Below are 57671 nucleotides of genomic sequence, written 5' to 3' on the forward strand. Positions count from 1 at the left end.
CTCTCTGAATGCAATCTGGCTCAGATCTGGTGAGGGGGCCGCCGTCACGCCGTTCGGGAACTTGACCAGCACAGCCTCCCCGGCGCCATCGATTCCAATCCGCTTGAGCACCAGGGTGTCACGCTCGAACTCGGTGAAGATCAGCTGCAGCCCGTCGGCAGTGAACGTCACGCTGGGCGGAATCTTGGCCGCGATGTCGGCATAGACGAGAGGTTGCGCAGAGATGCCCGTCACACGCTGCTCGCTGCCAGCGGGACTGCGAAGCACCAGCTCGAACTCTCCCTCGTTGGAGAGCAGGGTGCCGCGCTCGATGCCGTCGACGCCACGGACATATGCGATGGCGCCGCCGCTGGGCGCGATCGCGATACTGCCGTACTGCGCAGGTACTGCCGTGAGTCGCTCCGCTGGTCCGCCGGGCTTGGCCATCCGATAGACGCCGCCGAGGCTGTCGTCCGACCAGGAGGCGTAGTAGAGGGCACCGCTGCGCGGGTCGAAAGTCGGACTCGTCTCGTGCGCAGGCGAGCGGGTCAGGTTGCGGGCGACGCCCTTTGCATCCTGGAGCCAGAGGTCGCCCAGGGCTTCGAAGAGGATACCCTGGGGCGTGCGGGTACCCCAGCGATGGGTGCGGGTCCTGGCAGTGCGGTCGGGTTCCTTGCTCGCGAATCGAAGCGTGGTCGATGCCTGGCGGTCGACTGCAGCACGAAACGGCACGATCGTTCGTTCGCCTGTCGTGACGTCAACGGCCACGATCTGGCCGCCGGTATTGAGAAAGAGGCGCTGTCCATCGGGGTGCCAGGCGATGGCGGGATACGGTCCATACCCGGTTCGGCTCGACTGTCGGTCGGGGTCGATTGCGCCAGGGAGAACCCGCTCGCGATGCGAGGACAGGTCGCGCACCACGATACGAGTGGTATCGATGTGGCGATTGAGATAGGCAAGCAGCTTGCCGTCGGGCGAGAGCGTCGGCGCAAAGGCGCCGCCCGGGCGCTGAATCAGCGTCGAGGTCCCCCCGGAACCGAGGTCGATCCGTTCGATCGTGCTGCCGCCGGCCGGTGTGAGGTACGGATTGAACCCGAACGGGTACACCGGGCGGGCGAGTCGCTCGAACAGGATGCCCGCACCGCCCGGCTCGAAGGCGCCGGCGTTGACGGTGCCGGGGCCGCGTGCCAGTAGCGTCGCGTTGCCTTGCAGGTCGATTCTCGAGAGGCCGCTGCCGTTGGCTGCGAGCAGGCTCTGGCCGTCGAGCGCCCAGACTGCGCGGTAGGTGTTGTCGCCCGGAGCGTACAAGCTGCGCAGTGAGCCACCCTGCCGGTCCATCAGCCAGATCCCGTGACTGCCGCTCCGGTCCGACGAGAACGCAATCGTCTGGCCATCGGGACTGTAGCGAGGCATCAGATTCCATGACCGCCCGCTGGTCAGCTGGCGGGCAGCGCCACCCTCGATCGGCAGCTCGTAGATGTGACCCAGCAGGTCGAAGGCGAGGTGGCGACCGTCGGGCGAGACCGCGAGGCTCATCCACGTGCCCTCGGTTGCCTCGAAGGAGATAGCGTGGTCCGGGCCGGTCGGGGTCTCGACGCTCCAGCGGGGCTGCTGGGCGAGTGCGACGTCGGTGCCGAATGCGAGGGTCGCGGCAAGGCCCAGGAATACAGCGGCCATCCGGCGGGAGCTGGATCGTGCGATCAGCGGAATCATGGGGCTCTATGTGATGGGAACCCTGATATGATCGCCTGTTTGCAGGGAAAAGTCGATCCGTGCCGCAACAGACGGCGTGACCGGTGGCGGCGCCCTAAGCGCTGATATCGGGATTCTCGATTATCTGCACCCCGGGCCGATCCTCCACCGCTGCATCGACCAGTGCCCGGGCCACGTCGCGTACATGGACTGCCCGATACTTGCGCGGCAACGCCCACGCGAGCCGTGCAGCGATGGCCTCGCCCAGACGGAACTCGTTGCGGTCGCCCAGTAACAGGGACGGACGCACCACAGTAATCGACGGGAAGCCCAGGGCCAGGATTGCCTCCTCCAGCTCCCCTTTCACCCGGAGATAGAATGCTCGCGACGCGGGGCTGGCGCCCACGCTGCTCACCAGCAGGAGGTGGCGCGCGCCTGCCGCCCGGGCCAGCTCGGCCACCCGCACGGGATAACCAAAATCCACCTGTCGGAATCGTTCCCGGCTGCCAGCTTGTTTGATGGTGGTGCCCATGGCGCAGAACACGTGACTGGCCTGAAACACCCCGGGCCGCTCGTCGAGGCGCTCGAAGTCGATCAGGGCGGTCTGCAGCTTGGGATTCTGCAGGTCGTCCGGCAAGGGCCGACGGATTGCCGCAGTGACCCTCTCGAACTCGGGCCGGGCGACGAGTTGCTTCAGGATCTCACGGCCCACCAGCCCGGTGGCGCCGATCACGACCGCGGAGTGAGACGCCAGTGCCATTGACACTCCCACTCCGCGATCAGTCGGGGTTACGCATCACGGCTGGCGGTCAACTCCCGGTTGGGTCCGCCCTGCCAGAGGTCACTGCGGAGCAAGTTTCCAAAGCTCACCGTTGGTCTGATCGGTCACCATATAGAGGGCACCGTCCGGACCTTGCTTGACGTCGCGAATTCGCTGGCGGCGGTCGACCAGCAGGTGTTCCTCTCCGATGACACGGCCGTTGCTAAGCACGAGGCGCACCAGCCGCGCATCCCGCAAGCCACCTACGAACAGGCTGCCCTGCCAGGCGGGGAAGGCGCTGCCGGTGTAGTACTCCATGCCGGAGGGGGCAATGACCGGATCCCAGTAATAGACAGGCTGCTCGGTGCCCTCATACGTGGTTCCCGCATCTGGCACCGGGCGACCGGAATACTCCCGACCATAGGTCGCGAGTGGCCAGCCGTAATTCTTCCCCTTCTCGACCAGGTTGAGTTCGTCGCCGCCCTGCGGACCGTGCTCGACTTCCCAGAGCCGACCTTCGCTGTCGAAGGTGGCGGACTGAATGTTGCGATGTCCGTAGCTCCAGATCTCCGGCAGCGCGCCCACCTGGCCGACGAACGGATTGTCGTCCGGTGCGCCGCCATCAGGCTTGATGCGCAGTACCTTGCCGAAGTGGCTGCCCAGGCTTTGTGCCTGCGGACGGGTCTGAATACTGGAGCGCTCGCCGGTGGTAACGTAGAGCATTCCATCCGGACCGAACGCCAGACGGGAGCCGTAGTGCATGTTGTTCTCGTAGGTGGGCATGGTCTGCAGAATGACCCGGACCCCCTCGACCTGACGACGGTCTTCCGACAGCACGCCCTTCGCAACGCTGGTGCCGTTTCCGCCCGTGCGCGGCTCGGTATAGCTCCAGTAGACCGTACGATCGGTCTCGAAGGTCGGGCTCAGCGCCACGTCGAGCAGCCCGCCCTGGCCTCGCGGATCGACCGCAGGAATGCCACCCAGCGGCTCGCCGATCACCCCGGCCGCGGAGACGATTCGCATCCGCCCGGGCTTTTCTGTGACCAGCAAGTCTCCCCCGGGTAGCGGCTCCACCGCCCAGGGGTGCTCGAGTCCGGTGGTAATCACCGTGACCGTGAAGGCGACGTTGGATGGCGCGGCGCAGGCTCGCGTCTGATCCGGGTACGCCGGTGGCCGGCCGGGCGCACTGCGCTCACGCGTTTCGAGCGGCGGACAGTCTCGACCGGCATCTGCGGCGGCCGCAGCTTCCTGGGGCTTCTGCGCGCAGGCGCTGCTCCCAAGGAGGAGAAAGACGGGTACAGTCGACAATGCTCGGAAGGTCTTCATAGTCAGGCTCGCGGTTCGGGCATGGGGGACGGCGCTCTCTCCGTGAGACGCTCATTCGCAATCTCGGCCACACCTCCGCCATTATCCAGCCCCCACGGCGACCTATTATTGTGCTGGTCTCCCAGTGATATCACCCGAACAGGACGTGCCCATGGCCCGATTGCTCCTTCGCGCGCTGCTGATGGCTGTTTGTCTTGGGAGCCTGGATGGCGCCGGTCGGGTTCTCGCTCAGCAGTATGAGGTCGTGCTCCGCGGTGGCACGGTGGTCGATGGATCAGGGGGCCCCCGATTCCGGGCCGACGTCGCGTTGCAGGGTGACCGGATCGTCCGCGTGGCTCGGGACGGGATTGCTCCGGGCAGCGGGCAGGTCGAGTTCGATGTGGCGGGACTCACGATCGCGCCGGGCTTCGTCGATCATCATGCGCACGTAGCAACCGATATCCACAACCGTCCGCTGGCCGAGAACTTTCTGTTCCAGGGAATCACCACGCTGCTGACGCCGGTGCACAGCGGTGATACGCCATGGCCGCTCGGTGCGTATCTCGACCGGCTCCGGACAGCCCCGAACGTCGGGTACTTCGCGGGGCACACCTCGATTCGCCGGGCAGTGATGGGTCTTGCCAACCGCGCCCCGACGCCAGGGGAGCTGGAGCAGATGAAGGCGATGGTCGAGGCCAATATGCGTGACGGCGCGCTCGGCCTGAGCACCGGGCTCCTGTACGTGCCCGCCAACTACGCCCGAATCGAAGAGGTGATCGAGCTGGCCAAGGTCGCGGCTCGGCATGGCGGGATCTACGTGACGCATATGCGCGATGAAGCCCGCGGCCTGCTGGTCTCGGTGCGGGAGACGATCCGCGTGGCCGAGGAGGCCCGAATCCCGGTGCAGATCAATCACCACAAGGCCGCGGGCGCCGGTCAGTTCGGTTGGACCCGCACCACGCTCGCCATGATCGACTCGGCGCGGGCCCGCGGCCTCGATGTCAAGCACGACGTCTATCCATATACTGCGGGCAGCACGCATTCGGGTGTGCTCTTTCCGGGCTGGGCGCTGGCCGGCGGCGTCGACTCACTCAGGGCTCGCGTCGACGATCCGCGGATTCGGCCCAAGCTCGAGGCCGAGATGCTGGAACGGATGCGGCTCGACTGGGCCGGCGACGAGCTCGAGCGGATTCAGTTTCGCGTGCTGCCGTCCAACTCGGCGTACAACGGCAAGACCATGGCGGACCTGGCGCGCGATCGTGGCCTTGCGGTCAATGCCGTGAACGGGGTCCAGCTGGCCATCGAGTTGCAGCTGGCGGGAGGGTTCAGCGCCATCTATCACATGATGGATGAGGCCGACGTCGTCCGGGTGCTGCAGCATCCCTTTGCGATGATCGAAACCGACGGTGATTCGGTCGGCTACGGGCGCGGCTTTCCCCATCCGCGCAGCTATGGTGCCTTTCCGCGAGTCCTGGCCCGGTATGTTCGCGAGCAGAAGGTGCTCTCGCTCGAAGAGGCGATTCGGCGGATGACGTCGCTGTCGATGGAGCAGATCGGGCAGCGGGAGCGCGGCCTCGTCCGGGAAGGGTTGTTTGCGGACTTGGTGGTGTTCGACGCCGACCGTATTGCGGACCTGGCAACCTATCAGGATCCCCACCGGTTCTCGGTGGGCATGGTCCACATCTTCATCAACGGCGTCCCCGTCCTCCGCGACGGCTCACTCACAGGCGCCCTGCCTGGGCGCGTGCTTCGCGGTCCGGCCCGACCTTGACCGCGAAGTTTAGGATGTATCCCTGTTAGACACCGCAGCTATCGCGATGGTTGCCTGCCGCCCCAGCGCCATTCAGGTACGGTCGAAACCTGGTGCCCGGGTCGCCTCGATGCCGTAGGCTTCCACGCAAGCCGGGCAGATGCAGGCCAACCCGGCCAGCTCGGGCGGAACCCGGCTGAGCAGACCTGCCGGAATGGTGGCCCCGGTACACCAGCAGGGGTTGCCGGCCGTTTCGGGCCGAGCCATGACGCACTCGTTGCCGGACTGGCAGAGCGGGCAGAGCGAGGTGTCAGGCGAGTCTGGCGCGGTCATGGTCACCTTCATCGGTACGATTGCATCGGTTCAGGGCGTAATCTGTCCTCGTAAGACGTTGCAGGTCAACGGGTTGCGGCGTCGTAAGCGGCCGGTAAGTGGGTCCGGGTAGACTGGTGGCAGAACGGAACCGGAAGCTGCGATGATGACCGACGACAATAACGTGAGCCGCACCGGAAACTTCCGCGCCGTCGTGCGCGTGGGCAAGACGGCGACAGAATACGTCCGCTCCGGCTCCGGCCGGCCGGTGGTTCTGCTGACTCGGACCGCGAGCCCGCTGTCGCTCTGGAACGCTGTGATCGAAGCGGTGGCGGCTCGTTACCGGCTGATCGCGCCCGATGTGACTCCGGGTGCCGAGGATTTCGCAGGCTGGCTGGGGCCGTTTCTCGATGGGCTCGGCCTCTGTCGAGTCTCGATTCTGGCCGATGGCCCGATGTCGGCGCCGGCGATCGGGTATGCCATGCTCGATCCGGACCGGGTCGAGCGGCTGATCGTCATCACGCCGGCCGCCTCGTCCGTCGCCGAGCCGCTGACGGACGCGCCGGGGTCGCCCATGATCATTGGGGAGGGCCGGCCGATCCCGACCATCGTGGATGACGTGCTTCAGTTCCTGGAGGGGCCGGTCATGGCGGCTGCCCGAGGTGTTCGGACTGCCGACGCGTGAGCGGCCCGACCTGAGATACGATATGTTACCTGCCTCGGCTGTCATGACCCCGACATCGTCGCCCGAACCAGCACCGCGGTTACCCCCGACGCCGCTCAGTCAGTTCATCGGTCGCGAGCATGAGCTCGACGCCATCGATGAGCTGCTCGGCGCCAACCGCCTGCTGACCCTGACCGGCGCCGGTGGCAGCGGCAAGACCCGGCTTGCCCGGGAAGCGGCAGTGCGCCTGGCCGCTCGGCGGGACGGCGTCGTCTGGGTCGATCTGGCCGCGGTGGTCGACGCCGATCAGGTGGTGCAGGGGCTGGTCCTGGCACTCGGCATGTCGGAGCAGGCGCCGGACGTCGCCTACGAACGAATAGCGGCGGCCATCGGGAACCGGGCCCTCCTCGTCGTCTTTGACAACTGTGAGCACCTGGTCGATGCCGCAGCCCAGGTGACCGAATGGCTGCTGACGCAATGCGCCAACGTCGTCGTCCTCGCCACCAGTCGGGAGGCGCTTGGCGTGATGGCGGAGACGGCCTGGCTGGTGCCTCCGCTCGCCATGGCTGAGGCGGTGGAACTGTTCGTGAGCCGGGCCCGCGGTGTGGTGCCGAACTTCACGCCGAGCGAACGGCATCGGGCCGTGATCGCGGACATCTGTCGGCGGCTCGACGGTATTCCACTGGCCATCGAGTTGGCTGCGGCCCGAGTTCGCGTCCTGTCGGTCGAGCAGATTGCGGAGCGGCTGGGCAGCGCGCTCAACTTGCTCAGTGCTGCCAGCCGAACCACGGTACCTCGGCATCGGACCCTGCGAGCCGCCTTCGACTGGAGTCATTCACTCCTGAGCGAGCCTGAGCAGATCCTGCTCCGGCGGCTGGCCGTATTCCCGGCGGATTTCTCGCTCGATGCCGCGGAAGTCATCGGCAGCCTCGCGCCGCTCGGTTCGTTTGACATCCTGGACCTTCTGGCCGGGCTGGTCGACAAGTCGCTGGTGGTGCTCGAGTCGGCCGACAACGAGGCGCGCTATCGGTTGCTGGAGACGGTGCGCCAGTATGCGCAGGAGCACCTCGAAGCGGCAGGCGAGGGCGAAGCACTCCGTCGGCGCCACGCGCAGTATTTCCTGTCCATTGCCGAGGAAGCGGCTCCGGTAATCTTTGGCGGTCCGCCGAATCGCGAGATCGTCGATCGCTTGCTGGCCGAAGTGCCCAACTTTCACGCCGTGGCCGAGTGGTCGCTGCGGTCGGAGGAGGGCCCGGCCTATGCCTTCCGGCTGGTCTGGGCCCTCCACTGGTTCTGGTGGTCGCGGGGGCCGTCGGAGGAGAACTGGCGCCTGGCCGTGCTGCTGCAGCGCCCGACGGCTGTATCGCTGGTGACACGGGTGCGGGCACAGGTGGCGTTTGGTCATCTGGCGCTCTGGCAGTCGAAGATGGACCAGGCATTCGGCTACCTGAACGAGGCCCTCATCAGCGTCCAGGATCTCGACGAGGATCGTGAGCTGCTGGCCTACATCCTGATCATGCGCGGGGCGGCCTTTGCCATTGCCAGCGAGTTCGACGCGGCGGCCCGCGATCTCGAACGCGGAGTGGCCCTGGCCCGGGAGCACAGTCGCACCGTCATGGCCTGCATCGGCTGCCATTTCCTTGCGCTCTGCGCCGACCACCGTGGTGATCTCGATCAGGCCATCGAATGGCACCGGCTGGAAAGCGTCTATGCCAAGGAGGCTGCGCATCAGGGTGGCATCGGCCATGGTCTGAGCGGCATGGCGCTGATGCTGGCGGTGGCCGGGCGACAGGGCGAGGCGCTGCCGCTCTATCGGCAGTCGCTTGCTCTGCACGCGGCGATCAGCGACGGATGGGGCATTACCAAGGGCGTCGAGGGCATCGCAGCCTGCCTCGTCGACGCCGACCCCGACTTGGCCGCCCGCCTGCTGGGGGCTGCGGAAGCTGGTCGGGAGCGGATGGTCTATCCGATGTGGCCCAAAGAAGCCACCCTGCGGGATCGTGCGGTGGCAGCCATCCTGCCCCAGGTCGGCGACCGCCTGTCGGCGCTCTGGGCCGAGGGGCGGGCGCTCTCGATGGATGCGGCCGTCGCACTTGCGCAGCAGGAAACGGTGGCCGACCTGCTGCCGCGGACGGCGGCCGTCGATCCGGTCTTGGCCGAGATCGAGCCCGCTGCGGCTCCGCCGACTCCACTCGTGGTGCGTGCGCTGGGGCACCTCGAGGTCCGGCTCCATGGTCAGCCGGTCGAGCCGGCGGCGTGGGGCTCTGCGCGGGCTCGCGAGCTGTTGCTGATGCTGCTCACCAATCCGCGGGGTCTGACCAAGGAGCAGGTCGGCACGGCCCTTTGGCCTGAGGCGTCCTCGGCGCAGCTCCGCAACGCGTTTCATGTCACCCTCCACCGCCTGCGCAAGGCGCTGGGTGGTACCGATCGAGTTGTCAGTGTCGACGAGCGGTACCGGCTCTCGCCGTCGCTGGAGGTGGAGTTCGACGCGATCAGCTTTGACCGTCAAATGTCTGCTGCATTGACGGCGGCTCGGCGGTCGGCGGCCGATGCGCCCAGGCTCCTGGAGGGCGCCCTGGCCCTGTATCGTGGCCCCTTCCTCGAAGGCGAGTCCGTGGGCGACTGGGCGCTCGAGGATCGCGACCGGATCGAACGCCTGTTTGTTGACGGCGCCATGATGTATGCCGAATTGCTCCTCGCCGAAGGGCGTTATCAGGAAGTCGAAACGGTCTGTCTCCGCTTGCTCGAGCGTGACGGGTTGCATGAAGCGGCTTGGCGCTTGCGGATGACGGCGCACGCTCGTCGGGGCGCGCGGTCACATGCGCTTCGACTTTATCAGGAGTTGACAGCGCTCGTCGAGCGCGAACTCGACACCGAGCCTGACGATGATACGACCGATCTGTACCAGCGGATCCAGGCTGGCGAAGGAGTTTGACCGGTCGTCACCAGTGATACCCTCGTGCAGATCAGGCCTCCGTTCCTGCGGCCGGGTTCGGAGTACCCGTCAGTTCCACCCCTCCCCAAATCGCCCCTCACTCCGGTAAGCAGTTGTAATCCACCCCCCGATCCGGTAATCAGGCTCGCGCGCGACCGGTAATCGCCCGGTAAGGTCGGGCTCCTAGGTTGGCATGGTCGGTAGCAATGCTAACGAAACAGGGGCCGCCCATGTCGAAGGTTATTCGATTCTCCCAGGTCACCAAGGCCTATCTCGAATCCAAGCCGAACGACGTTATCGAGGTCCCGATGGCGCAACGGTACCGCCGCGCCGGGGTGTATTCCAAGGCCTACGCCGTCCGATACATCGAGGCAACCAGCCGCTATGAAGTGGCGCTGGTCAACCTCGTTCACCGCAACTGACCCGCACACTCTCTCTGATCGAGGATTGGAACTATGTCCACCCTGCACTATTCGTGGCGAGCCGCTGTGCTGGCCCTGGCGCTGGCCGCCTGTGGCGACAGCGGTACGAACCCGAATCCGAATCCTCCGCCGCCACCGCCGCCCGCGCCCGTTGCGCAGGTTGACGTTGCGGGAGCTGCCGACCTGCTGGTAGGCCAGTCGGCCCAGTTCACCGCAACAACCCGTGACGCCCAGGGTCAGCAGCTCACGGGGCGGACGGTCGTCTGGTCGACTTCGTCCGGCGCGGTTGCCGCCGTCTCGGCTGCAGGGATCGTGAGCGGTGTTGCCCCAGGTGCTGCAACCATTACCGCCACCTCTGAAGGCAAGACGGCCAGTCTGGCAATCAACGTGAGCAGTGTTCCGGTGGCGGCAATCGTCGTGACGCCGGCCGCCCTTACACTCCAGCACACCCGGGACAGCGCGCTCGTGTCCGTCATAACCGCCGCCGATGGCACCGTGCTCGACCGGCCCGTGGCCTGGAGCAGCAGCGCACCGACCACGGTGCGAGTGCAGGCCGAGACGGGCGTGGTGACGGCGCTCGCGCTCGGCGAGGCAACCATTACGGCGCTGGTCGAGGGCAAGACGGCAACGACAACGGTGACCGTGGTGCCGCGTGCCGTTGCATCGGTTGAGATTGCCGTCGACGCGTTGACCCTGAAACTCGGCGCCGATACCACGTTCACCGCTGTGGCTCGCGACGACCGTGGCGTACCGATTACCGGTGCGGCTAAGACGTGGAGCAGCAGCAACCCCGCTGTCGTGACGGTCGATGCCGCGACCGGCGCTGTGAGCGCCGTCGAATCCGGTACGGCAACGATTTCGGCAACGTCGGCTGGCAAGAGCGCCCACGTCGTGGTCACTGTGGTGGCCCCGGTGGCGTCGGTGACGATTCAGCCGGTCCTCGATACCCTCGAAGCCTGGACCCAGCCGACCCTGGTGGCTGAGCTGCGTGACGCAAAGGGTCGCCTGCTCACCGGTCGGGAGGTGACATGGACCTCGTCCGATCCCGCCATCGCATCAGTACAAAACGCTGGCGCTGCGGGGAGCCCGTGGACCGTTCTCGGGCGCGACCGCGGAACCGTGACGGTCACGGCAACCAGCGAGGGCATCTCTGCGACGGCCACCCGCGTCGTCGTGATCAAGTACTACTCGGTATCCGTCGGTACCATGCACGCGTGCAATATCGCGAGCGGCGGCATCGTCTGGTGCTGGGGCCTGAACAGCGATCAGGGTCGGATCGGCAGTCCGGTGCTGGGGCCGACCGAGTTCAGCAGCAGGCCGATCCAGCTTACCGGTGGGCACAAGTTTGCCAAGATCTCGACCTATGCGCGCACCAGCTGCGGCATCACGATCGACGGCGAGGCCTTCTGCTGGGGCACCAACGCCTGGGGCGCTCTCGGTGCCGGGTCGAACGTCAGCGGAAGCTACCTGCCGCTCCGGGTGGCGGGTGGGCATCTGTTCGTGGACATCGCCACGGGCAGCGATCACTCCTGCGCAATCGACGACTCCGGCAAGGCATACTGCTGGGGGCACAACGATTGGCGCCAGCTTGGCACCGGCAACGCGACTGCCTCGAACGTACCGGTTGCCGTTGCTGGTAACCTCACCTTCCGCTCGATCGCTGCCGGGTCTGGCGCGGTCTGCGGTGTGGCAGTCTCCGGCGCATCCTACTGCTGGGGTGCCAACAGCATCGGTCAGCTCGGTGACGGCGGCAAGATCAGCTACGGCAACACCTTCATCTCGCTGCCCAACCAGGTCGTTGGGGGCCACAGTTTCGCGTCGATCGATCTCGGTAATCAGTTCACCTGTGCCGTCACCACGGGCGGCGCCGGCTACTGCTGGGGCAGCAACAGCGGCAAGCTGGGCATCGGCAGCGGCACGGAGTACTCGAGTCCGCAGGCGGTCGCGGGCGGGCACCTGTTCGAGCGGATCTCTGCCGGCGCCAACCATGCTTGCGGTGTTACCACCGTCGGTGATGTGTATTGCTGGGGCTCGAACGGCAACGGTCAGCTTGGCAACCCGATTGCCAACGGCTCGAGCCTGCCGATCAAGGCAGCAGGTACGCTCAAGCTGAGGGAAGTGGACGCGGCCGGTATCGGCACGGGTAGCGGGGCGCACACCTGCGCCATCAGCCGCGACCGGCTGACTACCTACTGCTGGGGTCGCAACGACGTCGGCCAGCTGGGCAACGATGCGACGACGGCGCCTGCGATCAGCAACCCGACTCCGTCGATTGTCTTCCAGCAGCGGCCCTTGCCCTGGAGCTAGATGTAATTGATGAAGAGGTTGTTCACTGAGCCGTAGCGCTGCAGAATGGGGTTTGTCGAGAACACACACCGGCAAACGCCAGAGGACTCAGTGAACCAGCATAAGTTAGCACGCTTAACGCCGCGGGGGCGGCAGCAGATGGTCGACCGGGTCGCCGACGGGGAGCCGGTCGCCGAAGTGGCGCGGCAGCTTCGCCTCAGTACCGTCACCGTCTGGCGCTGGTGGCGCCGCTATCAGGCGGAGGGGGCGGCGGGGTTGCAGGATCGATCGAGCCGGCCGCAGCGCTCCCCGCGCGCCACGCCGCGGTGGCGGCGACGCCAGATTGCCCGGCGGCGCGCGGCGGGCCGCAGTTCCCTCGAGATCGCCGCCGAACTCCAACTCCCCGTCTCCACGGTGGTGCAGGTGCAGCGGCGGCTCGGGTGGCGGCGCTTGCCCCCCCGGGAGCCGCCCCCGCCGATCCGCCGGTATGAGCGACGGGTGCCGGGGGCGCTGGTCCACCTCGATATCAAGAAGCTGGGCCGGATCGGGCGGGTCGGGCACCGGATTCACGGGGATCGGCGGCAGCGGGTTCGGGGCATCGGCTGGGAGTACTTGCATGTGGCGATCGACGACGCGACGCGGCTCGCCTACGCCGCGCTGCTGCCCGATGAGACGGCGGCGAGCACGACCGCATTTCTCCAGGCGGCGGTCACGTGGTTTGCCCGGCAGGGGGTGCGCTGGCGGGCGCTGATGACCGACAATGGCGGGGGCTATCGGAGTCGGGTGTTTCAAGCGGCACGTCGGCAGCTGCGGATCCGGCACGTGTGGACTCGCCCGTATACGCCGCGGACCAACGGGAAGGCCGAGCGCTTCATTCGGACGACCTTGGCTGGCTGGGCGTATGCGGCGGCCTATCGGACGTCGGCGGTGCGGGCGACGTTTCTGCCCCAGTGGTTGCGGTATTACAATCAGGAGCGCCCGCACACGGCGCTGCGCTTTCAAACCCCGCAGCAGCGACTGGCGGCCAAACAGTGAACAACGTCTTCATCAACTACAGCTAGAACCTGAAATTGGCCTCGGGGTATGGCGATGGACCATGTCCCGAGTTCCCTGATGGAGTGCACGATGAAACGACTGGCCCGACGGGTGCTCGAAGCCGACTACGTCAACGGCGTGATGGTTGGATTCCGCATTGCCTCCGGTGACTAGCCGGACCTGCCACAACTCCGCGTTACCCAATGGGTCGGTATGACAGCGTCATGCCGACCCTCCCTCCATCTGGGGAGCCGGCGGAGTGCCGGCAGGCTGCCCCTTGCGTGCCTTCCGTCGCTTCGGCGTCGTTCGCTTTCCAAGCAGCATGGCAGGCAGGACCCAGAGTGCGCCGATCGTGCCGGTCACCGTCCCGCCAGCCGTTGCCAGCGCAATCGAGCCGAACAGGCTGTCGACCTCGGTGCCGACCGCGAGCGGAATCAGGCTGGCCATGGTCGTCAACGTCACCAGCATGATCATGGCCGAGCGGTCGCGGGCGGCGTAGACGATATCCGCGCCGCTGAGTCGGCGTCCAACGAGATTGGCGCGACGGCGACGCTCGAGGGCGCCGTCGATAATCAGAATGGCCTGATTGGTGGCGAGGCCAATGACCAGAATGACGCCCACCGCAGCCTCCCGCCCAAATGAGGTGCCGGTGGCCCAGAAGATCGCGGCCACCCCCGCCAGCGCCATCGGCAGACTGGCAAAGACGAGCACCGCCGCCCAGGTCGAGTTGAACACGAAGGCCACCGACAACACGACCAGCGTCAGGCCGAGTGCCAGGACCAGCCAGAGTCCCTTGGTGCTGTCGTCTTCGGCCCACGAGAAGCGTTCGTCGTCGACCGTATAGCCGGCGGGCACACTGATCGAACTCATGAATGACTCATGAGTTCGCTGCGCCAGCCGCGCCGGCCCGCGGAAGTCGTAGCTCACGATCCGAACGTACTGCTGATCCTCGCGCGTGATCACGCTGAGGCCTTCGCGCTCCGAGACGAGCGAGAGATCCCCGATGCGCACAGGCGCCTGGGCTTCGTTCGGCACGATCGCGTCGCGCAGCTCGTCGAGCGCACGCTCCTGGGCACCCCGTGCCTTGACGTTGACCGTGAGCTCGTCGCCCTCGAGCTCCAGGCGCTGCCCGGCGCTGGCGCCCTGGACCTCCCGAGCCACGGCGCGGCTGAACTCGGTCGTTGTCATACCGGCGCGGGCCAGGGCCGGTCGGTCGGGCGTCAGTGCGACGCTCACGGCCCGCTCGGAGCGGAAGAAGGATCCGGCGTTGATGTTGACGTCACGGACTCGGGGAATTCGTTCCAGCCGAACCTGCAGATCACGGGCCAGCTGTTCGACCCCTGAGAACGAGTAGCCCAGCAGCTTGATGCGGAAGGCAACCGACATACCTCCGCCGCCGCTGAAGAAACCGGGCCCCTGACCGCGAACCCCGATCGATGCGCCACCGATGAAGACGGCACGCTGGGTCATCTCTTCTTCCATCAGCGCCGGGATGATGCCGTAGCTTTCTTCGCGGGTAAAGGTGACCCGGAGTCTCCCCATCATGGGTAACCCGAACGCCTCGACCCGATCGACGCCATGCCTGCCAACCGCGATCCGCTCAAACTCCTGCATTGCTCGATCGACACTTTGTGGATCGGAGCCGTGGGGAAAGGTGATGCTCACGAAAAGCTCGGATCGCTGGCCGAACCAGTTGCCGAACGAACTCTTGGGTACCTGCTTGATGAAGCCCCACGTCAGCGTACCGAGCAGGGCAAGGGTCAGAACGAGGGTAACGGGTCGCCAGCGAACGGTGCCGATCACGCTTCGCGTATACCAGCGAACGGTCCGCCGGTAGGTGGTGCGCTGCATTCCGTGGCCAGACCCCACAGCGGGTATCATCACGACCGCGCTGAGCACCGACCAGGCCAGCGCGAGCAGGAACGCGGCAGCGAAGGGCAGGAAGGCGGCGCGGGCATTGCCTTGCAGGTAGAGAAATGGCATCAACACCACCGCCGTCGTCAGACTGGCGCCGATGACTGCCGGCATGATCCGACTTCCCGCTTCGGCGCGGCCCTCCGCCGTGTCCGGCGCATGTCGCAGCCGCTCCACGACGACCAGCCCGTTCTGCACCAGGACACCGATGCCCATGGCCAGTCCTGCAAGCGTCAGCAGGTTGGCGGGGATCTTGAGCACATACAGACCGAGTGCCGTGCCGGCAATGGCCACGGCCGCGCTGCCCATCACCAGCCACACCGACGTGAAGTTGCGCAGCATGACCGCGAGCACCAGCATCACTGCGGCAAAGGCAATCGCGCCGCGAAGCAGCAGGTCGTTGAGCTGCTCCTGGAGGTCGCGACTTTCATCGTTCTCGACTCGGAACGTGATGCCCTCCGGCAGGATCCGCCGGATGTCCGCCATCGTCGCTTTGACCTGCTGAGCAGTCCGAATCGCATCGGCGCCTGCCAGACGGGACAGCTGCAGCGTGACGGTTGGCACTCCATTGATCCGCGCAAAGCGGCCCCGATTGTCTTCCTCGGGGCGAATCGTCGCGATCTCATCGAGGCGGAAGACGCGCCCGCTGGGCGCTCGCACCACGAGCCGACCGAGATCCTCGAGCGCGTGGGGCTGATCTCGCAGCGCGACCGTCACGACATTGGCGCCGCGGCGCTCGCGGCCGAGAGCCTCGACGACCCGGGCGCCCTCGATGGCCTGGCGAATCAGGGCAGGGTTGATCCCCAGCTGACGCAAGCGAAGCGGCTCGTAGACGACCGCAACCCCGGGCTCGGCGGTTCCCGAGAGCTGCACACCTGCGACGCCCGGCACGGCGGTGATCCGCGGCTCGATCTGATCCCTGGCGAGCTTGGTCAGAGTGCCGGCGGTGTAAGGCCCGATGATCGAATAGGTCAGGAGCGGTTGCTCTTCGAGTTCCTCCGGGGTGTAGTTCGCCACGGTTGGCGGAACCACCCCAATCGGAAATCGGGTGCGCAGCAGCTCGAGCCGTTCGTTGATCTCGAGTCGGGCCAGAGTCACGTCCGCTTTGGGCTCCAACTCCACCGTCAGGGACGACGACCCGTCCCGCGACTCGCTCGAGACCTTCTTGACGCCGCGAACTCCCTGGATCACCTCTTCGATCGGTGAGGTAACGTAGCTCTCGACCAGTTCTGGCGACGCGCCAAACCAAGTGGCCGCAACCCGCAGACGCGGCAGCTCGACGGCCGTGCGCGTAGCGAGCGGCAGCTTGGTAAACGCGACACCGCCCGCGAGGATCAGGGCAGCGCCGAGCGCCCAGATGACGGCCGGTCGGCCCGCAGCCCAGCGGATCATGAGGCCCGAGCTGCCCGCGCCAGCTTGCGCCGCTCGACCATCGCGTACACCGTCGGCATCAGGAAGAAGGTGACGAGGAGCGCGGTAATCGAGCCACCGATGACGCTGGCTGCCAGCGGCTGATAGAGCTCGCCACCGGCACCCCAGCCAAACACCAGCGGAAGCACGCCGGCAATCGTGGTGATGGAGGTCATGGCAATGGCGCGCAACCGCTGCTGCCCGCCAAGCACGATGGCCTCTTCGATCGAGTGCCCCAGCTCGCGGAACCGACCGATCGCGTCGAGCTTGACGATGGCCTCATTGTCTGCCATACCGATCATCACCACGATGCCAATCAGTGCCACCGCATTGATGCTCTGACCGGTCAGCCAAAGAAGCAGGATGCCGCCAGCTCCCGCGAGGGGGACGGTGAGGAGAACCACAAGGGGTGTTGTGAACGAGGCGAACTCGCCGGCGAGCACCAGGAACACCAGTGCCACCGAGAGAACAGCGACCAGCATCAGCTGGTTGGTGGTGCGCCGCTGCTCCGCCTCGGCACCGCCCAGCGTGACGTCGACCCCGGGAGGCAGATCGACGCCTTCAAGAGCGCGTCGAACGTCGCGCGTGGCACGGTTGAGCCCCCCTTCCTCGGCCACTGCCTCGACCACGCTGACGGGCCGCTGGTTGATACGCACCACCTCGATCGGGGCACGAATATCCTTGACGGAGACCAGTTGTCCGACTGGAACACCCCTGATCGGAATTGCCAGCGCGGTCTGGAGGTCTTCGTTGAATGAACCGGTAAACCGGACCCGGATGGGGGTCCGCCGGTCGGTCTCCCGAAAGTCGCCCGAGTTGACGCCGCCCAGTCCGCCCGCCAGCGTGTTGGCGACCTGGCTGGCCGTGATGCCGAGCCGGGCCATCTGCGCCCGGTCGAGGGTGACTTCGATCGTCGGCTGGGTGCCGGCGTAGGCATCGCGAACGTCTGCCAGGCTGGCGACTCCAGCCAGCTTGGCTCTGATCGCGTCGGCCCAGCGTGCTGACTCGTCGAGTCTGGGACCTGCCACCTCGACCCGCACCAGGCGCCCCTCTCGCCCGATCAGGCTACCGAACTCCGACTGACCCGCGAGATCGATGGCCAGACCGCCTTGGGCCAGGTCCGGCACCGCCTGGCGAAGCCGCTCGGCGAACGCGGCCGCACCCATCCGGTCCGGTACCGGCAGAAGCAGCTGCGCCGATGCGGAGGTACCAGGATCTGCGCCCGCCAGCACTTCCTCGTCCGTGGCAACGCCGATCCGGCTGTAGATCCCTGCGGACCCCAGAGTCATGGCCGCCTCCTCGAGCCGGCGCGCCTGGCGGGCCGTTTCCTCGATCGCGGTGCCTTCGGGCAGACGCAGGTAGGCCACCGCGATGCCCTCGTCGACCCGCGGCAGGATCTCTCTCGGCATCCGGCTCGCAACCGCAATCGTGCTCAGCGTGACCACAGCCGAGATCGCGATCACGGCGAAGGGGTGCTGCAGTGACCAGCGCATCCCGGCCTCGTACAGCCCCTCGAGACGATGGCCGACCCGGTCGGCGGCGCCGAGGAAACCGGTCGACGGACGCGGCGCCTTCGCGTTTGGCACTTTGCCGCGCGTCAGCAGGACGGGCATCAGGGTCAGGGCCAGAACGAGCGATGCGCCGACGGACATCACGACACTGAGCGAGAGGTCGCGAAAGAGCGCAGCTGCCAACCCTTCGACGAACACGATCGGACCGAAGACGAGCAGTGTGGTGAGCGTACCTGCAATCAGCGGACCGGTGACTTCCTCGGTGCCGAGGCGGGCCGCTTCGAAGCGCCCCAAGCCCCTCTCGATATGCCGATTGGTCACCTCCGCTACCACGATGGCGTTGTCGACCAGCAACCCGATGCCGAGGGCCAGTCCGCCCAGCGAGAGAATGTTGATGGTGACGCCCATCAGCTGCAGCAGGGTCAGGGCGACCATGACCGAGAGCGGCACCATCAGCCCGATGGTGAGCGAGCTGCGCCAGTCACGCAGGAACAGCAGGATCACCAGCAAGGACAGCGCGCCGCCGATGAAGATCTCCTGGGTCAGGTTCGAGAGCGCGTCGTTGACGAACTCCGCTTGCGCAGCCACCACCCTGATCTGGAGGTCAGGGAACTCCTCGCGGAGGAGGTCGATGGCGCGGTAGATGTCACGAGTCACCGCCACCGTGTTGGCGCCGGCGTCCTTGTAGACCACCAGGCCCACGGCCGGCTTGGAGTCGAGCGTGGTGATCGTCGTCGGGTCGGCAAGGCCGAGCGAGACGGACCCGACGTCGCGGAGCGTGATACCACTGCGAGTCGGGCCTACCGGTGTGCTGGCAATCTCCTGCACGGTCTGAAACTCGGTCAGCGCACGCAGCGAGAAGCGGAACTGCCCCCGACGAACCGTACCGCCCGGAGCCTGCGGATTGGCGGAGCGGACGGCGGATGCAACGTCATCCGGCGTGATGCCCAGCGCGCGGGTGCGCTCCGGATCGATCTCGACCCGGATCTCGTCCTCGGGCTCGCCGGCCACCGCCACGCTGGCAACCCCGGCCAGTTGCTCCAGCCGGCGCGCATGCACGTCCCGCGCGGTGCGGGCAATGCTGCGCAGATCGCCGCTGCCCGTCAGGCCGAGCACGGCAATCGGACGCTCGCCGGGGTCGCTGGTCAGCAGGGTGGGGCGCTCGGCGCGTTCGGGCAGCTTGCCGCGCGCATTGTCGAGCCGTTCGCGCACTTGAAGCACCGTGGTTGGCATGCTGGTGCCCCACGCAAAGCGCAGCGTGGTCGTCGCTTCGCCGGTCCGGCTGACTGATTTGAGCTCGACCAGTCCCGGCGTGGCCGCGACCGCCTCTTCGATCTGCTCTGCAATGAAACGCGAGACTTCTTCCGGCGCTGCGCCAGGATAGGCTGTTCTGATCGTCAGGACCGGCAGCTGGACGTCCGGCAGCAGCGAGACCGGAAGCTTGCCCAGCGACACCGCACCAAGCAGCACCATCGCCAGGACGGCGGCAATGGTCGTGACAGGCCGTCTGAGGGCCGAGGCGGCAATCGACATATGGAGCTGGCCCCTTTACCGCGTGCCGCGTTCCTGGCGGGCAACCATCCGCACCGGCGCATCGTGCGTCAGCGTCAGATGCCCTTCGATCAGCACGGTGTCGCCCGCCGCGACGGGGATCTGGCCGGTCGCGCTGTCGGGCAGAACTTCGGTTTCCAGGCCGTTGCTGCGACCGGGGAAGATGTAGACCCACTGCGCCCGACCGTCGCGTGCGACGAACACGAGCGGCCGGCCGTCGCGCTCGATCACCGCGGAGGACGGCACCACGACGCGGCCGGGCAGCCGGGTCGCTTCGAGGCGGACGTCGGCGTACATCCCGGGGCGAAGCACGCTGTTGCTTCCGATCCGCACCACGGCGCGACCGGCCCGGGTGGTGCTGTCGACCATGGGCAGGATCGCCGCGATTCGTCCGCTGATCGGACGGTCGGCCACGGCAGCGGCGGTGACGGTTGCGTCACCTCCGATCCGAATCAGCGGCAAATCGTGTTCGAGGACCGACGCCTCGACTCGGAGGTTCGAGAGGTCGACGATCCGCCCGATGTCCTGGCCCTGGCTGAGTCGCTCACCGACCGCGACCCTGACCTCGTCGACCACCCCGCTGAACGGCGCGACGATGGTGGCGCGTTCCCGCTGCAGCTTGGCGCGCTCGAGCTCTGCTTTGGCGCGATCGAGGCCGGCCCGAATCTCGGCGCTGCGCAGCCGCTCGCCCGTTACCGCGCGGCCGGTCACGATGGAGTCGCCGATGATGTTGTCGAGCACTTTGAGCTTGGCGTCATCGAGGGAGGCTTGGGCTTGCTCGACTGCCAGGTCGAGTTCGCGCGGGTCGACTTCGACCAGTACCTGGCCCTGGGTGACCCGATCGCCGGGACGAACCTTGACCGCGGTGATCGGCCCGGTGGTTTCGCTCTTGAGCATCGCGACCCCGTCGGAGCGCACCTGGCCCGTGGTGACGATCGAGAGCACCAGGTCGCCTTGACGGACCGCCTGGCCCACCACGGGAAGGGTGACGCTGCCGGTGCTCGACTCGCCACCATCCTCGCCGTCGCCGCTGCCGCTGTCCGGTTCGGCTTTCTTACAGCCGGCCACGACGAACAGCGGCAGCGCGACGGCAATCATGGTGCGCAGCAGCGCCGCGCCCGCTAGGCTTCGCTTCACAACGTCCTCCCGATCAGGGCTTCGATCTCGGCTTTGGCAAGTATGTACTCGAACCGGGCCCGTACCGCTTCGGCCTCGGCCGCGTCGAGCTGCTCCTGTGCCCGGCTCAGCACATCGATGGTCAGGGACCCGATCCGGTACCGCTCCAACTGGACCCGAACGAGGGCGCGGGCGGCATCGAGGTTGGCCAGCGCCGTGGTCACTCGAATCTCCGCCGCGCGGAGCGCTGCAAGCTGCGTCGTCAGGGTGGCGCCCACCTCGCGACGGGCGTCAGCGGCCTGAGCCGCGGCCGACTCATAGTCGCTGCGGCGCGTGGCAATCTGCTGCTCGCGCTGAAAGCGATTGAACAGCGGGTAACTGAACCCGAGATTCATCGAGCGGCTGTTGTAGAGCTGATACTCGTTGAGACGGCTGCCGGCAAACGAGGTGTTGGCCGTCAGATTGAGGCTCGGGAAGTAGAGCGACTTGGCAGCGCTCAGGTTGGCCGCAGCCGCGTCCTCGGCGGCTTCGGTCCGCAGCACGTGCGGGGCCTGCCGCAGCGCCTCGGCGCGCAGGGCATTGGTGTCGGCCACGTTCGCGGCGCCGAAAAGCGACGAATCGATTACGGCGCTGACCCGGCCGTCCTCGCCAATCAGCCGACCCAGCCCCGCCTCACTCGCGGCAAGTTGTCGTTCCTCGGAGGCCAGCCGAAGCCGGGCCTCGTTCAGCGTAACCGTGGCGGTCAGCGAGTCCGCGACGTTGGCGGCGCGGGTCGCCAGCCGGGCAATCGCGATCTGAAACTGCTCCTCGGCGCGTCGGATGGCCTCCCGCCGCACCGCGACGAGCTGCGCCGTCTGCGCCGCGTCGATGAACGCTCTCGTGGTGCGGAGGCGGTTCTGGGCCCGCTGATAGTCGACGGCGGCGTCGGCCTGGGCGCGTGATGCTCTTGCAGCAGTCAGGTCGCGTCCGCGGCGGAAGCCGGTGAACAAGTCGTAGGTCGCGCTGGCACCGAGGCTCAAGCTCGAATTGGTGGAGCCGCCAGGCAGAATCTCGTTGGTCGTTGGGTCGAGGCGGGACGGACCGTCGGAAAAGCTGGTGCCCCAGGTCGCCGTCGCGCGGAGGTCGGGGAGAAACTGCCCGTAGGCGGTTCGTACCGCGGCCGACGTGTTGCGATAGGTACCGAGCGCCTGGATGACCTGGGGGTCGACCCGTTCGGCCCGGTCCAGGGCCTCCTGGAGGGTCATCCGCCGCTCCTGCGCATGAGCTGGGTGCAGGATCACGACGCCGAGGGACGCGGCAAGAATGATATGTCTTAGAGCCATGGGGCCTTGGGCCACGGGTCAGTTAGGTTCGCCAAATGGAAGCGGTGCTGCAAGGATGCGCCAACCCTGAAAAGGGACGCAGGCCAATCTTTTCAATCTTGGGAACGCGGGTGGCAGCCCCATGACATCAACATTACGGGGCGATGACAGTCCGGCGTAGCTCAGGAGCGTCCCCACGCAGGGCTATGGCCAGACCTTCGGTGCCTCTGACATGGGCTTAGGCTCGGTCGGGCATCGGCACGGTCGGGTCAGTTGTCCCGGTCGTTGGCGCTCCCGCGGCGACCGGTGGCGCGTGCCAGCTCCGCTTCCGCTGCGATGTATCCAAAGGCGCCCCACTGCGGGGTCGTCAGCACCTGCTCGAAGGTTCGGCGAGCCTGGGCCCGGCGCCCGTTGTAGAGATGCCAGTTGCCGATGCCGTACCCGACGCCGGCATCCTGGATTGCATCCTGCGTACCAGACCATCCCAGCACCGAGTCGGCCGACAACTCGCCCTTGTACACCAGCAGGAGGCGATGATACGCGCCGTTCTCGATGATGTCCATGTCCGCCCGGATCGGCTCGAGCACTTTGGCGGCGTCGGCCGTTCTGCCGAGCCGGCGGAGCGTCATGTAGAGCCAGTGGCTCGTGGCGACGACCATGTCCGGATTGACCGCCGCGGCAACATCCTCCTGATAGTATGGCAGCGCCTTGGCGAACTCCCCCTTGAGGTAGTGGGCCAGACCGAGATGGTATCGGATGTTGGTGTTGAGCGTGCTGATCGGGATGCCACGGGCGTTCGGAATGCCATCAGGCTCGACCTCGTCGCGTCGTCCCCGGATCAGGCCGTAGGCGTGCTCGAGGTCCTTGATGGCGGCATCGAAGCGCCGGATCGTGATGAAACGATGCCCTCGATGCCGGTACAGTCGCGGGTCCATGGGATGCTGCGCAATGCCCCGCGAGAAGATCTCGATGGCCTCGGCGTGGCGACCCAGGTAAGCCAGGCGACGCCCCAGCCAGATGATCGAGTCGGCGTTGGCCGGTGTGCGCTCCCATGCGGCGCGCGCGGCCGCATAGTTCTTCTCGTACACGGCTTGGACCTCGGGCGGCAGCACGGGGCGCCGGAGGGGCTTGCCGAGGAGTGACATGGCCTCGACCGGCGGCTCGGCCGCCTGCGCAACGAGCGTGGCGGGCGGAGCGCCCGCCGCGGTCAGTGCCGCGAGCAGCAGGGCATAACGCATGGTGATCTCCCGAACTTCGAGACGGCGAGCGCCCCACAGGCTCGGCGAACCTTGCGGGACGCCGGCCGGAGGGGCGCTCGGAACAAACCCGCGATCAACTAACGAGCGGCGCGCTTGGCCTTCCGCACCGTCCGCTTCACGGCCTTCTTCGCCCGCTTGGTCCCGCTCGCCGCCTTGGTCTTGGCGGCCTTGGCCTTCGCGGCAGCGCGCGCCCGAAGCGTCCGGACGCCCGTCGTCGCGGCCACGGCGGCCAACGCGCCAGCGCCGACGGCCGCCGCACCCTTGGCTGCCGACTTGAGACCCCGTTTGATCTTCCGCTTGCGAATCTCGCCCTTCACTTTGCTCTCGACCTTCGAGGCCGCCTTCTTGATCTTCTTAATCGCGTTCCGAGCGGCGCTGCCGAGCTTGGATCTCGCCATGGTGACTCCTTGGGTACCGGTCTAACTGCGTAGGCCCGATGGCCAACCATAGGTTGGTGACGCAAAATCTGGCCTGATCCGCACAGGAACGGTACCCATGATGCCCTAATCCCGCCCGCTCAGCCATTGGGAGTTACCTTTCACTTCCCGGCCCCCCTCTTGGAACACGGAGACGGTCGGGCTCGTAGACTTCTCAGAGTCTTCGATTCGCTCGACACTCGGATCAGGGAGTTGCTTGGATGAAACGTCTGCGCATGGCGTTGCTCGTGCTTGGCGGTCTTGCGTCAAGCCACGCGGCAGCGGCCCAGGATCGGTCGGACAGCCTGCCGCTCAAGTCGGCTCGTGTGGCCCGGTTCACTACGACACAGGGAACCTGGATTTCCCTCGATGTGAGTCCGGACGGCCGACGGATCGTCTTCGATCTGCTCGGCGATCTGTACACCATCCCGATCACCGGCGGCAAGGCTACCCGCCTCACCAGCGGCCTTGCCTATGACGCGCAGCCTCGTTGGAGCCCCGATGGTTCCAAGCTCGTGTTCGTTTCCGATCGGAGTGGCGGTGACAACATCTACGTCGCGAACGCTGACGGATCCGGCATCCGACGCCTGACTCACGGCAACCACGGTTGGCATATCTCGCCGGCCTGGTTGCCGGACGGGCAGTATATCGTGGCGTCGTCATCCGGCACGAACTTCGGGTCGCCCAAGCTCCACCTCTATGACGTCTCGGGCGGCACCGGGCTGCAGCTGACTCGCGCCCCGGGTCCGCTGGCGTACTTTGGTGCGGCGCCGTCTCCCGATGGTCGCTACATCTACTACGCCGCACGACAGGGGATCTGGCAGTACAACGCCGCCATGCCCCAATTCCAGATTGGCGTCTATGACCGCCAGGCGGGCACCACGACGACGCTGTCGAGCCGGCTCGGCTCGGCGGTCCGTCCGGCAATCTCGCCCGACGGCAAGTGGCTGACGTATGGCAGCCGCGACGGGCAGGAGACCGGTCTCCGGATCCGCGAACTGGCCACCGGCGTCGAGCGCTGGTTGGCCTTCCCGATTCAGCGCGACAACATCGAAGCGATTCCCGATCACGACGCGCTGCCCGGCTATGCCTTTACCCCGGACTCCCGCGCCGTCGTGCTTTCCTACGGCGGCGAGATCTGGCGCGTGCCGGTCGACGGCACGGCGCCGACCAAGATCCCGTTCAGCGTCGACGCCGAGGTGGCGATTGGTCCGCAGGTGGCGTTCGAGTATCCGATCGAGGATACCCCGACCTTCACCGTCCGTCAGATCCGCAATGCGGTGCCTTCCCCCGACGGGCGTCGGGTGGCGTTCACGGCCCTCGACCGCATCTATATCGCTGAGCTGCCCGACGGCGCACCGCGCCGGGCCACCAGCAGCGAGGTGGGCGAGTACTATCCCGCCTGGTCACCCGACGGTGGTTCGCTGGCCTATGTAACCTGGGATGGTCGTGACGGCGCGCTGATGCGGGTCAGCGCCAGTGGAGGGCAGCCGACTCGCCTCAACCCCGAGAGCGCCTTCTGGCAGACGCCGGCGTTCTCGCCCGACGGCAGCCGGATCGTGGCGGTCCGCGCCGAGCGGCGCAACCTGGTCGAGCAGATCGGCCCCTTCATCGGAGACGGGCACGGCGCCGAGTTTGTCTGGGTCCCGGCTGCCGGCGGTGCAGCGACGGTGATCCGGCCCACCGGCGGCAACCTGCGCATGCCCCATTTTGCGGCTGATACCGGGAGGATCTACCTGTACGGATTCTTCCCGCCGCCGCCAGGACAGCCGCCGGTATCCTTTACTGCGGCGCTCTCGTCGATGCGCTGGGACGGCACCGATCTGCGGCAGCACCTCCAGGCAACCGGGCCGTTGCCCGTTGGCTTTGGAGCACCCCACAATGGCCCGGAGTACCGAGCCCCGTTTGCTCCGCGAGACGAACACAACCATATCCTGCCGCCCAACTTCTTCGATGCGCGGGAGCCGACCGTGGTCGGGCCGCGCGCCGATGCCATCCTGATGGCGCCGCGCGGTGATCTCGCGCTGGCCGCGTTTGGCCCGGACATATACCTCATTCGAGTGCCCCAGGTCGGTGGCGTGGTGCCGACGGTCTCGGTTGCCAGGCTGGACAGCGCTGCGGTACGGATTCTCCGGCTCACGGACATCGGCGGCGAGTTCCCTGCCTGGAGTGCCGACGGGCGCACCGTGCACTGGTCGATCGGCAACGCCTTCGTGTCGTACGACGTGCAACGCGGCCTTGCCGTGGACGACAGCCTGGTCGCGGCCGGTGCCGACACCACGGTGCGGTTCCAGCACCAGTACCGACCGGTCGAGCGGCGCATCCGCGTCGCGGCGGAGCGCGATGTGCCGCAGGGCACCGTCGTGTTGCGAGGCGGACGGGTCGTGACCATGCGGGGCGATGAGATTCTCGAACGGGCCGACGTGGTCGTTCGCAACAACCGGATCGTCAGCGTCGGCGCCGCGGGAAGCGCGCCGGCCGATGCCCGGGTCGTCGATGTCAGCGGCAAGACGATCGTGCCGGGATTCGTCGATACGCATGCCCACATGTGGCCCGCCTGGGGCATTCACTGGCGCCACAACTGGCAGTACGACGCCAACCTGGCCTACGGTGTGACCACCACGCGCGACCCGCAGACGAGCACCACCGATGTGCTCAGCTATCAGGACCGTGTCGACGCCGGATTGATGAACGGGCCGCGGGTCTACTCGACCGGACCTGGCGTCTTTGGCGGCTCTCGGATTACCTCGCTGCAGCGCGCTCGCGATGTGCTCAAGCGGTACAGCGAGTACTGGGACACCAAGACGTTCAAGATGTACATCGCGGGCAATCGGCAGGCGCGCCAGCACCTCATCATGGCGTCGCAGGAGCTCAAGCTGATGCCGACGACGGAGGGCGGTCTCCAGTTCGCTCTCAACATGACCCACGCCATCGATGGCTATCCGGGCATCGAACACACCCTGCCGATCTATCCGATCTATGACGATGTGATCCAGCTGTTCAAGGCTTCGGGTACCGTCAACAGTCCGACCCTGCTGGTGACCTATGGTGGACCGTGGGCGGAGAACTACTTCTACGCCACGGAAAACACCCTGGGCGACCGAAAGCTGCGCCACTTCACGCCCCCCGCGGAGTTCGATGCCAAGACCCGCCGCCGGACGGCTGGCCCCGGGCCGAGCGGTTGGGCCCACGAGTCGGAGTACATGTTCCGCAAGCATGCCGAGTTCGGCAAGCGGCTGATCGAAGCGGGCGGCTGCAGCGGGGTCGGCAGCCACGGACAGCTGCAGGGCCTGGGCTATCACTGGGAACTCTGGGCCATGCAGAGCGGCGGGATGAAGAACCACGACGCACTCCGGATTGCTACGCTCTGCGGTGCCCGTGCCATCGGCCTCGGGCGCGATCTCGGCTCGATCGAGGCCGGCAAGCTGGCCGACCTCGTCGTGCTCGACCGGAATCCGCTCGACGACATTCGCAATACCAACTCCGTCCGCTACGTCATGAAGAACGGACGGCTCTATGAGGGCGATACGATGGACGAAATCTGGCCCCGTCAGCGGGCGGCGGCAGATGAACCGTGGCGACGGACGGCCCCGGCCGTAACGTCGGGAATCCGGTGAGGCCGGCCATGAAGAATTCTACCGCAGTCATCGCCGCGCTTGCCGTGTTTTCGGGTGCCGTTCCGGCCGCACTGGCTCAGGCGCCGGGCGCCCCAGGCGCTCCGCCCGCCAAGCCGCTGCCGCTCGAGGCGTCCCGCAAGGCCGAGTTCACCGCCACGCGCGGCACCTGGATCTCGCTCGACGTCAGCCCGGACGGTCAGACTATCGTCTTTGACCTGCTGGGCGACCTCTACACCATGCCGATCGGCGGCGGCAAGGCAACCGCGCTGACCACCGGGCTGGCCTACGATGCGCAGCCGCGCTTCAGTCCGGACGGCAAGAAGGTGGTGTTCACCTCCGACCGTAGCGGGGGAGACAACGTCTGGATCATGTCCCTGGACAAGAAGGACACGACCCAGCTGACCCAGGGCAACAACTTCCAGTACATCTCGCCCGCGTTTTCACCCGATGGCAAGTACGTCGCCGTCAGTCGGGGCAGCGGCACGTTCCCCACGGCAAAGCTGATGATGTTTCACGTCGATGGCGGCGCCGGTCTGCCGCTGATTCCGCCGACGCCGCAGAATGCCCAGCTCAAGACCATCGGTGCTTCCTTTACACCTGATGGCCGTCGCGTCTGGTTTGCGGCGCGCAGTGGCGACTGGCACTACAATGCGATCTTCCCGCAGTATCAGGTCGGCTACTATGATCGGGAAACCGGTGCTCTGACACCCATGAGCGGTCGGTACGGATCGGCGGTACGTCCGCAGGTCTCACCCGACGGCAAGTGGCTGACCTATGCCTCGCGCCACGAGACCCAGACCGGTCTTCGGCTTCGGGATCTGACCACCGGCGACGAGGATTGGCTGGTCTTCCCGATCCAGCGCGATGATATGGAGGCGCGTGCCACGCTCGACGCGTTGCCCGGCTACGCCTTCACCCCTGACTCGCGCGCGGTCGTCATCTCCTACGGCGGGGAAATCTGGCGCGTGCCGCTCGACAAGAGCGGACCGTCGAAGATTCCGTTCAGCGCCGATGTGAAGCTCGACGTCGGCCCCGAGGTCAAGTTCGTCTATCGGATGGACACGACGGCGACCTTTACGGCGCGGCAGATCCGCAATCCCGCCGTGTCACCCGACGGGAAGCAGCTGGCCTTCGTAGCCCTGAGCCGGCTCTACCTGATGGACCTGCCCAACGGCACCCCCCGCCGGGTCACCTCCGCCGAGGTGGGCGAGTATCAGCCGACCTGGTCGTCGGATGGCAAGTCGCTGGCCTGGATTACCTGGGCCGATGCGGCAGGTGGGCAGATCATGACCCTGGCCCTGGGCACTCGGAACGCCCGACCGGTGGCCGCGACCCGGGTGGCGGCGCTCTACACCAACCCGGTGTTTTCGCCCGACGGCAGCCGGATCGTGGCTACGCGTCAGGCGGCACGGGATCTGATCGATGCCACCGGACACGGCGGCGGCGTGCTCGGCGGAGACTTCGTCTGGGTACCGGCGGCGGGGGGCGATGTCACGGTCATTGCACCGACCGCAGGGCGCGATGTCGCTCACTTTGTCCGCAACCAGCCTGATCGGATCTATGCCTCGCATCCGTTCGAGGGCCTGGTCTCGTTCCGCTGGGATGGCACCGACGTCAAGCAGCATGTTCGAATCGTCGGCCCGATGCCGTTCTTCTCCGCCGCGTTCGACGCCGGCCACGAAAGCCCAACCTTTCTGCCGCGCCGAGTGGCACCGCTTGCCGCGGATGTGCTGGCTGTGTCGAACAGGGGTGGAACCCATCTCGACGGCCCGACCGAGCCGAACCCGACTCCGACGCCAGCCGGGGTCGTGCTGATGTCGCCGACGGGCGGTGAGGCCGTTGCGCAGATCAACACCGACGTCTATCACGCCGTGGTGCCCGTCGTCGGCGGTGCAGTGCCCACGGTCAACGTTGCCATGGGCGGGTCGGTGCCCACCCGGAAGCTGTCGGATATCGGCGGCGAGTCGCCCTCCTGGTCGGCCGATGGTCGAACCGTCTACTTCGCGCTCGGCAACGCCCTCTTCAGCTACAATCTGGATCGGGCCAAGGTCGTTGCCGACAGCCTCAAGGCAGTCGAACGCGCCAAGGCCGACAGCGTCAGGAGGGCCGCGGCCGATACCACCAAGCCCAAGCCGCCGGCAGTCGACTCTGCTGCGGTGCGGGACTCGACGGCGGCCAAGGACACCACCAAGGCCAAAACCCCTCCGGTCAAGCCCGGCTACCGGCCGGACGAGCTGCGGATCAAGGTCGAAGTGCGCCGCGATCTGCCGACGGGTTCCGCCGTGCTGCGCGGCGGTCGTGCCATCACCATGAAGGGCAAGGAAGTCATCGAGAATGCCGACGTGGTGGTGCGCAACAATCGCATCGTTGCGGTCGGACCGCGGGGCTCGGTGCCGGTGCCCTCTGGCGCGCGAATCATCGACGTGTCGGGTAAGACGCTGATGCCCGGGATGGTCGATGTCCACTACCATGCTCAGTGGCTGATTCCTGAGATTCATCCGGGCCAGGTCTGGCAGTACCTCACCACGCTGGCCTACGGTGTTACCACCACCCGTGATCCGCAGACGGCGGTGAGCGATATCGTGAGCTATCAGGACCGGGTTGAGACCGGGGACCTGATCGGGCCGCGAATCTTCTCGACGGGCCCGGGCGTTGGTCTGCCCAACAACGAGCCGATGAACAGCCTCGAGGACGCCAAGCGTGTGCTCCGGCGCTACAGCGACTACTGGGGCACCAACACCCTCAAGATGTATATGTCCGGCAACCGCCAGCAGCGGCAGTGGATCATCATGGCCGCCAAGGAACTCGGCATCATGCCGACCACCGAAGGCGGACTCGACTACCGGCTCGACATCACGCACGCGATGGACGGCTATCCCGGGATCGAGCATGCGCTTCCGATCACGCCGATCTATGAAGATGTCGTTCAACTCTTCAAGGCCAGTCAGACCACCAACGCCCCGACGCTGCTGGTGTCCTACGGCGGGCCGTTCGGTGAGGAGTACTTCTACACCACCGAAGACGTGATGGGCGACAAGAAGCTGGCGACCTTCATGCCGAAGGGTCAGATCCAGCGTCGCGCACTTCGGCGCGGAGGAGAGAACTACCAGCAAGGCGGCTGGTTCCACCCGGACGAGCACGTGTTCTCGAAGCACGCCGAGTTCTCGAAGAAATTGATCGAGGGTGGGGCGCGGGCAGCGGTCGGTGCGCACGGACAGATCCAGGGCATCGGCAACCACTGGGAGCTCTGGGCCATGGCGTCGGGCGGCATGTCGAATCACGATGCCCTCCGCGTGGCCACCATCTATGGCGCCGAGGCGGTCGGTCTGGGCGAGGATGTCGGCAGCCTCGAGCCGGGCAAGATGGCGGACATCCTGGTGCTCGATGCCAATCCGCTCGAGAACATCCGGAACACCAACACGATCCGGTATGTCATGAAAAACGGCCGGTTGTACGATGGCGACACGCTGCGGGAAACGTATCCCAGAGCTCGTCCTCGGGCCGGTACCTGGTGGGATGGCGGACCGCCGACCGCTGCGGCCGGCGTTCGCTGAAGGCAAAGGGGCGGGCCGATACTGCCCGCCCCTTTGTTTTTGCTCGCCGGTACCTGATCTGGCACTTTCGGGTGCGCGGCAGTGCCAGAAGGTTCGCCATCATTGGAGCGCCGCAGACCGCTTCGGTCTTCGGTGGGTACACGGCCCGCTATCGACGTATTGGTGGAGACCATGCAAACGATGCCGGGTTCTCAGGGTCGCCACGCCAGCTGACTACAGATCGCGACGGACGAACCGCCGCATCGCGAGCCAAGCCGGAACCGCGATCCACAATCCCAGGGCGCCTGCCGAGACAAGCAGACCGCGCCCGCTGCCGAAGAAGCGCTCGAAGACCGCGCCCGTATAACCCATCAGCGCGGCGATGTCGATCTTGAGCAGCAGGAGCACTCGCGCCAGGTCGATCGGATTGAGCACCACCGCCGTCAGTACCGGCTTCTCGAGTGGATAGTTGGCCAGCAGAGCGGTGCCGATCAGGATCAGTCCGTCGTAAATGACGGCGAGAAAGAGCCAGACGAGGATCGCAGCACCGAGCCCCGCAGCACGATCCTGGAAGGAGACGGCCAGCAGGTACGCAATTGCCGTAAAGACCCCCGTGAGCGCCGCCCCAGCCAGGAGGAGTGTGACGAGCGTTCCTCCGGCGCCGCCTGCCCCCTGCCAAAGGAACGGGAGGCCCACCCCCGCCACGAAAGCCAGCGCCATCGGCACTGTCAGCCCGAGCCACAGCGCCGCAAACAGCGACCGCCGGCCGACCGGCTGTGCCAGCAGCAGCTCGATGAACTCGCGCGACTGATAGACGTGCATGGTGCCGACCACGATGCTCACCAGCGGTACCAGGAGCAGGACGGCGTTGAGCAGGCTCAGGAGCACGCGGTCGCCGCTCGCCCCGAAGCGGAACAGCAGGTCGGTCAGCAGCAGGAAGAGCAGGGCATAGCCCGGCAGCCATCGGCTGCGCAGGACGTCGCGGACCTCAGCGCGGAGGATCCTGAGGAAGGCGGTCACGCCGCCTCCGTCGTGAGCCGAGCCACCGCCCGCTCCAGCTTCGCCTCGCCAGTGCGCTGGCGCAGCTCATCCACACTGCCGTGGAAGTGGATCCGGCCCTCCAGCAGAAAGACGATCCGGTCAGCGAGTTCCTCGACCTCGCCCATCAGATGGGAGGTGAGCAGTACCGTGGTGCCCTTGGATCGGGCGTCGAGCACCTTGTCCTTGAACTGTCCGCTGGCAACCGGATCCAGCCCCGCCGTCGGCTCATCGAGGATCACCAGCGCCGGCCGGAACAGGAAGGCAACGATAGCGTTGAGTTTCTGTCGCGTGCCGCCCGAGAGCGTCCGCACCGGCTTGTGCAGCTGGCTGCCCAGGCCAAAAGTGTCGATCAACTCGCGATCCTGACTCTCAGGATGACCTCGCAGTCCGCTCAGGAGCTGCAACACCTCGTTCCCGGAGAGATTCTCGGGAAAGCGAGCCGTTTGAGGCATGTATCCGACCCGGGCGCGATAGCTGTCACCGTCACGTGGGTCGGCGCCGAGTACGCGAAGCTGTCCGCTGTCCGGCCGCACCAGGCCAAGCACCGACTTGATAAAGGTGGACTTGCCGGCGGCGTTTGGTCCCACGATGGCGGTCACGACGCCCGCCTCGATGGCAACATCGAGGCCCTGCAACACCTGCAGTCGACCGAACGTCTTGCGCAGGCCGACGGCCTCCACCGCAGGGGCGGTCATCGTCGGACCTTCATCAGCGGTGAACGGTCCACCAGTGTCTCCGGGGAAAGCACCGGCAGCACCCGCTCCGCAGCGTCGAGCAGATCGACAAAAAGGCTGCGCTGCAGCACCAGAGTCGCCTCGTGCCGGGCCACCAGATAGGCGAAGAGTCGCACCGGACGGAATGGCACGTCACCTACGCCGTCGCCATCGAGGTCGTAACCCTGGTACTGGTCCCAGAAGTTGCCGTCGAACTGGCTGGTGTGCTGCCGACCGTTGGTGGTGACGTCGAAGCTGTTGCCATGGAACCGGTTGCCGGTGAACGTGTTGTTGGTGGCGTTGGCCATCAGCTTCACGGCCCAGCCGTTCCGCTCGATCAGGTTGCCAGTCACCGATACCCGGTCAGAGCCCTCGAGGTAAAGCCCGACCGTGTTGGCGACGATCCGGTTGTCCTCGATCCGGCTGTCGCTGATGTCCTTGAGGAGCAGACCGAAGGCAGCCTGCCCGCGGTTGTTTTCGAAGTGATTGGCCGCCATCACGACATGCCGCGTGTACATTACGGCCACCCCGGCGCCATTGTCACGAAAGCTGTTGCTCCGAAACTCCGAGCTGTCCGAGAACATGTAGTGCAGGCCATAGCGCAGGTTGCCGTGACTGGAGTTGGCGGTGATGACGGAGTGGCGCGCAAACTCGAGGTAGATCCCGTCGCGGTGGCCGCGCAGGGTGTTCTCGGCAATGACGATGTCCCGGCTGTTCCAGAGGTGGATGGCGTTACCGGACAGCGCCTCGCTCAAGCCGGTACCCACGATTCGATTGTTGCGCACGATGCAGCCCTCGGTTCGGGCCACATAGATACCGAAGAAGGTGGCGTCGAGGTGGTTGTCCTCCACTCGGCAGCCATGGGCCTCGTCGAGCCGAATCCCGGCCCGGTCCTCGACCGAACTCCGGCCGGTGTTGCGAATCGCGAAGCCGCGGATGGTAACCCCCGGCGCGGTGACCGCGAAGACCTGCCCGCGATTCCGGCCATCCACCACCGGACGCCCCACGCCGATGAGTTCGAGCGATCGATCCAGCACGATTCCCGATTCACGGTAGGTCCCTGCCTGAACCACGATCCGCGCCCCGACCGGCGCGCTGCGCACCGCCTCGGCTATGGAGCCGATCGTCCCGCCGGGTGCCACCGTGATGGTGGTGATCTGAAAGAGGAGCGCAAGCATGGCTAGCACCCGCGGTATGAGTCGGGCATTTCAGTGCCTGTGGCCGGTGTCATCCTGCACCGCCTCCCAGCGTACTACGGTTCCCCCAAGCTCTTCGGCCAGGCTACGCGCCTGCTCAGACGAGCGGACGGCTGCCAGCCCGCTTCCCATCGGGGTGTGTACCGCATCGGAACGGACAAACCAGGCGCCTTCCGCGGCGATCAGGCTGCCGGTGTCGAGATAGTCCGTCACCCAGATGGAGCGGATCCGATCGCGCGCAACCTCACCATCACGGAGCGCGTTCGCGAGGCAACCGGGGTCGTCGTAGATCAGTACCTTGCCCGTCGTTGTCACGACCTGCGCAATGAAGCGATCATCGCTGACCGTCATGTGGCAGTGACCGCAGAGCTCGCTGCCCAGGGCCACCGGTCGCGGCCCGGGTACACTGCACGCAGCGTGCAGCAGCGCCAGCGCGGCAAGGGCGGCTCTCATCACGTCACCCTTCGCGCCAGGCGGCGCTCCCGCAGAATGAGGGCCAGCCCGACCAGCATGACCGCAAGGGCGATCCACCCGCCAGCTGCCGGGAGCGACGTCGCTTTGAAGTTGAGTAACTCCTTGGTGCCCAGTACCGGCGGCTGGTACGTCATGCCAGGCACCTTGATCGCCGCAGTCGGGTCGAGGTTGCGACCGTAGTCGTACCCCCACCGGTAAAAGTCGGCGAGGCCAATCAGGCTGCCACCGGCCAGCAGGGCTACCCACATCGTCAGCGCCACCCGTCGGCCCCATGCAGCGGCGACCAGGCCGGCCGCCACGAGAGCGCCGAGCGCCCACGGCATGAACCGCAGCTCGGGAATCGATTCCGGCACGATCGCTTTCATCCCGATGTAGTGGTTCAAGCCGTTGATGCTCTGCAGGTCGCCGCTCATCCGGTCGACCCAGATGTAGAACCCGAGGCCCTCCGGGTACTGCGGTGCGATCAGCGCCACATGCCAGAGCGGCACGGCGTAGAGCGCCAGGAGGGCCAGGGCCAGGACGGCGAGTGCCGCGCGGGACGATCCGGACATCATGTTACCTCAGCGTGCCGTTGGGGCCGTTCCAGGCCAGCGGGACGTTCGCGCCGCGTTCGGAGACGCGAACGTAGCCTTGCATCTCCTGGTGCAGCGCCGAGCAGAAGTCGGTGCAGTAGAACGGGTAGACCCCGACCCGCTGAGGTACCCACACCAGCGTCCGGGTGCGACCAGGCATGATCAGCAGCTCGGCATTGCGGTTGCCCATCATCGCGAAGCCGTGCGGCACGTCCCAGTCCTGCTCGAGATTGGTCACGTGGAAGAAGACTGAGTCGCCGAGCTGGATCCCCTCGATATTGTCGGGCATGAAGTTGCTGCGAATGGCCGTCATGTAGACGTCCACTCGAGTGCCGCGGCGCTGAACGCGGGTGTCCTGCACCCGCTTGGTGGCATACGGATCGTTGTTCTCGGCAATCGCAAACACCCGCACCTGTCGGTCCTTGATCAGCTTGGCCGGCAGGGCCTGGGCGTAGTGCGGCTCGCCCACAGTCGGGAAGTCGAGCAGTAGACGCATCCGTGGGCCGCTGATGTCATAGAGCTGGGCGGACTGCGTCAGTTCAGGCCCCGTCGGCAGGTAGCGGTCCTTGGTGATCTTGTTGAGTGCGATGACGTACTTGCCGTACGGGGTCTTCGTGTCGCCCCCGGGCACCATGAGGTGACCAACCGAGTAGTAGGTGGGCACCCGGTCGACCACGGTGAAGGTCTCGGTGCTCCACTTGACGATCTCGGAGCTGATGAACACGGAGGTGTAGGCGTGGCCGGTGCCATCGAACTCGGTGTGCAACGGACCGAGCCCCGGGTTCTGCACCTCACCCGCGATCGTTGCTTCGTATTTCAGCACCGGCACGCCGCCGATTTCGCCGTCGAAGTCCCGCGCCTCGATGGCCGCGATCATCTTCGAGAAGGAATGCACCGGTATCACCGTGGCCAGCTTGCCGCCTGCGACGATCAGCTCGCCGGTGGGGTCGATGTCGGTGCCATGAGGAGACTTCGGCGTGGGCAGGAAGTAGACCATATTCGGGCAATCGCCGGCGTTCAGCATGACCGAGGAGGCCTGCATGTGCGTAGTCGCGACTCCCGAGGAGTGATCCATCACGTTGTGCGCGTACCGGGCTGGAATCGTCTTGGCCTTGCCCTCGGCCACGCAGGCCTCGGCGCGCTTCCAGTTGATCGCCGCGATGAAGTCCTTGTCGGCCTGTGAGGCGCCGATTTCCTTCATCGTGGATGCCTGCTCGCTGTTGTAGGACGTGAAGAACGCCCAGCCGTGGGAGCGACCCTTGCCGGCGCGGGCCAGGTCGTAGTCGAACCCGGGCATCATCACCTGGAAGGCGAGCGACATGCGGCCATGCTCCGGATCCAGCCGCACAAAGCTCAGGACGCCCGCGAACTGTTCCTTGTAGGCCCGGATCGAGACATCCCGCTGAACGGTCGGGACACTGAAGCGGGTGGCGCTGACCAGGTATTCGCTGTTCTCGGTCAGGAACGGCGAAGCATGCGAGCCAGCCGTGTGGGGCAACTCCAGGATCTCGTCGGTTTCCATGGTGGCCAGATCGATGCGGGCCACGCGCGGCGTGTTCATCCCGTTGATGAAGAGCCAGCGGCCGTCCTGCTCGCCTCCGGTTACCGATAGCTGCGGATGGTGCGAGTCGTCCCAGGGGATGAATCCCCAACTCGTCTCGAGCAATGCCTTGGTCTGTTCGCTGTACCCGTATCCCTTTTCGGGATACTGCGAGAAGACGGGGATCTGCTGCAGCAGCCGACCCGACGGCAGACCGTAGACGGAGACATTGCCGCTGAAGCCGCCGGACATGAAGGCGTACAGCTCATCATGGTCCCCCGGGGCAACATAGACGGATTGGGCGGCGTCGGCGTCAACCGTCATACGGGCGCCGCCTCCGCCGCAGCCGGCGATCGCGACAGCCGCGATCACTCCGACTGCACGGGCGATAGTGGATTTGCGCAACATTTGGTGTTGACCTCCAAGCTTGGGTTACTTGGTGCGGAGATACTCGAGGATCGCCCGCGCCTCTTCGCGCGTGACCCCCTGATTCGGCATGAACGACATGAACTGGGCCAGCAATTCCTTACCGACTGGGTGCTCTTCGATGTTCTCCTGAGGATTCAGGATGAAGTTCATGATGAAGGCCGGACTGCGCCGCTCCACCACGTCGCCGAGAGCCGGACCGACAAAGCGCTGCTCCATCTGATGGCATGCGGCGCACTTCATCTCGAAGACGTCCTGCCCCTGCTTGGCCATTGCCGGGTCGATTGCGGCGGGAAGCTCCACGACGTCGGTGACCGGTCCGATACCATGCTCGAGCTGAAACGCGCTGAGGCCGCCGCCAGCCGAGGCCGCCGGTGTTCCCCCGGCCGCCGGAGGCGACGCCTCCTTGCCTCCGCATGCCGCGATCCCAAGCAGCGCGATCAGTATCCAACTCCTCGTGCCAACCCCCTGCTTGCCAGACATCGTCGTATCCTTGTCCTGAGTTGATCGGTTCGGCTGCTGTCTTGCTTGACGCATAATATCATATTATCATGATAATAGCAAGTATTAACTTAAAGGGGGCTCCTGGTGACGGACTTCACTCCCGAAAATGGCAGGCCAATGCTCTCCCAGACCGCTGAATACGCGCTCCGCACCGCGATCTATATGGCCGAGCATGGAGACGCCGAACCCTACCGGGTTACCGTCCTCGCCAAGGCGCTCAAGATCCCGCAGAACTACCTCAGCAAGACGATGCACGCCCTTGCGCGCAGCGGCGTCCTGACCTCCTCGCGAGGTAAGCATGGCGGCTTCCGCCTGGCCCGACCGGCTAACGAGATTCCGCTGCTGGACGTCATTCGTCCCTTCGACCAGCTCGAGGCGCGCAGACAGTGTCTGCTGGGCCGGCCCTCGTGCAGCGACGCGACACCCTGTGCGGCCCACGCCCGGTGGAAGGACCTGGCGGATCGAAACACGTCGTTTTTCCGAGACACGACGCTGGCGGAGATTACCACCCCTGAACGGCGGCCGGTTCGTCTCAAGCGCTAGCAGGGCGGGCGAAGGTCGGTTGGCTACGGGTAATCATTGCGTGTAATTCATACTTTCACAGGAGAATATCATCATGACATCCTCCGTACGTTCCCCGGTCCTCGGCGGCCTTGTCTTGGCGGTGGTCGCGTGTGCCCCTTCCAGCGATGAATCCCGGGCGGCCGGCGGTACCGGGGCTCCGGCGCCTGGTCAGGCCCTGGTGGTTGATGAGACCTCCACGCCCAACGTGGTTCGCGTGGCCGTCGGCTCGGCGGACCATACGACGCTGGTCGCCGCGTTGCAGGCTGCAGAGCTGGTGGATCCGCTGGCCAACGTGGGGCCATTCACGGTCTTTGCCCCGACCAACGCGGCGTTCAGCCGGCTGCCTCCGGGTACTGTCGAGAGCCTCCTCAAACCTGAGAACCGCAGCCAGCTCGTCCAGGTTCTCTATCACCACGTGACGACCTCCGCGCTCGAACTCTCGTTCTTCAGCGAAGGTCAGTCGCTGAACATGGTGAGTGGAGGGCAGGTCGTCATCACCCGGCGCGATGGCGACACCTACATCAACGACGCCAAGGTGCTCGGTTCGGTTCGCGCCTCGAATGGCTGGGTGCACGTGATCGACGGGGTGCTGCTGCGATAGGGCACCTCCCCTTCTGTACCGAGGGGGACGGTGAAGCGACCTCGCGCCCTTGAGAGCCGACAGGTCTGGCTGCCCATCGGGCGCACCGTTGGGGCGCTGGCGTGCGTTCGCTTTCAGGGAATCGTTGCGCGCCAGCCTGGATCGGCCATCTCGGCGGCTCGGACCGGGGCAGCCGAACCTGGCGCTGACACCACGGGAGCGGCTACCGCGGACAAATCGCTCGCTCGAGGGCGCTGACTGACCCTCACGCCAAAGACATTCTGCATGACGAACAACGCCACGAAGCTGAGCAGGCCGGCCACCACCGGAGTGACGAGCCAGCCGACGGCAATCCGGCCGAGCACGCCAGCTCGGATGCCGGCTCCGCCTCCCTTGACGAGCGCTACTCCGAGGATCGCGCCGATGATTGCCTGAGAACTCGAGACCGGCACCAGGGGCAGCGTAGGCAATCCGGCCCGTATCAGCAGGGCCTGCAGTCCCGTCGACGAAAATACGAACAGGGAGATCGAGTGTGCCAGGACCACGACGAGGGCAAGGATGGGGGTGAGCTTGAAGACCTGGGCTCCAACAGTTGTCATGACCCGGTAGGAGTTGGTCCAGATCCCGAGAGCAATGGCGAGCCCGCCCAGGAGAAAGAGTTGCTGGGTGCCGCTCACGGTCAACCCGGCGAGCTCCTGATCATCAAACGGCGACGCTTGCGCAAATGTGCCCATCACGTTGCCGATGTTGTTGGCTCCCAGGCTGTACGCCCCGAACGCCCCCGCAACGACCAGCCCGGCCCGGGTGAGCGCGTCGAGTTCGAGCAGGTGAATGTGGTACCTGCGCAGCAGCAGGCGAACCAGGAGATACAGCAGGATCGCAACTACCGCAGCGATGAACGGCGACGCGACCCAGGCGGTGACGATATGGCGCAATACCCTGAGATCAGTGGGCGAGCCGGTGAAGAAGTTCCAGCCAATGATGGCGCCGACCACGGCCTGGGAGGTGGAGACCGGCAGCCCCGAGCGGTTCATCCAGGCTACGCTGAGCCCCGCCATCAGCGCCACGGTAAACGACCCGCCGAGAGCGTTGACCGCTCCGAGGGCCCCGACCGTGTTCGTCGTTCCAGCACCCCCCGCGACCGCGCCCAGGACGACGAAGAGACTGGCTACCAGCGCAGCGGTACGGAAGCGTACCATGCGGGTGCCCACGGCGGTTCCGAAGATATTGGCCGCGTCGTTGGCGCCGAGCGACCAGCCGAGGAACAGGCCGCTCAACAGGAAGAACCAGATCATGGCAGCTCACCGACCTCAGACGTACCGCTTGATCGTGGCGATGGCCAACCGGTCGCAGACATCCTCGGCCTCCTCAGCGATCCTCTCCGTGTGGGAGACGAAGTAGCGCAGCTGATTCTTGTGGCTGAGCCGGAGGTCCCGGCGGAACACCGTCCGGGTGTAGCGCTCGGCAATGCGGTTGGTCTCCTCGCGGTGTCCCTGGGCCCGGCTGATGTGGTCGCGGACTGCCGCCAGGTCGCGGAAGTAGGATCGCGTTCCGCTGACCATCGCCTCGGCGGTGGCGATGGTGTTGTCCGCCAGGTCTTGAAACAGCGGATTGAGGTCGTCCTGCAGCTCAGGCACCTCTACCGAGAAGCGAAGCAGCGTGGATGTAATGAGGTTCAGGACTTCGTCTGCGTGTTCCAGCAGTCCCAGCACGTCGCCGCGGGCGTCGGGAATCAGGGTGTGCAGGTACAGCTTTCCTTCGATGGCCCGGCGGAGGTCGTCGGCTCGCTGCTCGATGGCGCGCAGTTCAGTCAGTCGCTCCTCAAATTCCTCCATTCGGTGCTCGAGGAAGCACTTGACTCCCTGCCTGAAGAGCATCCCGCCCTGAATGATCCGATCGAGATACTCATCGATCTGGGCTTCGAGCTCCCGGCTCTGCTTGAACAGCAGTGTCATCATGCCTCCAGATCGGATCGCCCGGATAACGGCCTAGAAGATTCCGAACACTCCGTTCGGCGTGATCCCCAGGAGTCGGAACCAGGTTTCTCCAGCTATGACGTTGACCATCCAGGCGATCAGCATCATCGTGAACCCGAACCGGAAGGCGTCGGGCAGTGAGTAGCGGTCGGTCTCGTAGAGTAACGCCGCCGGCTTGCTGTTGAAGGGCAGTACGTAAACATGTTCGATCATGAAGGCGACCGGCAGGGCCAGGCTGATCACCGGGTATCCGAAGCGACCGGCCACGCCGATGGTGATCGGAATGAAGATCATCGCGCGCATGGTCTTGGACTGGAAGATCAGGGCGCTCAGGATCATGACGCCGGTCAGCAGCAGGTAGAGAACCCAGAACGGGGTTTCCTGCCCGATGCCGAGGTGGTCGAAGAAGGCGTTGACTGAGATCGATGGGAGATCCGTCGCGTCGAGTCCCGCCCCCAGCGCGTACGCACCTGCCGAGAACAGCATCAGATGCCAGGGAACGTCGACCTGGTTCCACTCTACGATCCCGACGCGTGGCAGGAGAGCCACGATGGCGCCGACGAAGGCCACGGCGGTCGGGCTTACCCCGTGCCACCTATCAGTGGCCCAGAGCCCGAGGATCACGAGAAAGAGGACGACCGCGCGAATCTCGCGCCAGCTCATACGGTGCAGCGATTGGTACTCCTCACGCAGCCGCTCCATGCCGCCTGCGATCTGGGGCAGCCGCTCGTTCGGCCCAAGCGGAAAGAAGACCTTCATGGCGAGCAGGTAGCCTGTCAGCATCAGCCCGACCATGATCGGGAACATCGCCATCATCCAGTCGCCAAAGTAGATCGTGCCGCCGATGGCTCCACCGATCAGCGCGGCGGCCAGGAGGTTCGCTCCGGATCCGGTCAGGAAGGCCCCGGCACCGAGGTTGATGTTCAGCAGGTTCTGGAGGACGATGCTGCGACCGAAGTTGGTCCGCCCCTCTCCGGGTCTGGCGCCGTAGATTGCCGCGATAACCATGAAGAGCGGCAGCAGAATCGCCGCCTTGGCGGTTGTCGCCGAGACGAAGGCAGACAGCAGGATGTTCAGAACGAGGAAGACGAGGAAGACCGAGGAGGCGGTGCGCCCGAACTTCAGGAGCAGCCAGAGTGCTACCCGCTTGGCGAGCCCGGTGGCCACCAGCATACTCGCCAGTACGAACGACATGATGTTGAGCCACATCACCGGATGGCCAAGCTGGGCATAGGCCCGCTGCTCGGTGAGTACCCCCGTCAGCACCAGGGCGATGATCACCATCAGACCGGTGAGGTAGTTCGGCAGCGCTGCCGTCATCCACAGGACGATCGATGCCAGGAAGATTGCCAGCATGTAGGCGTTGGCCTGGCTGAACCACGCCGCACCTTTGGCGGCCAGTTCCGCCTTGGCGGCCGCCGACACGATCGAATCGGGGTTCACGCCCTGGAGGTAGGGCAGCTCGATCACGAAGGCAAAGAGCAGGAATATCAGAGGGGCGAGGACGAGTCCCGCTCGCGCCAGTTGTTGCTCAAAGGCGGTGCGCTGCCGGACCGGCAGCTGCTCGATCCGGTACTGGCGCATGTCCAGCGAGTCATGCACCGTGCCGACTTTCACCTCCGGCTGCGCGCTCATCCTGCGCCTGTTGCCCAGGTGGTGTAGGGCTGCTTCATCAGCATGCTGTTGTAGTAGCGAGCATCACCGGTGACCTCTGACCCGAGCCACGCCGGGCGCTCGAAGCTCTCATCCTCGGCCGACAGCTCGATCTCGGCCACCACGAGTCCGTCGTTCTCGCCGTGGAACTCATCCACTTCGTAGGTGTGGCCGCCTGCCCGGACAAGATGCCGGACCTTGTCGATGACGCCCGGTTCGCAGATGGCCAGAAGCTGCTCGGCTTCCGCTGCCGGAATCTCCCGCTCCCACTCGAACCGGCTTGCTCCAGACGCGTTGCCGATGCCCTTGATCGTGAGGAACCCTTTCTCACCTTTGAGCCGAACGCGGACCGTGCGCTCAGGTATGGAGGAGAGGTAGCCCTGGACGATGCGAGTGCTTCGCTCAATCTGATCCTTGAAAGCGCCCTTCACCAGGAACTTCCGCTCGATTTCCTGTGCCATCGCTCCTCCAGGGCTATGCGTTGGCCAGCGGCGCCGGGCTGATCCCGAGCACCCGCTTGATGGATTGAAGGTAGTTGATATTCTCGAGACCGGTCATTCCAGTGTCCACAATCGTGCGCTGCAGATCGGCAACCTCGGTCGATTCGGTCGCCACGCTCACGACTCGGGCGCCGTTGATCAGGACGACGGCGTACTCGCAAATGGTATCATGCACCATGTAACCGAATCGCTGCTTGTGGACCCGGACCGCCGCGAGGTCCGGGTGGGTCCGGATCAGCTCCAGGAATGCATCGTAGCTGCAGTCGCCGGGTGGCAGGGGTGGCAGGGGTACCTGGAACGCCGGGAACACTTCGTTGCGGAGGACGTCGGGTGGCAGAGGAAACTCGCCCTTCATGAGCGGATTCCACTGCTCGAGCCCGTCGACAGCCTGAACGAAGGTCTTGATGTCCATTTTGCCGTCGCGGATCTTGGTGTTGTTCACGTCGTTGGTGCGTGAGACGATGTAGATCTCGTCCGAGTGCCGCTCCCAGACCTTCTCAGGTATCGGCACGGAAAACCGTGACATCCGGTGGTGAATTCGGTCGAAGTTCTGCCCAAACGATCGGAACTCGAACCGGGGCTTCGACAGCACCCCGATTTGCATTGTCTCCTTACCCATTGCTGACCTCCCGCGCTTGGTGGAAGTCGCGCGCACCACGCCGGGAGCGTCGCGTTACTGCGGAACGCCTTCGATAATCAGGTTGTCGATCCGGTGATTGCCGGAGGTTCCCGCCGCGGCTGGGCCCTGGAACAGGATCCGGAAACGGAGGTTGGCATTGTTGCTGACCGCGGCCACCGTCTCGAGGTTGAAGTACTTCCGTTCCCAGTTCGGGTCAATCGCCGTGAGGTCATACGCCGGCGCCACATTCACCCAGGTCGTACCACCGTCCGCAGAGTATTGCAGCAGCTGCTGTTCGGCGCCTGCCGGGGAGCTGCGCTGCAATGCATAGCTGATCTCCAGCTTCTCGTAGCCCGTCGACGGCGCCACGATCAGCAGTTCCCGCGTGTTCGACGGATTCCGCGGTCGCAGCCCGAAGCCTGCCGGTATCCCGGAGAGGGCATTGAGATCGGTGCCGGGGTCGACCCGGTCCATATAGCCGTTGCCGGTGCCGGGATAGGTGATTCGCCCCGTACCCACCGTGCTCGCGCTGGCGAGTGCCTCGGTCAGCTGGCCGGTGGGCAGGGCGTTGAAGTTCCAGTGGTGGACTACCTCGGCCTCCTTCGGGGGCGGAGGAGGTTCTACCGCGTCGGTTACGCAAGCTGCCATGGCGAGGCCGATGAGTCCCAGAGCGGCCATCTTCAGTTGCTGTCTCATGATCAAGTCCTCCAGATTGCCAGCGTCGGGTGTCGGTTAGAACGAGACCTGCACCCGGAACGAAAATGAGCTGAAATCCTCGCCCGCCTTCCCCTCCGGTGTGACGATCAGCAGCGGATTGGCGGTCGGGTTGCCCTGCGCGTCGAGGCCAGTGGGCAGGCGGTTCCGCCCGTTTGCCCAGCGATCGTGGTTCACCCAGCCGTAGTTCATGCTGAGCTTCACGTTGCTGATCGGGTAGAAGTTCACGCCGACGGTGATGCCCTCACCCTCGCCACCCATGACGCCGTCCTTGCGGCTGTTGAGATCGAGGTACTCGTAGCGCACGGCCAGTTCGAGATCACCCCAGCCCCGGCCCAGACTGGGCTGGGTGAACTCACCATCCGCCGTGCTGTAGCGGTACTTGCCGCCGAAAAGCATGGTGCTGCCGAAGACGTAGAACCCCTGGAAGTTTTCCTTCCCCAAGCTGGCGTCTTTGTAGGCGACCCGAGCCGTATTGTACTCGCCTTGGATCCGGAAGTTCCGGTAATAGGCCGCTCCTTCGAGCCCGGTCAGGACGGTGCTGCTCACATTCTGGAGCCGGTCTGTGTCCAGATACTTGCGGCGGTTGATGTTCGAGATTCCCCGGGTGTCGAACCGCACCGTGCCAATCTGATCAGTGGTTTTTGGAGTGCGGTAGGAGGCGGCCGCACCCAGGTGCAGGCCCTTTTCGGTATCATGATAGAACGGCATCAGTACCAGCTTGCCGGTCAGCGAGTAGCCTTCGTCCGCGCCGAACGCGCTGTTGTTGTCCTTGCGTATCTGCACTTCTTCCCAGCCGTCCACGATCTGAAAATGCAGGCCGCCTGCGAGGAGCACGTAGGGCCTCCCATACACCGCCTGGAAGCCGACGTGCCGAGACGGCGTCATTGCGCGGGTCACCATCGGCCGCTCCAGGAACGTCAGGTAACGGCTGGTCGTGTTCTGCTCAATCGAAAAAATTTCCTTGAAGTTGCCGGCCCTCACGTCGAACCCCGGCGTCGGCGTGTATTGCAGGTACGCATCCTTCAGGTCGGCGCGGGAGTCGGCGAAGTCCATATCGATCTCGGCGTACCACTTGCGGGCAAACTCGCTCTTGAAGGCCATGCGCGCCCGGCGCATCTCGATGCCGTTGCCGATCGGGCTCAGCGTCTCGCCGAAGAAGTAGCCGCCGTCCATCTGGACCCGCAGGTCGTACCAGAGCTTGAAGGAGCCGTCCGCCGCCTCGAAGACCAGCAGGCCGTCACGGGCTTCGCCCGCCACCGGCTTACGGGGCACTGCGACACCATACTGGTTGTACCGGATGTTGGAGCGCAGTTCGATCTCCACGCTCGTCCGGCCCAGCAGCTCCACCTCGGCCACGTCATAGTCAGGATGGCTTACTACCAGAATGTCGGTGGATGCGGCCGGCACCTCGATCTGGAATGCGCCAGCTGCGGAGGTGCGCACACTGGTGATTGCGCCCCGAAGGCGCACCGTCACATCGGCCAGGGGGGCGCCATCGGCTTGAGCGCGAACGGTGCCGGACACCGTTCGGGGTTGTGCGTGGAGCGGTCCTGTTGCCACCAGCAGCAGAACCGAAGTGAGAAAACCGAACAGTGCTCTCATGACCTCACCTCGTTGTCCGAGTCAGATCACGGGCTCCAGATTCGGGAACGGCGCCCGGAGGTCCATGCACCCTTCGCCCTGAAGGGGTGCCCACGAACCTCCGGTAAGGTGCCAGTCGAGGGGCAAACCGATCATGAGCCCTGCTGGAAGGTTCCTTCACGAAGCCTCGGCACGATTTGTCGAGTGCAGACAGCAGGACTTCGAGTGAAGTTCGGGGCGCTGCGACTACTCGATCAGTGAGAGCCAGAGCCGATCGAAGGTGGCCCGGACCGCGCCGACGGGCGTGCCGCGAACCAGTTGCAGTTCGACTCCTTCCAGCATGGCGGTCAGGGCCAGCGGCGCAGCCAGCGAGTCGGGTGGGATGCCCAGGCAGAGGGCCATTGCGGCATGCAGGTCTGCCGGATCGCCCGGCCTGCGGCTGGGGATGCCGTGACTGGCCAGGGCCAGGGCGGCCGCTGTCGTTCCCATCGCTGCGTCGTCAGCGATGACTTGCCAGAGCCGATCGATGCCTGCGGTGCCACGCGTCCCGACAGCCTGGAGCCGGCGTTGGGCTCTGATGGCCGCGATCCGCTCACCGGTCTCGAGGAGTAAGGATGCCTTGGTCCCGAAGTAGTGAATCACCAGTCCCTTGGCACAGCCAGCCGCCGTCGCGACCTGCTGAAGCGACCATCCCTCCAGGCCAGCAGCCGTCAAGGTTCTGACGGAAGCGTCGATGATGTTGTCTCGCATAGCGTTGACGGGTTGGGGAGAGTCTAATCTGAACCCGACTGACCGGACGGTCAAGGTGGTTCGTGTACGCATTCAGCTCAAGCCGGAAGGTGAATCGCAGCACTCTTTTTTGTCCGTCCGTGCTGTTCTGGGTATCTTGTCGACATCGTCTCTGTTCGAAACCTTTTGCAACGTATCGACGTTATCTCAACCATGACGACGAACCCGTCTTCTCCGCCAATGCCGTCGGTGTTCTCACCCCTCGCGAAGACATTGCTCGACGCTTTTGCAGAGGGCGTGGTGGTGTTCGACACCCAGGGTAAGGTGCTCTATGCCAATGAGCACGCCCGAGATCTGGGACTCGATTTCAGCCAGACATCGCGGGAACTGATGCCGCAGCTCGCCGAGCTGGGCGGGAGGCTCAAGCCACTCAAGGTCGGCACCATTGATCTTGGCGAGGCCATGTTCCTGCCTGGCACGGTCGGACCCAAGACCCTCGCAGAGCGGGAAAAAGAAGCGATCGTCCGCTCCCTCGACGCCAACGGATGGCGCCTGGCCGAAACGGCCAAGAGTCTTGGCATCAGTCGAACCACCCTGTGGCGCCGGCTGCGCGCCTATGGCCTCCACCGCGATGGCCGGAGCAAGTGGGCCCAGGCCTCCTGAACTCCACAGCAGGATGCATTGAAGTCACAGGCCGCCCGGATCAGCCCTCGATTCGGGCGGTCGCCTTTAGGGTCCGATTGGCCTAGCTTCCCTTCCGTATGCGTCTCTGGTTTCTTGGCCTGGCCGTGGCGGCCGGTGCGTGCGTCAAACCGGTCCCTCCGATCGAGCGGGGGACCGGCCTTGTTTCCGTCGAATGGGACGGGGTGACTCAGGGCGGTAACACGGCCCGGGCCGAAGGGCTCTGGTGTGCCGCGGACTCGCTCCTTGAGGTGCTGGCCATCAAAGACGACTTCGGGGTTGGCTTTACCGTCCTGCCAGTCGATACCCTCGCGCCTGCCCAGCACCCGATCGTGGCCGGGTCGATTCCGGTCGGCTGGCGGCCGCTGGCCTTCGGCGCCCTGCGATGGATTTCCGACACGGCCCTCCGCGGCTACGAAGCCACCGGTGGGACGGTCAACGTCACGGCGGTCACGGCCGCCGGCATCTCGGGTACGCTCGACTTCCGCCTCAAACAGAGCGACGGCTTCGACACGCTGCGCCTGTCGGGCACGTTCACGGATGTGCCGGTGCTGCCGGCCCCCGAAGGGTGCGGACGGGTCTTCCGACCGAAAGCGAGTTCGGGTGACTGACGCGACCTACTACCGCAAAGGGTTCGGCCTCAAGGGCGCCATCGAACACGTCCTGACTGCCGACTACCACAGTGCCCTGATCGAGTCGTTCAAAGCCAACGACTATCGCGTTCGAGCCGGCGATCTCGAGTTCCGGCTCGCTCGCGAGTTCGGTTTCTGCTATGGCGTCGATCGCGCCGTCGAGTATGCCTACGAAACCCGGGCCAAGTTTCCCGATCGCCAGTTGATCCTGGTCGGCGAGATCATTCACAACCCTCACGTCAACCGCAAGCTCGAGGACATGGGGATCCGTTTCATCCTGCGCGATGAGTCCGGTGCGTTCGACTTTTCGTCCGTCACGCCTGACGATGTCGTCATTCTGCCGGCCTTCGGCGTCACGGTTCAGGACTTCACGACGCTGCGCGGCATCGGTTGCGTGCTGGTCGACACGACCTGCGGATCGGTGCTCAACGTCTGGAAACGGGTCGAGAAGTACGCGCGCGACGGCTACACGGCCGTGATTCACGGCAAGCACTGGCATGAAGAGACCAAGGCCACCGCGAGCCAGGTGACCAAGTATCTCGAAGGCCGGTACCTGGTCGTCTTCGACATGGCTGAGGCGGATGAAGTCTGTCGTTTCATCGAAGAGGGCGGTGAGGTCGAGCCGATTCGCGCCAAGTACGAGTCCCGGGTTTCCGAGGGCTTCGATTTCGGACGCGATCTCGTCCGGGTCGGTATTGCCAATCAGACGACGATGCTGTCCAAGGAGTCGCTGGCGATCGCCGAGCGGTTCCGCCAGGCCATGATTCGACGCTACGGCGCCGAGCACGAAGCCGACCATGTCCGCACCTTCGACACGATCTGCTCGGCAACCCAGGAGCGACAGGACGCGGTGGTGCAGCTGCTCGAAGAACCCCTCGACCTCATGGTCGTCGTCGGCGGGTACAACTCGAGCAACACCTGTCACCTGGCCGCTCTCTGCCACCGGCGCGGTGTGCGGACCTATCACATCGAAGACGCCGATTGCATCGATCCCGACTCCGGTTCGATTCGTCATCAGCCGGTTGGTACCAAAGCAGAGGTCGTCGATGCCGGCTGGCTTGGCACGGCGCGTCGGATCGGATTGACCGCAGGCGCCTCGACCCCCAACAACAAGATCGGCGACACCGTCGCACGGATTGCCGCGACTGCCGGCTACGATCCCGTCGCTCTGGTGCGATAAACTCCCTCCCGGAGGATTCTGATGGACAGACGCGGTTTCGTGGCGACCTCGGCCACGGCCATGGCCGGTGTCGTGGGTGTGCCGAGCCTGGGTGCGCGACGGTTCGGGGCGTCGGGCCTGCGGAGCCTCGATCCGAAGCGGCTGCAGACGCTGCTCGATGATACGGCTCGCTCGCTCGGCATCGTCGGGGCCCAGCTCGCCGTCTTCGACGGCGAGGCGGTGCATGAGTTTGCCACCGGCCAAGCCAACCGCGAGCGCGGCCTGGCGGTCACCACCGACACGCTGTTTCAGATCGGGTCCACCACTAAGGTCTTCAACGCCGCGCTGGTGATGAACCTGGTCGACGAAGGCAAACTCGACCTCGATGCGCCGGTCACGAAATGGATCCCCGACTTCCAGGTCGCTGATGCGGGTGGCGCCGAGAAGATCACGCTGCGCCAGCTGCTCTCGATGAGCTCGGGCCTCGATAACGGGTCATATCAGGACCACGGCCGCGGCGACGACGCCGTGGCGCGCTACGTCGCTGCGCTTGCCAAGGTTCCCCTCGTGTACGAGCCCGGCACCGCCTACGGCTACTCCAACGCCGGCAGCACGGTGGCCGGTCACGCTGCGCAGCTCGTGACCGGCCGTACCTGGGAGAGCCTCCTGACAGAACGGATTCTCCGGCCGCTCGGCTTGACGCAGTCCGCCATGTTTGCGGAGGACCTGTTGTACCATCCGGTGGCGCTCGGGTATCGTGCGAGTCCGAACGGCCCGGTCCGCGGCCGCAACTGGAGCCTGCCCAGATCCATCGCGCCGGCCGGCTCGACCCTCTGCTGCAGCGCCGGTGACATGGTCCGGTTTGCGCGAATGTTCATGGCCGATGGCAAGTCCGCCGATGGCAAGCAGGTGCTGACGCCTGCGGCGGTGCGCACCATGCACACGCCGGTCGCCACGCTGCCTGCCAAGCTGATCGCGCAGCGCTGGTGCTGCGGTCCGTACTGGAAACAATGGGGCGGGGTGGAGCTGTTCGGGCACAGCGGCACCGCCACCAGCGGATCGTCGATGCTGCTCTGGTCGCCCTCCAAGCGAATGGCGATTGCGACGATTGCCAACGTGCCCAACCAGGGATATCCGCTCTCGGATCGGATCTTCGACGCGGTGCTAGGCGACATGTTCGGAATCGCGAAGCCCAAGCTGCCCACGGCCGCCACCGTCAAGCGGGTGCCCGTCGACCTCAAGCGGTATGTCGGTCGGTTCGAGTCGCTGGGCAATCGAGTGACGATGACGGATGAAGGCGGCAAGCTCGTGGCCCGCACCTTCAGCGGGCGGAACGAGCAGCCGAACCTGACCTCGGAAATCGTGTCGATGGGTGAAGATCGCTTCTTACCAGTCGATCCGGCCATGGGCGGCAATCGGGGTTGGGACGTTGCCTTCTGGGGCAATGACGGCGGCAAGGCAACCCACTTCCTCAACGGCGTCTTTGCGATGCGACGGACCGGCTGACGGCTCAGCCGGCCCCCATCGACCGATCCTTCCTGCCGACCGGCCCCCCGGTCGGTAGCAGCCCCATTCGACACCCGGCATGGCCCATTTGGCCGTGCCTGCCCCGATCTGTCGCGTAACCTCCAACGGCGGTGTGCGCCGAGCTTCGTTTGGAGGTTGACCGATGCGACGGATCTCATGGGGCCGATGGGTGGCCATCCTGTTGGCGGCAGGGTGCGGCGGGGGTGACACTGGTGGGCCGGACGGTCCAGACACCACCAGGAACCTCGCCATTCAGGACGGTAATAATCAGACGGTCGCGGTGGGGCAGCCGGTTGGCGTCCCGCCGTCGGTCCGAGTCACCAACAGCACCGGGTCCGGGGTATCAGGCGTCGCCATCACTTTCGCTGTCGCGTCGGGCGGCGGTACCCTGACGGGCGGAAGCCAAACGACCAATGCGCAAGGCGTTGCCACCGTCGGCGGCTGGGTGGTCGGGACTGCACCCGGGGCCAACACGCTTACCGCGTCGATTCAAGGCACCTCGAGTTCCGTCACCTTCACAGCAACCGCGGCAGCCGGAGCCCCGGCAACGCTGGAGAAGGCGGCGGGGGACGGGCAGACCGCCGCAGTCAAGACCGCGGTGGCCGTGAAGCCCTCGGTTCGCGTGCTCGATCAGCACGGCAATCCCGTCGCCAGCGCCACAGTGGTCTTCAGCGTGACCGGGGGAGGCGGGTCGGTTGCCGGCGGTACCCAGCAGACGAATGCCTCCGGTGTCGCTACGGTGGGTGACTGGATCCTCGGCCCGACCGATGGAGCCAATGCGCTCTCTGCAACGGTGCAGGGCACGGCGCTTACCGCGGCCGTCTTCGCAGCAATCGGCAAGGAAGTCGTGCTGCAGCCGTCACAGGACACTACGCTCGCGGCTGGCACCATCAACCTGACTCGGCTCGTGATTCCGGCCGGACGGACCGTGACCCTTGCCGGCGACGTGACGATCAACGCCGACAGCGTGGTCGAGATTGCCGGAAAGATCGTGGGCGATTGCCGCGGTCTCACCGTCGTGAGCGAGCAGACGGTCACCGTCACAGGCTCGATCGACAACAGCTGCGCAGTACCGGGCGACACTCCGCCAGGGCTTCTCATCGTCGGTCGCGAAGGCTATCTCGTCACCGGAACCGACAGTCTTGCCACCTCCGGCGACGGTCGGATCACCAACGATCCCGATCTCAGCGACGAAGATTTCCCAGATGCGGTCTCTCCGGCGGCGGTCCGGTCTCGGCCGGTGGCGCTTGCGCAGCAACAGCAGCAGGGCTGCCGGGTAGTGGGGAAGGCCTTCGTGACCAAGCCCGTTCGCGCCAAAATCGGGGCCAACGGCAAGACCGGCGGGAACGGAGCCGATGCCAAGACCTGGACCCTCTCGTGCCGAGGTGCCGATCTCGATCTCGGCGCCGGCGTTCGCGTCCTGGGCCAGGATGGCGGCCACGGTGGCGTGGGTGCCGACCTGAACGGCGACCCCGGGGACGCCCGAGGCGGCAACGGCGGCAAGGGCGGCCTGATTCGGGTGCTGGCCAAGACCGGTCGCGTGATCTTTTCCGGTGCGGTCCAAATCACCTCCGGCGACGGGGGCGACGGCGGAGACGCCCGCGCCACCGCTGTGGCTTCGAAAGCCGGGCAGAAGGCGGCCGGCGCCAAGGCGACCGGCGGCAACGGCGCGGAACCCGGCCTCGTCCAAGTCATCGGTGAACAAGGCATCGTCGGCGGTCAGAACCTGACCATCATCCTCGGCAGCGGCGGGCGTGGCGGTGACGCCGAGGCGGATGGCGCGAACGGGGTGCCGGGCCGGGCGCCGGCGGGCAGCGACCGGGAGCAGGACGGCGGGGATGCCGAGGCGATCGGCGGCGTCGGTGCCGGGTCGCCCGCCAATCAGTTCCGGATCACGGGCAATGCCGGCGGGATGCCCACCTTGCAGGGCGGCGACGGGCGGCGCGGCGGCAACGCGACCGCAACCGCCGGCAACGGCTCATTCGCACCAACCGAGGAGGTGCCCGACGGCGGCCATGGCGGAGCCATCAAGGCCACGGGCGGCGAGGGTGGCCATGCTCGCGCCACCTTTCCCCCGCCGGTGGGCGGACTGATCGGAGACGGCGGCGACGGCGGCTTTGCTCGTTTCCTCGCCGGCATCGGCGGTGACGGCTGGAACGACTGCGGGGTCGAGCCCAAGCAGGGTGGGGCGGGAGGCAACGGCGGAGATGCTACCGGAGCGGACGGTGTCGGTGGAACCGGGTTCTTTGCCGGGGATGACGGCAACGTCTTCGTGGAGACCGCCGGAAACGGAGGCAAGGGCGGCAACGGGCAACCGGTCGGGGCGGGTGGTCTCGCCGGTGCAGACGGAATAACGGTCAACGGAAACCGCACCGATGTCGAACCGGCGTTCGAGCCGGGCGTGCCCGGCAATCCTTGTGCGCCGGCGCCCAAGCTCTTTGTCAGTCTGACGGAAATTCTCTTCAATCACATCGTCGGTGAGTCGCCCTGTCCGACCCTGGGGCCGCCGCTCATCTATCGCAACGACGGCGACGAAGCGATCGAGGTGCAATCGCAAGTGGTCGGGACCTCGCTGTACCAGGTTGGCTCGGCGGGGACAGGAGTCCTTCAGCCGGGCCAGCAACGGACGGTGCCGCATTCGTTCAACTGCGCACAAGCCCGGTCCGTTGCGGCCGAGCTCGTCATCAGCGTCAAGCCCGTCGGCTCGGCGGCGCCTCCGGTGGTGCAACGAATCCCCGTCACGGTGAATACTCAGACCCGGGCCCTCAAACTCAACCATGCCGTCGGGGGCTTCTCGGCCGGCACGGTGATTCCGCTGGCCAATATCACCGGGGCGGTCAGGGTTGCTGCGCATCCACCGTTCTGCGCCTATGAACACGTGCACGAGGCCGTGCCGGGCAGCGGCATCCGAATTCAGGGCGGGGCCCCGGTGCTGGATCCCGAGCCGACCGGCTGCGGCTTCGGTGAAGTGGTGCTGATGACCTTGCCGCCGCCCTGACCGCCGTCGGGCTCGGTTTGCCCGCGATCCGGCCCGGTGCTAAGCTCCGAGGTCTTCGATCGCGAAGGGCTATGGCCGAAACCGATCGGCGTGACGAGCCTGGCGAGATCACGGGGCTCCTGCGTCAGGTATCCGACGGGCGGGAGGAGTCGTTCCACCGGCTCCTGCCGCTCGTTTACGACGAGCTGTCTCGCATCGCACATGGGCGTTTGCGATGGGAGCGGTCAGGGCATACGCTCGACACGGCGGCTCTGGTTCACGAGGCCTACCTCAAGCTTGCCGATCAAACTCGGGCCGCCTGGCAGAGCCGGGAACATTTTTTCGCGGTGGCCTCCGAGGCGATGCGCCGGATTCTGATCGATCATGCGAAGCGCCGAACTGCCGCCAAGCGAGGTGCGGGCGCTGCGCACGTGGGCTTGGACGACGCAGGCGATCTGCCGGACGCCCAGCTCGTTTCCGACGATCAGGCTGCGGAGCTGCTGGCCCTCGATGCCGCGCTGCAACGGCTGGCCCTGTTCAACCCCGAAGGCGCCCGGGTAGTGCAGTACCGATTCTTCGGGGGGTTGTCGAACCCTGAGGTTGCGACCGTTCTTGGTCTCTCTGAGCGAACCGTCCGACGGATCTGGACGATGGCCAAGGCCTGGCTCCGCCGGGAAATCGAAGGAGTGAAGGACGGCGGGGTGCCGCCCCTTTCGCCCGCCCCAGACCGAGATCGCAAGTCGCAACCATCCTGACTTAAAACGTCGAGGCACTGTGGATCCCGCCCGCTGGCAGCGACTCGAGCACCTCTGCTTCGCGGCGCTCAGCCAACCGGCCGAGACCCGGGGGGCGTATCTCGATTCGGCCTGCTCGGGCGACTCGGCGCTGCGTCGCGATGCCGACGAGCTACTCGCGCAGCTGGAGCTCGATCCGGGGTACCTCGAAGCGCCGCTTGCCGTTCTGCCCGAGCCGTCCGCTGCACTGCTCGATGTCGCACCACCGGATCGGATCGGACCCTATCGAGTGATCGGCCGCATCGGCCGGGGCGGGATGGGTGACGTACTGCTGGCGCTTCACGAATCGGAAGACCTCTGCCGCCGGGTTGCGATCAAGCTGATTCGGCGCGGCATGGACACCGACGAGGTGCTCAACCGGTTCCGGCTCGAACGTCGCATTCTTTCCTCGCTCCATCACCCCAACATCGCCGCTTTGCTCGACGCGGGCGCAACCGACGACGGTCGGCCGTACTTCGTGATGGAGTATGTCGAAGGCCGGCCTCTGACCGAGTACTGCGATGCGCATCAGCTTTCGATCGACGACCGGCTGACGCTCTTCCGCACCGTCTGCGCAGCGGTTCAGCGTGCCCACCAGAGCCTGATCGTTCACCGCGACCTCAAGCCGGGCAACATTCTGGTCAGCGCCGATGGCGTCCCCAAGCTGCTCGATTTCGGAATCGGCAAGGTGTTGATGCCGACCGAGACGCTGAGTCCGATCGAGACCCGCACCCGGGTTCGGAGGATGACGCCGGAGTATGCCGCACCGGAGCAGATCACGGATGCCTCGATCACCACGGCCACCGACGTCTATGCGCTCGGCTTGCTGCTCCACCAGCTCCTGACCGGCCGGCATCCGTACCTTGAGGGCGGCGAGAGTGTTGCCGCGATCGAGCAGGCTGTTCTCACTGCGTCGCTGCGACGTCCCAGCGACATGGCGGGATGCGTCGGATCGGAATCCGTGGCGCTCGCCGCTGCCCGACGCTCCGACCCGGCCCGGCTCCGACGTCGCCTGGCCGGCGAGCTCGACACCATCGTGCTCGAAGCCTTGCGCAGGGAACCCGAGCGCCGCTATCAGTCTGCCGCCGCGCTTGCTGAGGACATTCGACGCCACCAGGGCGGGCTGCCGATCATGGCGCGGCCCGATACCGCCGGCTACCGGCTGCGCAAGTTCGCCCGGCGCCATGCAGCGGGGCTCGCGGTGGCCGCCAGCGCGTTTCTAGGCCTGGCGGGCACGACCATCGTGTCCCTGCTGCAGTCTCGCCGGGTGGCCCACGAATCCGCCCGGGTCCGCCAGGAACGAGACAAGGCGGTCGAGGTGCGTGGCTTCCTGATGGAGATGTTCGGGGCGAGCGGGGCCGACCAGGCGGTGGGCGACACCGTCACGGCTCGCGGCCTGCTCGATCGACAGGCGGCCCGGCTGGCCGAGGCTTATTCCGGTCGCCCTGAACTCGAGGCTGAGATGACCGAGGTCCTGGCCGACGGCTACGATCGGCTGGGCCTCTACGCCGCCGCCGAGCCGCTGGCCCGCCGCGCCCTCGATCTTCGTGACTCGTTGCGGGGGGCGGATCACCTCGATGCTGCCTCACCGCTCAACCTGCTCGGCTGGATTCTCCACGAGCGGGGCCGATCTGAGGAGGCGGTGCCGCTGCTCGAGCGCGCTATTGCGATTCGGCGCGCTGCCGGCCCTGATGCAGCGCGAGACCTCTCGCGCTCGCTCAACGATCTTGGCGTCGTTTTGAATGCCTTGAAGCGATACCCGGATGCTCAGGCCGTGCTGTCCGAGGCGCTCGCGGTGCGCCGAACCCAGTTCGGCGACGGGCATCGCAGTGTCGGCATCACCGCCAACAACCTCGCTGCCGCGCACTACTTCCAGCGCCGCCTCGACTCGGCTATCGTCGTTCAGGATCTGGCCGTTCGCGCGCTTGAAGCCTCGGTCGGGCCGGATCATCAGCGAAGCGTGGTGGCACTGGGCAACCTGGCTGCGTTCAGGGCGGCCCAGGGCGAACGGGAGGCGGCCGAGGCCGACTATCGTGAGTTGCTGGCCCGTCAGGGCCGGTTGCAGGGCGATGACCATCCTGTCACCGCACGCGTGATGCTGGCGCTGGCTACCCTGCTGACTGATCGCGGAATGCGCTCTCGGCAAGACTCGGTGCTGCTCGAAGCGGAGACGCTGCTGCGACGCGCGCTCGGCACTTTGGAAGCCCGGCTCGGTCCCGAGCATCCGCAGGTAGCATCGACACGCGGTCGCCTTGCGGCACTCGCCGCTGATCGAGGCCGGCTGCGCGACTCACTGAACCCTTGACGAGCCGGCTGGAGTCGGCGCCCCGACTCACTGATCACACCGGCCCCCGGGCAACGTTTTCAAACGGAGATGATGCGATACTTCGCGTACGGGGCGAACATGGATCGAGCCCACATGGGTCGAACCGCTCCAGGTGCATCGATGCTTGGCCCGGCCACGCTGATGGGGTATCGAGTCGCGATTGGCCGGGCCGGATACGGCACGCTGATTCCCGATGACCACGCCAGGGTTCACGGGGTTCTCTGGCAGCTCACCGACCAGGACGAGGCGGCGCTGGACCAGTTCGAGGCGGTCGATCAGGGCATCTATCACAAAGCCTGTGTGACAGTTCGGCGCGCCGGCTCGGAAGACCGGGCGATGGTCTATCTGGCGGTCGACGGGAGTCCGGGCGTTGCGAACCCCGACTACGTTCGGCAGGTCGTTGCGGCTGCGCGTGCTTCAGGTCTGCCGGTCGATTACGTCGACTCGCTCACGCGGCTTCCCCAGGATGAGTCTACTGAGCCCTGGGTGCCGCCTGTCGCTCGCGTCAGGAACTGAAGTCATCGAGTTCCCGCCGCAGCGCCATTCAGTAACGATTCCGGCCACCATGTAGCGGGGGCGCGTTTCGGGCGATACAATCTCCCGATGTCTGGCTCGATTCGTGAACAGTTGAGGGCGCTGCCCCACGTTACCGTGCGGCGGATGGGCGCCCGGGATGGCTTCTTTACGGCAGGTCGGATGTTTGCCCTCCTGGGTGAGGCCACGGTCTGGCTCCGCCTTCCGGTCCCGGTGGCGCGCGCCGAGGCCGAGCGCGGGCAGGCGGCCATCGGGGCGGTGATACCGGCCGCGCTGGGGTGGGTTGCGGTCGAGCTGGCATCGAATCAGGCGGCGGACTTGCCTCAGCTCACCCTGGCTGCTCATCAGGCGGTCCGCTCCTTCAGCCGCCGCTCCGGGTCGCCGCCGCGCCGGCGTCGCGTCCGCCCGGTTTCCTGAACGCGCTCTTACGGCGCCGCGACGATTCGGGCAACTCGACCGTTCTGGCCCAGGACGTAGAGCTCTCCGGCAGCATCCTCTCCGAAGCTGACCAGCGCGCTGCCCGGGTTGAGCGCGGTCCATTCCTGTCGGTCGGTTGCTGCGCCGCCGCTCCAACGAAAGCTGCGCACCCAGCCGCGACAGTAGTCGCCGTAGAAGTAGGTTCCCGCCAGTCCGGGAATCTGGGTGCCCCGATAGACAAAGCCTCCCGTCACCGAGCAACCATCGCCCCGCGGATAGTCGAGCACAGGAAGGGTCAAGCCCGTCTGATTGCAGCTGGATGCCTGATAGCAGATCATCCCTTCCATCGTCTTCCAGCCGTAGTTGGCTCCTCGACTGCCGGCACCACTGGTCACATTGATCTCCTCGCGCGCATCCTGCCCGACGTCGGCGATATAGAGATCGCCGGTTTGCCGATCGAAGCTGAAGCGCCAGGGATTGCGAAGGCCCAGA

Annotated in this window: 45 protein-coding genes (1 of these 45 running past the window's edge); 19 read left to right on the forward strand and 26 right to left on the reverse strand. The window is 65.9% G+C overall.

The window, feature by feature from the left end:
- From KF785_06025 to KF785_06035, 3 genes are all read right to left on the reverse strand, one after another.
- The coding region (locus KF785_06025; protein MBX3146310.1) for a PD40 domain-containing protein at positions 1-1692 on the reverse strand (1692 nt) is incomplete at its 3' end.
- Between the two features lie 94 nt (positions 1693-1786).
- Positions 1787-2431 carry an oxidoreductase gene (locus KF785_06030; protein ID MBX3146311.1) on the reverse strand — a complete coding sequence of 215 codons (645 nt, stop codon included), beginning with the start codon at positions 2429-2431 and terminating at the stop codon, positions 1787-1789.
- A gap of 81 nt (positions 2432-2512) precedes the next feature.
- A complete protein-coding gene (locus KF785_06035; GenBank protein MBX3146312.1) occupies positions 2513-3757 on the reverse strand; it encodes a PQQ-dependent sugar dehydrogenase in 1245 nt (414 codons plus the stop codon).
- 151 nt (positions 3758-3908) lie between these two features.
- Between KF785_06035 and KF785_06040 the strand changes: the two genes are divergently transcribed.
- Positions 3909-5507 (forward strand): D-aminoacylase, encoded by a 1599-nt coding sequence (locus KF785_06040; protein MBX3146313.1) that lies wholly within the window; start codon positions 3909-3911, stop codon positions 5505-5507.
- Positions 5508-5579: 72 nt separating this feature from the next.
- On the opposite strand, the gene KF785_06045 is transcribed toward KF785_06040, so the two are convergent.
- Positions 5580-5819: a cysteine-rich CWC family protein gene (locus KF785_06045; GenBank protein ID MBX3146314.1), complete on the reverse strand. Its 240-nt coding sequence runs from the start codon at positions 5817-5819 to the stop codon at positions 5580-5582.
- Positions 5820-5961: 142 nt separating this feature from the next.
- Between KF785_06045 and KF785_06050 the strand changes: the two genes are divergently transcribed.
- The 5 genes from KF785_06050 to KF785_06070 all read left to right on the forward strand — a co-directional run bounded on the left by KF785_06050 (position 5962) and on the right by KF785_06070 (position 13140).
- Positions 5962-6483 carry a hypothetical protein gene (locus tag KF785_06050; protein ID MBX3146315.1) on the forward strand — a complete coding sequence of 174 codons (522 nt, stop codon included), beginning with the start codon at positions 5962-5964 and terminating at the stop codon, positions 6481-6483.
- A gap of 22 nt (positions 6484-6505) precedes the next feature.
- Positions 6506-9397, forward strand: a complete 2892-nt coding sequence (locus KF785_06055) for an AAA family ATPase (protein ID MBX3146316.1) — start codon at positions 6506-6508, stop codon at positions 9395-9397.
- 230 nt (positions 9398-9627) lie between these two features.
- A complete protein-coding gene (locus KF785_06060; GenBank protein MBX3146317.1) occupies positions 9628-9819 on the forward strand; it encodes a hypothetical protein in 192 nt (63 codons plus the stop codon).
- A 33-nt stretch (positions 9820-9852) separates the two neighbouring features.
- Positions 9853-12126 carry an Ig-like domain-containing protein gene (locus KF785_06065; GenBank protein ID MBX3146318.1) on the forward strand — a complete coding sequence of 758 codons (2274 nt, stop codon included), beginning with the start codon at positions 9853-9855 and terminating at the stop codon, positions 12124-12126.
- Between the two features lie 90 nt (positions 12127-12216).
- A complete protein-coding gene (locus KF785_06070) occupies positions 12217-13140 on the forward strand; it encodes an IS481 family transposase (protein MBX3146319.1) in 924 nt (307 codons plus the stop codon).
- Between the two features lie 222 nt (positions 13141-13362).
- Here KF785_06070 and KF785_06075 read toward each other — a convergent pair whose 3' ends face one another.
- The 6 genes from KF785_06075 to KF785_06100 form a co-directional block, all read right to left on the reverse strand.
- Positions 13363-16446, reverse strand: a complete 3084-nt coding sequence (locus KF785_06075) for an efflux RND transporter permease subunit (protein ID MBX3146320.1) — start codon at positions 16444-16446, stop codon at positions 13363-13365.
- Positions 16443-19508 carry an efflux RND transporter permease subunit gene (locus tag KF785_06080; GenBank protein MBX3146321.1) on the reverse strand — a complete coding sequence of 1022 codons (3066 nt, stop codon included), beginning with the start codon at positions 19506-19508 and terminating at the stop codon, positions 16443-16445. Before KF785_06080 ends, KF785_06075 begins: the two co-directional genes overlap by 4 nt.
- A 15-nt stretch (positions 19509-19523) precedes the next feature.
- Positions 19524-20663 (reverse strand): efflux RND transporter periplasmic adaptor subunit, encoded by a 1140-nt coding sequence (locus KF785_06085; GenBank protein ID MBX3146322.1) that lies wholly within the window; start codon positions 20661-20663, stop codon positions 19524-19526.
- Positions 20660-21964, reverse strand: coding sequence for a TolC family protein (locus tag KF785_06090; GenBank protein MBX3146323.1), 1305 nt, complete (start codon positions 21962-21964; stop codon positions 20660-20662). Before KF785_06090 ends, KF785_06085 begins: the two co-directional genes overlap by 4 nt.
- Before the next feature lie 248 nt (positions 21965-22212).
- Positions 22213-23181 (reverse strand): hypothetical protein, encoded by a 969-nt coding sequence (locus tag KF785_06095; protein MBX3146324.1) that lies wholly within the window; start codon positions 23179-23181, stop codon positions 22213-22215.
- 98 nt (positions 23182-23279) lie between these two features.
- Positions 23280-23600 (reverse strand): hypothetical protein, encoded by a 321-nt coding sequence (locus KF785_06100; GenBank protein ID MBX3146325.1) that lies wholly within the window; start codon positions 23598-23600, stop codon positions 23280-23282.
- Between the two features lie 239 nt (positions 23601-23839).
- On the opposite strand from KF785_06100, the gene KF785_06105 reads away from it, so the two are divergent.
- On the forward strand, positions 23840-27235 hold the full coding sequence (locus KF785_06105; protein ID MBX3146326.1) for a PD40 domain-containing protein: 3396 nt from the start codon (positions 23840-23842) through the stop codon (positions 27233-27235).
- Positions 27236-27243: 8 nt separating this feature from the next.
- On the forward strand, positions 27244-30789 hold the full coding sequence (locus tag KF785_06110) for a PD40 domain-containing protein (GenBank protein MBX3146327.1): 3546 nt from the start codon (positions 27244-27246) through the stop codon (positions 30787-30789).
- A gap of 213 nt (positions 30790-31002) precedes the next feature.
- Here KF785_06110 and KF785_06115 read toward each other — a convergent pair whose 3' ends face one another.
- From KF785_06115 to KF785_06145, 7 genes are all read right to left on the reverse strand, one after another.
- Positions 31003-31788, reverse strand: a complete 786-nt coding sequence (locus KF785_06115; protein ID MBX3146328.1) for an ABC transporter permease subunit — start codon at positions 31786-31788, stop codon at positions 31003-31005.
- Positions 31785-32504, reverse strand: a complete 720-nt coding sequence (locus KF785_06120; protein ID MBX3146329.1) for an ABC transporter ATP-binding protein — start codon at positions 32502-32504, stop codon at positions 31785-31787. The genes KF785_06115 and KF785_06120 overlap by 4 nt, the downstream gene beginning before the upstream one ends.
- On the reverse strand, positions 32501-33700 hold the full coding sequence (locus tag KF785_06125; protein ID MBX3146330.1) for a nitrous oxide reductase family maturation protein NosD: 1200 nt from the start codon (positions 33698-33700) through the stop codon (positions 32501-32503). Before KF785_06125 ends, KF785_06120 begins: the two co-directional genes overlap by 4 nt.
- A 30-nt stretch (positions 33701-33730) precedes the next feature.
- Positions 33731-34171, reverse strand: coding sequence for a nitrous oxide reductase accessory protein NosL (locus tag KF785_06130; GenBank protein MBX3146331.1), 441 nt, complete (start codon positions 34169-34171; stop codon positions 33731-33733).
- The gene (locus tag KF785_06135; GenBank protein MBX3146332.1) at positions 34171-34746 is read right to left on the reverse strand and encodes a hypothetical protein; all 576 of its coding nucleotides are present in this window, start codon (positions 34744-34746) and stop codon (positions 34171-34173) included. The genes KF785_06130 and KF785_06135 overlap by 1 nt, the downstream gene beginning before the upstream one ends.
- A gap of 1 nt (position 34747) precedes the next feature.
- Complete coding sequence (gene nosZ, locus KF785_06140) at positions 34748-36628, reverse strand: Sec-dependent nitrous-oxide reductase (protein MBX3146333.1); 1881 nt, start codon at positions 36626-36628, stop codon at positions 34748-34750.
- 108 nt (positions 36629-36736) lie between these two features.
- The gene (locus KF785_06145; protein ID MBX3146334.1) at positions 36737-37213 is read right to left on the reverse strand and encodes a cytochrome c; all 477 of its coding nucleotides are present in this window, start codon (positions 37211-37213) and stop codon (positions 36737-36739) included.
- A gap of 138 nt (positions 37214-37351) precedes the next feature.
- Here KF785_06145 and KF785_06150 point away from each other — a divergent pair, with 138 nt between their 5' ends.
- A complete protein-coding gene (locus KF785_06150; protein MBX3146335.1) occupies positions 37352-37777 on the forward strand; it encodes an Rrf2 family transcriptional regulator in 426 nt (141 codons plus the stop codon).
- A 73-nt stretch (positions 37778-37850) separates the two neighbouring features.
- Positions 37851-38399, forward strand: a complete 549-nt coding sequence (locus KF785_06155; protein MBX3146336.1) for a fasciclin domain-containing protein — start codon at positions 37851-37853, stop codon at positions 38397-38399.
- Positions 38400-38512: 113 nt separating this feature from the next.
- Here the strand turns inward: KF785_06155 and KF785_06160 are convergent, their stop codons facing one another.
- From KF785_06160 to KF785_06195, 8 genes are all read right to left on the reverse strand, one after another.
- Positions 38513-39673: an inorganic phosphate transporter gene (locus tag KF785_06160; GenBank protein MBX3146337.1), complete on the reverse strand. Its 1161-nt coding sequence runs from the start codon at positions 39671-39673 to the stop codon at positions 38513-38515.
- Between the two features lie 15 nt (positions 39674-39688).
- Entirely contained in the window at positions 39689-40336 is a 648-nt protein-coding gene (locus KF785_06165) for a DUF47 family protein (protein ID MBX3146338.1), read from the reverse strand.
- Positions 40337-40366: 30 nt separating this feature from the next.
- Entirely contained in the window at positions 40367-41989 is a 1623-nt protein-coding gene (locus tag KF785_06170) for an anion permease (protein ID MBX3146339.1), read from the reverse strand.
- The gene (locus KF785_06175; protein MBX3146340.1) at positions 41986-42468 is read right to left on the reverse strand and encodes a CYTH domain-containing protein; all 483 of its coding nucleotides are present in this window, start codon (positions 42466-42468) and stop codon (positions 41986-41988) included. The genes KF785_06170 and KF785_06175 overlap by 4 nt, the downstream gene beginning before the upstream one ends.
- 13 nt (positions 42469-42481) lie before the next feature.
- Positions 42482-43126 (reverse strand): hypothetical protein, encoded by a 645-nt coding sequence (locus KF785_06180; protein MBX3146341.1) that lies wholly within the window; start codon positions 43124-43126, stop codon positions 42482-42484.
- A 54-nt stretch (positions 43127-43180) separates the two neighbouring features.
- Positions 43181-43822 (reverse strand): hypothetical protein, encoded by a 642-nt coding sequence (locus tag KF785_06185; GenBank protein ID MBX3146342.1) that lies wholly within the window; start codon positions 43820-43822, stop codon positions 43181-43183.
- 36 nt (positions 43823-43858) lie between these two features.
- Positions 43859-45445 carry a TonB-dependent receptor gene (locus KF785_06190; GenBank protein ID MBX3146343.1) on the reverse strand — a complete coding sequence of 529 codons (1587 nt, stop codon included), beginning with the start codon at positions 45443-45445 and terminating at the stop codon, positions 43859-43861.
- A gap of 225 nt (positions 45446-45670) precedes the next feature.
- Positions 45671-46174 carry a helix-turn-helix transcriptional regulator gene (locus KF785_06195; GenBank protein MBX3146344.1) on the reverse strand — a complete coding sequence of 168 codons (504 nt, stop codon included), beginning with the start codon at positions 46172-46174 and terminating at the stop codon, positions 45671-45673.
- Positions 46175-46366: 192 nt separating this feature from the next.
- On the opposite strand from KF785_06195, the gene KF785_06200 reads away from it, so the two are divergent.
- From KF785_06200 to KF785_06240, 9 genes are all read left to right on the forward strand, one after another.
- Entirely contained in the window at positions 46367-46816 is a 450-nt protein-coding gene (locus KF785_06200; GenBank protein MBX3146345.1) for a helix-turn-helix domain-containing protein, read from the forward strand.
- Positions 46817-46914: 98 nt separating this feature from the next.
- Entirely contained in the window at positions 46915-47445 is a 531-nt protein-coding gene (locus KF785_06205) for a hypothetical protein (protein ID MBX3146346.1), read from the forward strand.
- Positions 47375-48646: a 4-hydroxy-3-methylbut-2-enyl diphosphate reductase gene (locus KF785_06210; protein ID MBX3146347.1), complete on the forward strand. Its 1272-nt coding sequence runs from the start codon at positions 47375-47377 to the stop codon at positions 48644-48646. The genes KF785_06205 and KF785_06210 overlap by 71 nt, the downstream gene beginning before the upstream one ends.
- A gap of 21 nt (positions 48647-48667) precedes the next feature.
- Positions 48668-50131: a beta-lactamase family protein gene (locus tag KF785_06215; GenBank protein ID MBX3146348.1), complete on the forward strand. Its 1464-nt coding sequence runs from the start codon at positions 48668-48670 to the stop codon at positions 50129-50131.
- 163 nt (positions 50132-50294) lie between these two features.
- On the forward strand, positions 50295-53150 hold the full coding sequence (locus KF785_06220; GenBank protein MBX3146349.1) for a hypothetical protein: 2856 nt from the start codon (positions 50295-50297) through the stop codon (positions 53148-53150).
- Between the two features lie 71 nt (positions 53151-53221).
- Entirely contained in the window at positions 53222-53884 is a 663-nt protein-coding gene (locus KF785_06225) for a sigma-70 family RNA polymerase sigma factor (GenBank protein ID MBX3146350.1), read from the forward strand.
- A gap of 19 nt (positions 53885-53903) precedes the next feature.
- The gene (locus KF785_06230; protein ID MBX3146351.1) at positions 53904-56207 is read left to right on the forward strand and encodes a serine/threonine protein kinase; all 2304 of its coding nucleotides are present in this window, start codon (positions 53904-53906) and stop codon (positions 56205-56207) included.
- 114 nt (positions 56208-56321) lie between these two features.
- A complete protein-coding gene (locus tag KF785_06235; GenBank protein MBX3146352.1) occupies positions 56322-56744 on the forward strand; it encodes a gamma-glutamylcyclotransferase in 423 nt (140 codons plus the stop codon).
- A gap of 87 nt (positions 56745-56831) precedes the next feature.
- Entirely contained in the window at positions 56832-57179 is a 348-nt protein-coding gene (locus KF785_06240) for a hypothetical protein (GenBank protein ID MBX3146353.1), read from the forward strand.
- Between the two features lie 8 nt (positions 57180-57187).
- On the opposite strand, the gene KF785_06245 is transcribed toward KF785_06240, so the two are convergent.
- Positions 57188-57671 carry the 3' end of a PQQ-dependent sugar dehydrogenase gene (locus tag KF785_06245; GenBank protein MBX3146354.1) on the reverse strand. The gene runs 674 nt beyond the window's last position, so only the last 484 of its 1158 coding nucleotides appear in the window; its start codon lies beyond the right edge, outside the window; it ends in the stop codon at positions 57188-57190.

The sequence above is a fragment of the Gemmatimonadales bacterium genome (assembly GCA_019637315.1).
Taxonomy (GTDB): domain Bacteria; phylum Gemmatimonadota; class Gemmatimonadetes; order Gemmatimonadales; family GWC2-71-9; genus SHZU01.

Bases quoted from the DNA above. Each gene is read 5' to 3' on its own strand.
- KF785_06030 (MBX3146311.1), bottom strand. From the start codon at position 2,431: ATGGCACTGGCGTCTCACTCCGCGGTCGTGATCGGCGCCACCGGGCTG.
- KF785_06035 (MBX3146312.1), bottom strand. From the start codon at position 3,757: ATGAAGACCTTCCGAGCATTGTCGACTGTACCCGTCTTTCTCCTCCTT.
- KF785_06040 (MBX3146313.1), top strand. From the start codon at position 3,909: ATGGCCCGATTGCTCCTTCGCGCGCTGCTGATGGCTGTTTGTCTTGGG.
- KF785_06045 (MBX3146314.1), bottom strand. From the start codon at position 5,819: ATGACCGCGCCAGACTCGCCTGACACCTCGCTCTGCCCGCTCTGCCAG.
- KF785_06050 (MBX3146315.1), top strand. From the start codon at position 5,962: ATGATGACCGACGACAATAACGTGAGCCGCACCGGAAACTTCCGCGCC.
- KF785_06055 (MBX3146316.1), top strand. From the start codon at position 6,506: ATGTTACCTGCCTCGGCTGTCATGACCCCGACATCGTCGCCCGAACCA.
- KF785_06060 (MBX3146317.1), top strand. From the start codon at position 9,628: ATGTCGAAGGTTATTCGATTCTCCCAGGTCACCAAGGCCTATCTCGAA.
- KF785_06065 (MBX3146318.1), top strand. From the start codon at position 9,853: ATGTCCACCCTGCACTATTCGTGGCGAGCCGCTGTGCTGGCCCTGGCG.
- KF785_06075 (MBX3146320.1), bottom strand. From the start codon at position 16,446: ATGATCCGCTGGGCTGCGGGCCGACCGGCCGTCATCTGGGCGCTCGGC.
- KF785_06080 (MBX3146321.1), bottom strand. From the start codon at position 19,508: ATGTCGATTGCCGCCTCGGCCCTCAGACGGCCTGTCACGACCATTGCC.
- KF785_06090 (MBX3146323.1), bottom strand. From the start codon at position 21,964: ATGGCTCTAAGACATATCATTCTTGCCGCGTCCCTCGGCGTCGTGATC.
- KF785_06095 (MBX3146324.1), bottom strand. From the start codon at position 23,181: ATGCGTTATGCCCTGCTGCTCGCGGCACTGACCGCGGCGGGCGCTCCG.
- KF785_06100 (MBX3146325.1), bottom strand. From the start codon at position 23,600: ATGGCGAGATCCAAGCTCGGCAGCGCCGCTCGGAACGCGATTAAGAAG.
- KF785_06105 (MBX3146326.1), top strand. From the start codon at position 23,840: ATGAAACGTCTGCGCATGGCGTTGCTCGTGCTTGGCGGTCTTGCGTCA.
- KF785_06110 (MBX3146327.1), top strand. From the start codon at position 27,244: ATGAAGAATTCTACCGCAGTCATCGCCGCGCTTGCCGTGTTTTCGGGT.
- KF785_06120 (MBX3146329.1), bottom strand. From the start codon at position 32,504: ATGACCGCCCCTGCGGTGGAGGCCGTCGGCCTGCGCAAGACGTTCGGT.
- KF785_06125 (MBX3146330.1), bottom strand. From the start codon at position 33,700: ATGCTTGCGCTCCTCTTTCAGATCACCACCATCACGGTGGCACCCGGC.
- KF785_06130 (MBX3146331.1), bottom strand. From the start codon at position 34,171: ATGAGAGCCGCCCTTGCCGCGCTGGCGCTGCTGCACGCTGCGTGCAGT.
- KF785_06135 (MBX3146332.1), bottom strand. From the start codon at position 34,746: ATGATGTCCGGATCGTCCCGCGCGGCACTCGCCGTCCTGGCCCTGGCC.
- nosZ (MBX3146333.1), bottom strand. From the start codon at position 36,628: ATGACGGTTGACGCCGACGCCGCCCAATCCGTCTATGTTGCCCCGGGG.
- KF785_06145 (MBX3146334.1), bottom strand. From the start codon at position 37,213: ATGTCTGGCAAGCAGGGGGTTGGCACGAGGAGTTGGATACTGATCGCG.
- KF785_06150 (MBX3146335.1), top strand. From the start codon at position 37,352: ATGCTCTCCCAGACCGCTGAATACGCGCTCCGCACCGCGATCTATATG.
- KF785_06155 (MBX3146336.1), top strand. From the start codon at position 37,851: ATGACATCCTCCGTACGTTCCCCGGTCCTCGGCGGCCTTGTCTTGGCG.
- KF785_06160 (MBX3146337.1), bottom strand. From the start codon at position 39,673: ATGATCTGGTTCTTCCTGTTGAGCGGCCTGTTCCTCGGCTGGTCGCTC.
- KF785_06165 (MBX3146338.1), bottom strand. From the start codon at position 40,336: ATGATGACACTGCTGTTCAAGCAGAGCCGGGAGCTCGAAGCCCAGATC.
- KF785_06170 (MBX3146339.1), bottom strand. From the start codon at position 41,989: ATGAGCGCGCAGCCGGAGGTGAAAGTCGGCACGGTGCATGACTCGCTG.
- KF785_06175 (MBX3146340.1), bottom strand. From the start codon at position 42,468: ATGGCACAGGAAATCGAGCGGAAGTTCCTGGTGAAGGGCGCTTTCAAG.
- KF785_06180 (MBX3146341.1), bottom strand. From the start codon at position 43,126: ATGGGTAAGGAGACAATGCAAATCGGGGTGCTGTCGAAGCCCCGGTTC.
- KF785_06185 (MBX3146342.1), bottom strand. From the start codon at position 43,822: ATGAGACAGCAACTGAAGATGGCCGCTCTGGGACTCATCGGCCTCGCC.
- KF785_06190 (MBX3146343.1), bottom strand. From the start codon at position 45,445: ATGAGAGCACTGTTCGGTTTTCTCACTTCGGTTCTGCTGCTGGTGGCA.
- KF785_06195 (MBX3146344.1), bottom strand. From the start codon at position 46,174: ATGCGAGACAACATCATCGACGCTTCCGTCAGAACCTTGACGGCTGCT.
- KF785_06200 (MBX3146345.1), top strand. From the start codon at position 46,367: ATGACGACGAACCCGTCTTCTCCGCCAATGCCGTCGGTGTTCTCACCC.
- KF785_06205 (MBX3146346.1), top strand. From the start codon at position 46,915: ATGCGTCTCTGGTTTCTTGGCCTGGCCGTGGCGGCCGGTGCGTGCGTC.
- KF785_06210 (MBX3146347.1), top strand. From the start codon at position 47,375: ATGTGCCGGTGCTGCCGGCCCCCGAAGGGTGCGGACGGGTCTTCCGAC.
- KF785_06215 (MBX3146348.1), top strand. From the start codon at position 48,668: ATGGACAGACGCGGTTTCGTGGCGACCTCGGCCACGGCCATGGCCGGT.
- KF785_06220 (MBX3146349.1), top strand. From the start codon at position 50,295: ATGCGACGGATCTCATGGGGCCGATGGGTGGCCATCCTGTTGGCGGCA.
- KF785_06225 (MBX3146350.1), top strand. From the start codon at position 53,222: ATGGCCGAAACCGATCGGCGTGACGAGCCTGGCGAGATCACGGGGCTC.
- KF785_06235 (MBX3146352.1), top strand. From the start codon at position 56,322: ATGGGTCGAACCGCTCCAGGTGCATCGATGCTTGGCCCGGCCACGCTG.
- KF785_06240 (MBX3146353.1), top strand. From the start codon at position 56,832: ATGTCTGGCTCGATTCGTGAACAGTTGAGGGCGCTGCCCCACGTTACC.